Raw genomic sequence first — 56,089 nt, 5'->3', positions numbered from 1 at the left:
AAGTTGGTCGCCTCGATGTAGCCTTCGGCGCCACCGCAGTCGAAACGCTTGCCCTTGAACTTGTAGGCAATCACGTTGCCTTCGGCGGCCTGTTTCATCAGAGCGTCGGTGATCTGGATCTCGCCACCTTTGCCTGGCTCGGTCTGTTCGATTTTCTCGAAGATGTCCGGGGTCAGGATGTAGCGACCGATGATCGCCAGGTTGGACGGGGCGTCTTCCGGCTTTGGCTTCTCGACCATGGAGTCGACGCGGAAAATGCCGTCCTTGATTTCTTCACCGGCGATGACGCCGTACTTGTTGGTTTCCTGCGGATCGACTTCCTGGATGGCAACGATCGAGCAGCGGTACTTCTTGTACAGCGCGACCATCTGCGCGAGCACGCCTTCGCCTTCCAGGTTGACGCACAGGTCATCCGCCAGTACCACGGCGAACGGTTCGTCACCGATCAGCGGGCGGCCGGTCAGGATGGCGTGGCCCAGGCCTTTCATTTCGGTCTGGCGGGTGTAGGAGAACGAGCATTCGTCGAGCAGGCGACGGATACCGACCAGGTATTTTTCCTTGTCGGTGCCCTTGATCTGGTTTTCCAGCTCGTAGCTGATGTCGAAGTGGTCTTCCAGTGCGCGCTTGCCGCGGCCGGTGACGATGGAAATCTCGTTCAGGCCAGCATCCAATGCTTCTTCAACGCCATACTGGATCAGTGGCTTGTTGACCACCGGCAGCATTTCCTTGGGCATGGCTTTGGTAGCGGGCAGGAAGCGGGTGCCGTAGCCGGCTGCCGGGAACAAGCATTTCTTGATCATAAACATCCTTAAACATAGGCGAAGCCTGTGGAATTCGGCGCAGTCTAATCAGGCGGCATGCAGCTTACAATGCCCTGCCTGCGACGACCGTTGCCATGATAGAGATAACCCAGTGTAGATAGTTCCAAAAAGTTCGTGAAAATCCCGTCATCCGGCCCCTTCGGGGCAGCCGCGAAAGGGCCGGCACGACGCGTGCTCAGCTGCCTGTGCCCTGCCCGACCAGCACCCCGTCGACCTGCTGGCCGTACAGGTTGACGCCGTCGTTGGCATGGAACTTCAGCCGTGTCTTTTCGATGGAACCCTCCACCAGGCGAGGGTCCTGGGGGCGTTCGTGGCGGTTGATCCAGGCGGCCACATCCCAGGCCTGCTGATCGCTCAGGCTGCCCGGCTTGCCCAGTGGCATGTTGTACTTGATGAACGATGCCGCGGTATTGATCCGGTGCATGCCGGCGCCCCAATTGTAGGAGTCCTTGCCCCAGAGGGGTGGCATCACATAGTCACCGGCTACCTTCTGCCCCTCACCGTTGTCACCATGGCAAATGGCGCACTGCTCGCGGTAGACCTGGTGGCCACGCTTGAAGTCATAGCCACCTTTTGGCTGCGGCACCTCGGGGTAACCACGACCGGCGATTTCCACGCCGGTGGGCGCCTGGGTCGATAGCCAGTATGAATACACGGCAAGCGCCGTCATCTGCGGGCTGTCGGCGGCCGGCGGCTTGCCGTTCATGCTGAACTGGAAGCAACCCTGGATGCGCTCGGCAAAGGTGTTCACCTTGTCGTTCTTCTTGCGGTAGGCCGGGTACATCGGATAAGCGCCCCACAGCGGCGCGGAATGCGCCAGGCGGCCCTGATCGAGGTGGCAGTTGCTGCAGTTCATGCCATTGCCCACCGCCTCGGGCATCAACCGGCGGGTGTCGACGAACAGTGCGTGCCCCTCCCGGACCATCTTGCCAAAGGCATTGTCGGGCAGCGCGCCTTCGGCGGGCGGTGCGAACCGTGGCGCCGCCTGGGCATCGGGGACTTTCAGCTGCGACTGGTCTTCCATGGCGATGGGCGCCTGACTGGCAAAGGCACTGCCCGTGGCCAGCAGCAGTAATGTTGGCAACAGGGTCTTCATGGCTTGGCCTCCGGGCTGGCGGGGTGGGCGAAGTACTCGGCAATTGCCTTGACCTCGGCGTCGGTCATGGCCTTGGCCACGCCTGCCATCAGCTGATTGGGGTCGTTGCTGCGGCTGCCGTCGCGCCAGCCGTTGAGCTGCGCCATCAGGTACGCCGCAGGCTGCCCGGCCAGCGGCGGGAAGTGCTCGCCGACACCGCTGCCGCCTGGGCCATGGCATTGCACGCAGCCGGGTATCTGCCGGCTCCAGTCGCCGTAGAGGGCCAGGCGTTCGGTGGGGTTGGTCGCGATCTGCTGGCGACGCCAGTCCGGGGCAGGATCACTCGGCAGCGCGGCCAGGTACTGGCTGACGGCCTCGATCTCATCGATGCTCAGGGCTTTGGCCAACGGCGCCATGACCGGCTGATGGCGGCTGCCACTGCGCCAGTCGTGCAGCTGTTTGCTCAGGTAACCGGCCGGCAGGCCAGCCAGGCGGGGGAACCCTGCGGCGGCCATGCCCTTGCCGTCCGGGCCATGGCAGCCCAGGCAGGCCATGGCGGCGGGGTTGGCCCCGCCCTGGGTAAAGACTTTCTGGCCATCGGCGGCATGCGCCGCGGGCCAGGTCAGGATCAGCAGGCTGCCGATCACGACGCGACTCAACGGTGTCATCACGAATCTCCATTTCTTTTGTTATAAGCTTAGGCTTAAAAAACATAAGCAAATGGATACTAGCCCTGTAAGGGAATTCGCAACAACGCCCCAGCCGATCACCGGCTGGCAATTGGCCTGCTAAGCGCCGATCCGTTGAGCCAGATCAACTCCCCGAGATGCACTCGGTCGTTGCCTCGCGTACATCACCCGGGCGCAGCGGGAAGTTGTTCAGGCGCTCATGCAGCTTGATGCTGCTGCCGCTGCCCCGCTTGTGGATGTCGAGCAACGCTGCCGGCCCGGAACCTGCCGTAAGCTTTTGCGGCACGATCAGACGCAGGCCGTCGTCGCGCTGCTCCTCTACCAGAGGGTCACGGCTCTTGGCCAGGTGCGCCTTGATGCAATCGGCATATTCGCGCGGCGTCTTGCCGGACATCACATCCATGGTTTCATGGGATTGCTCAAGTTCCGACACACTGACACACCCTCCCAGCGCCAGAAAAAACGCCGCCACCATCCACTTCATTTGCCGCACCTCGAATGACAAGAGAGCGTAGGACAACAGCGAGGCGGTTTTGCTCCCCGCTTTGGCCGTTTTATCCGCCAGCTGCCATCAGGCGCGGCAGCGCAAGCCGACATCGTGGTATCTTTCGCCTTTGCTGAACCAATCCTTGCGGAGCACCACATGAAATTCGTACACCAGCGCGAGCACCTGAACGAGGACGACATCGTCGTCATCGAGTGCTCCCAGCGCTGCAACATCCGCCTGATGAACGACGCCAACTTCCGCAGCTTCAAGAACGGCGGCCGGCACACCTACCATGGTGGCCACTTCGATCGCTTCCCGGCCAAGATCACCGTGCCCAGCACCGGTTTCTGGAACATCACCATCGATACGGTGACCACCCGGCCGATCTCGGTCACGCGCAAGCCGACCCTGACCCACAAGATCAAGATCATCCGCCGCTCGTCGTCGAAACTCGGATAAGGCCCACCATGACCCAGAACATCAAATACGTCATCAAGTACAAGCTCGACGGCCAGCGCCGCTGGGACTTCGCGGTAATGACCGACGCCTCGCACGAACAGGCCATGCAAGCCCTGCGCAAGATCCACGGCGAAGACGCCGAAAAGATCAGCGACATCCAGGTGAGCAAAGCACTGTAAGGCAGCGGCAACAAGGAGAAGCGCATGAGCAACTGGCCCGACCGTCGTATCCTCGATCTGCTGGGCATCGGGTTGCCCATTCTTCAAGCGCCAATGGCCGGTGCCACGGGTTCGGCCATGGCCATCGCCGTGGCCCGGGCGGGTGGCCTCGGTGCCCTGCCCTGCGCCATGCTCACGGGCGAGCAGGTGCGTAGCGAGATCGAGGCCTTCCGCACGGCCTGCCCTGGGCAGCCGCTGAACCTGAACTTCTTCTGCCACCAGCCGCCAGCGCCGGACCCCGAGCGCGACGCGCGCTGGAAACAGACCCTGAAAGCGTACTACAGCGAAGTCGGTGCCGACTTTGATGCACCTACGCCTGTTTCCAATCGCGCCCCCTTCGATGAACAGAGCTGCCTGCTGGTCGAGCAACTGCGCCCGGAGGTGGTGAGTTTCCACTTCGGCTTGCCGCACTCGGAACTGCTGCAGCGGGTCAAGGCCACGGGTGCCAAGGTGCTGTCCAGCGCCACCACGGTGGAAGAAGCGCAGTGGCTCGAAGCCAATGGCTGCGATGCGATCATCGCCATGGGCTATGAAGCCGGCGGCCATCGCGGCATGTTCCTCAGCGACGATATCACCAGCCAGATCGGCACCTTCGCCCTGGTGCCGCAGATTGCCGATGCCGTGCGCCTGCCGGTGATCGCTGCCGGCGGCATTGGCGACCACCGCGGCCTGCTGGCAGCCCTGGCCTTGGGCGCCAGCGCGGTGCAGATCGGCACCGCCTACCTGTTCTGCCCGGAGGCCAAGGTCTCCCCTGCCCACCGCCGCGCACTGGACAGCGCAGCGGCCAGCGACACCGCGTTGACCAACCTGTTCACCGGGCGCCCGGCACGTGGCATCAACAACCGCATCATGCGAGAGCTGGGGCCGATGAGCGAACTGGCGCCGCGCTTCCCGCTGGCCGGTGGTGCATTGATGCCACTGCGGGCGATTACCGATGCGCAAGGCAACAGCGATTTCAGCAACCTGTGGTCAGGGCAGGCGCTACGCCTGGGCAGGCACATGCCGGCGGAGCAGTTGACTCGGGAGATTGCCGCAAAGGCGTTGGCGCAGATCAAGCAATAGGATCGTGAATCAGTGCCTGCTTCTTCGCGGGCATGCCCGCTCCCACAGGTACAGTGCAGGCCTTGAGGCCTGTGATGATCCTGTGCGGGCGTGCCCGCGAAGAGGCCGGCACTATCAACCAGAATTCTCCCAGGCTATAACCCTCCTTCCAGCCCCTTCCCGGCAAATGGCCTATCGCTATATAGTTCACACCATAACGATAACCACTCCAAGGAAATGTCTTCATGCGTATCCGCCTGTCCCACTTGGCCGCCACCAGCCTGGCCAGCCTGGTCACACTCAACAGCGCCTGGGCCGACGAGGTGCAGGTAGCTGTCGCGGCGAACTTCACCGCGCCGATCCAGGCCATCGCCAAGGAGTTCGAAAAAGACACCGGCCACACGCTGGTCGCCGCCTATGGCGCCACCGGCCAGTTCTATGCGCAGATCAAGAACGGCGCGCCATTCGAAGTATTCCTCGCGGCCGATGACAGCACCCCGAAGAAGCTGGAAGAAGAGCAGCAAATCGTCCCGGGCTCGCGCTTCACCTACGCCACCGGCACCCTGGCCCTGTGGTCGGCCAAGCCGGGCTACGTGGATGACAAGGGTGAGGTACTGAAGAACAACCAGTTCCAGCACCTGTCCATCGCCAACCCGAAAGCCGCCCCTTACGGCCTGGCTGCCACTCAGGTGCTGGACAGGCTGAAGTTGACCGAGGCCACCAAGGCCAAGATCGTCGAAGGCCAGAACATCACCCAGGCCTACCAGTTCGTCTCCACCGGCAACGCCGAACTGGGCTTCGTCGCCCTTTCGCAGATCTACAAGGACGGCAAGGTCGCAAGCGGTTCGGCCTGGATCGTCCCGGCCAACCTGCACGAGCCGATCCTGCAGGACGCGGTCATCCTCAACAAAGGCAAGGACAACCCGGCTGCCAAAGCCCTGGTCGACTACCTGAAAGGCCCGAAAGCCGCTGCGGTGATCAAGTCCTACGGTTATGAAATCTGATGCCGCTGGACGCCAGTGACTTCGGCGCGGTCTGGCTGACCCTCAAACTCGCCAGCCTGACCACGCTGATCCTTCTCATCGTTGGGACGCCCATCGCCTGGTGGCTGGCGCGCACGCGCTCGTGGCTGCGCGGGCCGGTGGGCGCGGTGGTGGCACTTCCCCTGGTGCTGCCGCCAACGGTCATCGGCTTCTACTTGCTGATCGCCCTCGGCCCGCATGGCTGGCTCGGCCAGGCTACCCAGGCATTGGGCCTGGGTACCGTGGTGTTCAGCTTCAGCGGCCTGGTGATCGGCTCGACGGTGTACTCCATGCCTTTCGTGGTGCAGCCGCTGCAAAATGCCTTCGGCTCCATCGGCCAGCGCCCACTGGAAGTGGCCGCGACCCTGCGCGCCAGCCCTTGGGACACCTTTGTCCATGTGGTGCTGCCGCTGGCCCGTCCCGGCTTCATCACCGCCAGCATCCTCGGCTTTGCCCATACCGTGGGCGAGTTCGGCGTGGTGCTGATGATCGGTGGCAACATCCCTGACAAGACCCGCGTGGTGTCGGTGCAGATATTCGATCACGTCGAGGCCATGGAATATTCGCAAGCCCACTGGCTGGCCGGTGCCATGCTGGTGTTCTCGTTCCTGGTACTGCTCCTGCTCTACACCGGGCGCCGTAGCAAGGCTGGCTGGAGCTGAAATGAGCGGATCGATTGTGGCGCGGCTGAAGCTGGCGCGTGACGACTTCACCCTGGACGTCGACCTGCACCTGCCCGGTCGCGGCATCAGTGCGCTGTTCGGCCACTCGGGCTCAGGCAAGACATCATGCCTGCGCTGCCTGGCCGGGCTCGAGCGGGCAGCCAGTGCCTACATCGAGGTAAACGGCGAGGTATGGGAAGACAGTAGCCGCAACTACTTTTTGGCTGCGCACCTGCGCCCGGTGGGCTATGTGTTCCAGGAGGCCAGCCTGTTCCCGCATCTGTCGGTGCGCGGTAACCTGGAATTCGGCTGGCGGCGCATCGCCCCTGCCGAACGCAGGGTCAGCCTGGAACAGGCCCGCGAGTTGCTGGGCATTGGCCACCTGCTCGAACGCAAACCGGCCACCTTGTCAGGTGGCGAGGCGCAACGGGTCGGCATTGCCCGCGCCCTGCTCAGCAGCCCGCGGCTGCTGTTGATGGACGAACCGCTGGCCGCACTCGACGGGCCACGCAAGCGTGAGATCCTGCCGTACCTGGAACGCCTGCACGACGAGCTGGACATCCCGCTGGTGTACGTCAGTCATGCCCAGGACGAAGTGGCGCGCCTGGCCGACCACCTGGTGCTGCTGGAACAAGGCCGGGCCATGGCCAGCGGGCCGATCGGCGAGACCTTGGCCCGCCTCGACTTGTCACTGGCCCAGGGCGAGGATGCCGGGGTGGTCTTCGAGGGCATCGTGGTCGGCCACGATCCGCACTACGGCCTGCTCGACCTGCGCCTGCCCGGCCATGAAGCGCCGCTGCTGCGTATCGCCCACCCGGCGCACAGCATGGGCAGCACGTTGCGGATCAAGGTCCAGGCCAGGGACGTGAGCTTGGCACTGCGCGCCGACAGCACCTCGAGCATTCTCAACCGGCTAGCGGTGCGGGTGCGCGAAACGCGCCCGGCAGACAACCCGGCGCATGTGCTGGTGAGCCTGGACGCCGGCGGCAACGCCTTGCTGGCGCGCATCACCCGGTTCTCGGCGGACCAGCTCGGCCTGCATACCGGCCAGGCGCTGTTCGCGCAGATCAAGTCGGTGGCACTGCTGGGTTGAGCATCATCGAAGCGGCCGTTGTCCATTGATCAGTGACCTGATCGAGGCCCGCCGCCGATGCTCGACTGCCCCCTGCCAGCCAACCTGCATTATGTCGACGACAGCCAGCCGGGCCTGACCCGGCGCCGCTGGCGCGACCGTTTCATTTACCTCGATGCACAGGGGCAGCGCATCCGCGACGAGCAAACCCTGGCGCGCATCGCCGCCCTGGTGATCCCACCGGCCTACACCGATGTATGGATCTGCGCCGACCCGCAAGGTCACCTGCAGGCCACCGGCCGCGATGCCCGCGGCCGCAAGCAGTACCGCTACCACGCCCAGTGGCGCGAAATGCGCGACCAGCACAAGTACGGGCGCATGCTGGCCTTTGCCCAGGCCCTGCCGAAACTGCGCGCACAACTGGAAACGCACCTGGCCCGGCCGGGCCTGCACCGGGAAAAGGTCATGGCGCTGGTGGTGAGCCTGCTCGATCACACGCTGATCCGCATCGGCAACGAGCGCTACCTGCGCGACAACCAGTCCTATGGCCTGACCACCCTGCGCAATCGCCACGTTCAGGTGCAGGGCAGCACCGTACGCTTCCAGTTCCGCGGCAAGCGTGGTGTCGAGCACAATGTCACGCTGCGCGACCGGCGCCTGGCCAACCTGCTCAAGCGCTGCATGGAACTGCCCGGGCAGGCGCTGTTCCAGTATCTGGACGAGAACGGCCAGCGGCACAGTATCGGCTCCAGCGAGGTCAACCAGTTTCTGCAGCAACTCACTGGCGCCGACTTCACCGCCAAGGACTACCGCACCTGGGCCGGCAGCAGCCTGGCGCTGAGCCTGCTGCGGCCATTGGCTTGGGAGCCGGAGAGTGAAGCCAAACGCCAGGTCGCGGCCATCGTCAAGCAGGTGGCCGCACGCCTGGGCAATACCCCAGCAGTGTGCAGGCGCTGCTATATCCACCCGGCCGTACTCGAACACTACGCCCTCGGGCGCCTCGCCGACCTGCCTGAGCGCCGCGTGCGCAAGGGGCTGGATGCAGAAGAAGTGGCCTTGCTGCTGTTTCTTCAGGCACTGGAGACAAAAGACGATGATTGAGCCGATCTATCCAGCCCATCATGCAGAGAAATTTCCCATAAAGCGCGAACCCCCCTATTCTTGCCGTCGAGCACCTCGTCGACCTGCCTTGCAGCATTTTCTTCGGCACCTGCAACTAAAGACACGCAACAGAATTTGTCTTCCGGGGAATTACTATCCGCCGAAAGCGTCTTTAATGAGAAGGAAGAGGGACCAGCTCCCACCGTTGCGGTCCAATGGCCCGACGGATTTCGACATTACCAAGGAGAACTACATGCTGATACTCACCCGTAAGGTTGGCGAAAGTATCGTCATCAACGATGACATCAAAGTCACCATTCTGGGCGTTAAAGGGATGCAGGTGAGGATTGGCATCGATGCACCAAAAGATGTCCAGGTGCACCGGGAAGAGATCTTCAAGCGCATCCAGGCCGGCAGCCCGGCTCCGGAAAAGCACGACGACCAACACTGACCCGAGCCTCGTTTCAAGCCGCACGGACGCGCTTGACCGACTGGCACAAGCCACAACCTGAACCTCAGGTGCCGAGCAGCTCGCGCACCTTGGCGATCATCTTGTCCATGTCGAACGGCTTGTCGAAGACCGCAGCGAACAGCCTTGGGTCGGCCTTGCTGGCCTGTGCGCCACTCATGAGAATCACCGGCAAGTCATTGAGCCCCAGTTCGTCGCGGATGGCCCGCGCCAGTTCCCCGCCGTCGAGCACTGGCATCATGTAATCGGTGATCACCAGCTCCACGCGCTTTTCCTGTAACGCCTCCAGCGCCTTGCGCCCATTGCTCGCCTTTTCCACCAAAAAACCTTCATCCTCCAGGGCAAAGCCGAGGATATCGGCGATCAGGTACTCGTCATCGACGATCAGGATGGTGTTCATCGGCAGGCTCCGTCAGCCAGCCCCTTGCGCGACCGGCGTACCCGAAAGCACGCCTGTGGCACCTTCGAACGCCTTGCGCAGATTGATACCTTGCGGGCCGATGCGCAGTTCGTGCAGCGCCGGATCGTGGTGGCTGTCGCGCACCTTCAAGATCGACAGCATGCGACGCAGCCGGGACTCCAGCTCGACGAAGCGCATCAGCATCAGGTTGTCGACGATGCTCGACAGGTCCGGCGCCGGGGCGGTGATTTCCGAACCGAAAATATCACGCATCTCCCAGGTCAGCATGACGCTGACATCCCGCGCCCGCAACTCACCCGCCAAAGCCCGGAAGAACGCGTTGAGCCGCGCCGGGTCGACCGCCAGGCGGCTGAACGCGCCCAGGCTGTCGATCAACACACGCTTGCTGCCGTGCTGCTCGACCTGCTTGAGCAGACGAGCCCCCACCTGGTCAAGCAGGCCTTCGGTGGTCGGTTGCCAGCTCAGGTGCAAGGCGCCGGAACGCTCGAGGACGGCAAAGTCGTAGCCCAGCGCCGCAGCCTTCAGGCGTAGGCGGGCAGGCGTTTCGTAGAAACCGAAGTGCAGTGCCGGCTGCTCCACGCTGCCTGCGGCCAGAAAAGCCAGGCCAATCGAGGTTTTGCCAATCCCCGAGGGGCCCATCAGCAGGCTGACCGAGCCCAGCGTCAGCCCCCCGCCCAGCATTTCGTCCAACGTCTCGACACCTGTGGACACCCGGCTCAAGGAGGCAGAGCCCAGCTGGCTGGGGTGGCTGTAAAGCGATTCCAGGCGCGGGTAGAAGTGCATCCCGGCTTCATCGATCAGGCACTCGTGGCGCCCGGACAACGCCCCGCTGCCCCGCGTCTTGCGCAACTGCACGTGGCGCACGGCGCGGCTACCGACCAATTGCTCGCCCAACTCGATCACGCCATCGACCATGGTGTGTTCCGGGCTGTTGTCATCCAGCCGGGCACTGGTCAGCAGCAACACGGTACAGCCGGCGAAGGCCGCGTGCCCTTGCAGCTCCGAGACGAACTTCTTGGTATCCAGCGCCGTTTCCGCACGCACCCGGGCATTGAGCACGCCATCAACGATCAGCAGGCTCGCCTGCTGCTTGCCGATTTCCTGGCGCAGCAACCGGACCACCGCATCGAGCCCCTCCTGTTCGAGGGCGTCGAAGGCACTGACGTACTGGATCTGGTCACCCACCATGCCCGGGTCGAAGAATTCGAGCGTCGCCAGGTACTGGAACAAGCGCTCATGGGACTCGCTGAGCAACGTCGCCACCAGCACCTTGCCGCCGCCCCGTACGTGGCCGCAGGCCAACTGGTTGGCCAGGATGGTCTTGCCCGCACCGGGCGGGCCTTGAACGATGTATGAAGCGCCCGCAACCAGGCCGCCCTTGAGCAAGGCATCGAGCCCTTCGATCCCCGTGACCAGCCGTTTGAGTGCTTGAACCATGGTGGCTACCTGTCGGATTGTGCCCGCGCATCGGGCTGATAGGCCGGCAGATACAGGCGCATGCACGTGCCCTTGCCGAGCGTGCTGTCGACACGGATGGCGCCATTGCTCTGCTTGGCAAAACCGTAGACCTGGCTGAGGCCAAGGCCGGTGCCCTTGCCGAAAGCCTTGGTGGTGAAGAACGGCTCGAAGATACGCGGCAACACCAGCGGGTCGATACCCTCACCCGTGTCATTCACTTCGAAGCACACGAAGGTGCCATGCAGCCCTTCGACTTCCCCCGCCAGTTCGACCGTGAGCACCGCCAGGTCGATCGTGCCCCGCTCGCCGATCGCATCGCGTGCATTGAACAGCAGATTGAGCAGCACCATCTGCAGCTGGCCGGCATCCACCTCGATCAGCGGCAGGCCGGGCTGCAGGTATTCCTGCAACACGATCTCACGCGGCAGCGCATGCTCCAGCAGGCCACGCGTGGAATCCAGCAGCTTGGCCGGGGCGATCAGTGACACATCGAGTTGCCGGTGGCGGGCGAAACTGAGCAGCTGCTGGGTCAGCTCGGTGCCGCGCTGCCCGGCATCGAGGATATGTTCGAGCATGCGTTGCACCCGCGCCGGATCCTGGCTGGCCTGGGCCAGGCGCGCCGAGCTGATGATGATGGTCAGCAGGTTGTTGAAGTCGTGCGCCAGGCCGCCAGTCAGCTGGCCCAGCGCTTCGAGCTTCTGCGCCTGGAACAACTGGGCCCGCACGGCGTCGAGCTGCAGCGCCGATTCGCGCCGGTCGGTGATATCACGGGTGACCTTGGCCAGGCCGATGATCTGCCCCTGCTCATCGCGGATCACATCGAGCGCAGCCAAGGCCCAGAATTGCGTGCCATCCTTGCGCACGCGCCAGCCCTCGTCCTGCGCCACGCCCTGCTCCAGGGCCATTTTCAGCAGGCGCTCCGGGCGCCCTTCGGTACAATCCTGAGGCGTGAAGAACAACGAGAAATGCCGGCCTATGACTTCTTCGGCGCGGTAACCCTTGATCCGCTGGGCGCCGGCATTCCAGGACACCACATGGCCGGTGGGGTCGAGCATGTAGATGGCGTAATCCACCACTGATTGCACCAGCTGCTCATAGCGGCTGGCGGGCATGACCGGGTGATCGATACAGTCGGCTGAAACCATGCATACTCCACAGGCACAGCAGGGGGCCTGATTAGCTTAGCCAAGCGTACCCTTCTGCAACAGCACGCGCTGTAACAGATTATCAGCGCTCGGGTTCGACCATGACCAGGCTGATGCGCCTCGGCATCGCCACTTTCAACAGCCACAGGCCCACCAGCAGGATCAGGCCGCCACCTGCCAGCGCCATCAAGCGCTGCGGTTGCTGCTGCTCGCCATCGAACCCCAGTAGCAGAAGGTAGCTACCGAGGGTGATCAGGCTGAGGTACAGAAAAGCGCCCACCAGCAACACCTGCGCGAACAGCAGGCGCCAGAACATCCGGGGACGAACAGCACGCCCGGAAAGAACCGAAGGAGTGGCGTGGAACATGGCGTCACACTCATTGGATCCAATGAACTGGGCAACAGCGACGTAATGACAGCAAGGTGTCAATTGCCCGTTCGATCGACCCCTCATTCCTTTGATCATAGGCGCTGCGTTTGACTCAACTATAACAATGGGTTATAAAGCGCACTTGATTGTCAGGCCCTTCTGCCTAGAAGCGCGCCGGTCGTCATGACCCTTTCAAGCGTGCGAGTGTGGTGGAATTGGTATACACAGCAGACTTAAAATCTGTCGGCGTGAGCCTTGCGGGTTCGAGTCCCGCCACTCGCACCAAATTCCTTTGAAAAGGCGCCCTTGCGGCGCCTTTTTGCTGCCCGGCAGCAATCCCCTGAGCAACTGCTAGAGTGGAGCTTGTCCCCCTTCGCCGGTATGCCACCATGCGCTACTCCCTGTTCGATGGTCAACGCGACATCATGCTGCTGATCGCTCGCGTGCTGCTCATGATCCTTTTCATGCTGTCCGGCTGGGCCAAGCTCACAGGCTTTGAAGGCACGGTCGGCTACATGACCTCGCTGGGCGCCCCTGCGCCGATGCTCGCGGCAGCGGTTGCAGTGTTCATGGAGTTCATTGTCGGCATCCTGCTGATCCTGGGCTTCTACACTCGTCCGTTGGCCTTCCTGTTTGCCCTGTTCGTGCTGGGCACCGGGCTGCTTGGTCATCCCTTCTGGAACATGATCGACCCGGAGCGCGCCGCGAACATGACTCAGTTCCTGAAAAACCTCAGCATCTGCGGCGGCCTGCTGGCACTCGCAGTCAGCGGCCCAGGGCGCTACTCGGTCGACGGGCGCTGATTCAGTCGTCCAGGTCGTCGTGCCAGGCTGGGTGATCGCACGCTTCGTCATCGAGGTCATCCAGCAGCGCGTCGTCTTCCTCGACTTCGTCCTCGGCGCCTTGAGCGTCCGCTTCAGGGTCGTAGTCTTCATAGAGGAATTCATGATCGAGCAGATGATCATGTTCGGGTTCGTGCAGGTCGTCTTCGTCGCGCATGGTGCCTCCTGGAATGCTGGCACGCCTTATAGGCGCATCGTTCGCTGCGGTCAATGGCGTGCCATTAATGCTGACTTAATCAGCGGGCCTCAGCCTGAAAGCTCTCCCTTCAGAACGTTCGTTGCCCGCCTCGATGGCGGGCTTTTTTATGCGCATCGGGTGTCGACACACCGCCAACGTGAACTTCACGAGTTTATGACAAGCATTTTGACAATCTGACCTTGCTCCGTACTTTCTTTGGACCCGCCACTGGTTGGCGGGTTTTTCTTTTTCCGGGTATGTGAAATGTGTACCGAAAGTAGTCGCATCACTTGGCTGACCGCAGCAGTCGAAACCACCAACGCCCGAAAAAAATGAGTGAAGCCCGGCATTGAGCCGGGCTTTTACCAAGCTGCCAGCTGCAGGTCTGTGCCATTTGCTTACCCGTCATTTCGCTGTACACGCTTGCGGGGGTTGAAATAAGGTCACTCGAATGTACTGTATATGCATACAGTCATCGTGACTTCCAAATCATCCGCCTGCGCATTCACGAGTGCCCAGCCGGATGCGGAGGAACGCATCACGGTTGGATGGCAATCGTGCCAGGCCAATGATTTTATCGTCAGGAGTATTTATGACCGTAAATATCAGTAATCTAACGATCACTACCCCCATAGCCGTCTCTTCAACGAACCCCGTCGCGCTTGAACTCAACGGCGCTGTCGCCATCGCCGAGTTCCCGAGTGTGGTTAAAGTGCTCAGCGACGGGTCCGTCCAGTTCACAGCACCGACCAAAGGCGCTTCGAGCAAGAGCACCCATAGAACCCGTTGCGAGTGGTCAGAGACCCAGAACTGGACGCTGGCCAGCGCCCCAGACCACTGGAATCGCCAGACAATGACGTTGACCAAGGTCAACTTGGCGCAAAAGGTCGTCATCAGCCAGATGCACGTCAGGGGGGACGACAGTCCGCCAGTGAAGGTGTTCTGGAACAAGGGCAATATCACCATCGGCTTCCGGACGTCTTACAACCAGACCAACCCGGTGAACAGCACCCTCCTGCAGGGCGTGCCGCTCGGCACCAAATTCGATGTGATCATCCATGTCACCTCTGCCGGCATGGTCAAGGTGACCGCCAGATGCAACGGCGTCTCCAAGTCATCGAGCGAACTGCAACTCGATGATACCTGGGACACCCACTTGTTCGAGTTCCATGGTGGGGTCTACAACCAGGTCGACTACACCGATGCCACGCCGGCCGATGATGGTTCAGTGTGCATCATCAGCGACCTTTCGCTCAGCCATGGCTGAATGCCGGGCAAAATGAAAAACCCCACAGATTTTCATCTGCGGGGTTTTCGAATAGTGGAGGCCGAGGTCGGAATCGAACCGGCGTAGACGGATTTGCAATCCGGAGCATAACCACTTTGCTACTCGGCCTCAAAGTTCGGATCTAGCAGCTTGCGCTTCGCTATCTCCTTGAAACACCGCACCTTTTCAAGGGTTGCTGCGTTTCGATGGGCGCCATTATGTCCGCATTCTTTTCACCTTGCAACCCCCTGAACGAAAAAAAATTTCAACGGGTTCAAGGTGTTAGCGCAAGCGCCCAAGTTTACTCCACAAACCTACCACGGTGTTCTCAACCGTGCCGCTGGCGGCCATGCCGATTCGCTCCTGCAGGCTCTTGCGTTCGGCATAGTGCAGGTGGAACAGGCTGGCCGTGCGGGCGCGCTCACTGAGGTACTCGTCGCTGGTCTGCAGTGCATCGACCAGCTTGCGGTTCAATGCGGCAATGCCGAGCCAGACTTCACCGGTGGCGACCTCATCGATGTGCAACTGCGGGCGGTAGCGGGCCACGAAGTCCTTGAACAGCTGGTGGGTGATGTCCAGGTCTTCCTGGAACTTCTCCCGGCCTTTCTCGGTGTTCTCGCCAAACACGGTCAGGGTACGCTTGTACTCGCCGGCGGTCAGCACTTCAAAATCGATGTCGTGCTTCTTCAACAGGCGGTTGACGTTGGGCAACTGCGCCACCACACCGATCGAGCCCAGCACGGCGAAGGGCGCGCTGATGATCTTGTCGCCGATGCACGCCATCATGTAACCGCCGCTGGCCGCGACCTTGTCGATGCACACGGTGAGCGGGATGCCGGCCTGGCGGATGCGCGCCAGTTGCGAGGCCGCCAGGCCATAGCTGTGCACCAGGCCGCCGCCGCTTTCCAGGCGCAGCACCACTTCATCGCGAGGGTTGGCGAGGGTCAGCAGAGCGGTGATCTCGTTGCGCAGGCTCTCGGTGGCTGAGGCCTTGATGTCCCCGTCGAAGTCGAGCACGAACACCCGGCCCTTTTCATCAGCCTTGCCCTTCTTCTGCTGTTTTTCCGCCTTGGCCTGTTGCTTGCGCAGGGCCTTGAGCTGGGCTTTGTCAAGCAAGCCGCTTTCCAGGCGCTCGCGCAACTCCTTGTAGAATTCGTTGAGGCGGGTGACCTGCAACTGCCCACCGGCCTTGCGCCGCCCCTTGCCGCGCAAACCGGCAATGGCGGACAACACCACCAGGATGGCAATCACCAGGGTGGCGGTTTTGGCGAGAAAGCTTGCGTATTCGGCAAGAAACTCCACGTTGACTCCTTATGAACCTGCGCCCGATCGGCGCGAAACTGCTGCAAGCATACCGTTGCGCCCGTGCCCTCGCCAGCCGAGGTAAATGCTGGCAACACAGTTCAAACAACCTTTTCAAACGCTTGTATGTTTTTTCGTTGACAGCCTGTCTGGCGCATCCTAACCTCGCAGCAACCTTCAACGCCGGATACCGCAGTGGGCAATCTCTACCTGATCCGACATGGCCAGGCTTCCTTCGGTGCAGACGACTACGACGTCCTCTCCCCTGTCGGTGTGCGCCAGAGCCAGGCCCTGGGCGCACACCTCGCCCAGCTCGGCCTGCACCTGGACCGCTGCGTGGCGGGTGACCTGCGCCGGCAGCAGGACACTGCCCGGCACGCACTGCAGGCGATGAACGCCAGCGGTTGCCCGGTACCGGCCATTGAGACCGACCCTGCGTTCAATGAGTTCGACGCCGATGGGGTGATTCGTGCCCTGCTGCCCGGCCTGTTGACTGAGGAGCCGCATGCCCGGGAGATCCTGCGCAATGGTGCCCGCAACCGCAGCGAGTTCCAGCGCCTGTTCGCGCTGATGGTGCAGCGCTGGCACGCGGGCGAGCATGCCGATGACGGCCTGGAGACCTGGCAGGCCTTCACCGCACGGGTCGAAGCCGGCCTGCAGCGTGTGCTGGGCACTGCTGGCAGTGGCGAAAACATCGCCGTGTTCACATCCGGGGGCACCATCGCCGCCCTGCTTCACCTGGTTACCCGAATCACGCCCAGCCAGGCCTTTGCGCTGAACTGGCAGATCATCAACACGTCGCTCAGCCAGCTGAAATTCCGCGGCCGTGACGTGGCACTGGCTTCCTTCAACAGCCAAGCCCATGTGCAGCTGTTGAGGGCCCCGGAGCTCATCACCTACCGTTGAGCCCGGCCCGTTGTGTCCTTACGGACGCGAATATCACTTAACAAGGAAAACACCATGAGCGATGTAGCTAAAGCCGTCGAAGCGATGAAAGCAAAATTCAACCCAGCGGCTGCTGAAGGCCTGGACCTGGTGTTCGGCTTCAATATCACCGACGAAAACAAGCAATACGCGCTGATCGTCAAAGATGGCACCTGCGACATCCAGGAAGGTGAAAACCCGGATGCCAACTGCACCCTGGTGCTGGACAGCGAAACCCTGAAAGGCATCGTCAGCGGTGAAACCGACGGCATGCAGGCCTTCATGGGCGGCAAGCTGCGCGTCGAAGGCGACATGATGCTGTCGATGAAACTAAGCGAGCTGTTCCCTTCCTGAGTGCTGGGCACAACGCAGAATCAAAGAACCGAAGCCTGGCCGGCTTCGGTTTTTTTTTGCCTGGCATTCGGTGCAGTGATCGACCAGCAACACCCTCGCCTATATGGCGCCTGGCACGCTTGTTCCACTGCCGCCAGGCCATTAGATTAGCCAATAGTCCTTGCACCAGATAATAAGGAAATCGCATGACGCTCACCGACCAGTCCACCCAGGTACGCCCCGGCGAAGAACTCGACGCGGCCGTCATCGATCCTTATCTGAAGGGCCACATCGCCGGCCTCGAAGGCCTGCCGCGCATCAGCCAGTTCCCCGGGGGCGCGTCCAACCTCACCTACCTGGTCAGTTACCCGGGCCGTGAATTCGTGTTGCGCCGCCCGCCCTTCGGTCACAAGGCCAAGTCGGCCCATGACATGGGCCGCGAGTTCCGCATCCTCAACCAGCTCAACAGCGGATTCCCGTATTGCCCCAAGGCCTACGTCCATTGCACCGACGAGTCGCTGATCGGGGGAGAGTTCTACGTGATGGAACGGGTCAAGGGCGTGATCCTGCGCTCCGACATCCCCGCCGAGCTGGGCCTGGACGCCAGCCGCACCGAGGCCCTGTGCAAAAGTTTCATCGACCGCCTGGTCGAGTTGCATCAAGTGGATTACCAGGCCTGTGGCCTGGCCGACCTGGGCAAGCCGGAAGGATACGTGCAGCGCCAGATCGAGGGCTGGACCAGCCGCTACGAAAAAGCCCTGACACCCGATGCGCCACGCTGGGAGAACGTGATCGCCTGGCTGCACGAGAAGATGCCCGCCGACCACCCGCGCCCAGGCATCGTGCACAACGACTACCGCTTCGACAACGTCATCCTCGACGCCGACAACCCCATGCGCATCATCGGGGTGCTGGACTGGGAGATGGCCACCCTGGGTGATCCCTTGATGGACCTGGGCAACAGCCTGGCCTACTGGATCGAGGCCAGCGACCCGGCGCCGGTGCAACTGATGCGCCGCCAGCCAAGCAATGCCCCAGGCATGCTCACGCGCCGCCAGTTCGTCGACTACTACGCCGAGCGCGCCGGCATCCACCTGGACAACTTCGATTACTACTATTGCTACGGCCTGTTCCGCCTGGCCGGCATCGTCCAGCAGATCTACTACCGCTACTACCACGGCCAGACCCAGGACAAACGCTTCGCCCAGTTCATTCACATGAACCGGCTGCTGGAGCAGATGAGCCTGCAAGTCATCGGCAAGTCCACGCTCTGATGCCAGACAACAAGGAAAACAGCATGTCCAAGACCCAACTGTTCGACCTCGACGGCAAGATCGCTTTCGTCTCCGGTGCCAGCCGTGGCATCGGCGAGGCCATTGCCCATCTGCTGGCCCAGCAAGGCGCCCACGTGATCGTCTCCAGCCGCAAGCTGGAGGGTTGCCAGCAGGTGGCGGAGGCGATCATTGCAGCGGGTGGCAAGGCTACGCCGGTGGCCTGCCATATTGGTGAGCTGGAGCAGATCCAGCAGGTGTTCGCCGGCATCCGTGAACAGTTCGGGCGCCTGGACATCCTGGTCAACAATGCAGCCACCAACCCACAATTCTGCAACGTGCTCGACACCGACCCGAGTGCCTTCCAGAAGACCGTCGACGTAAATATCCGCGGCTACTTCTTCATGTCGGTGGAAGCCGGCAAGCTGATGCGTGAAAACGGTGGTGGCAGCATCATCAACGTCGCCTCGATCAACGGCGTTTCGCCGGGCCTGTTCCAGGGCATCTATTCGGTGACCAAGGCGGCGGTGATCAACATGACCAAAGTGTTCGCCAAGGAATGCGCGCAGTTCGGCATTCGTTGCAACGCCCTGCTGCCGGGCCTGACCGACACCAAGTTCGCCTCGGCCCTGGTGAAGAACGACGCCATCCTCAATGCCGCGCTGCAGCAGATCCCGCTCAAGCGCGTGGCCGACCCCAAGGAAATGGCCGGTGCCGTGCTGTACCTGGCCAGCGATGCTTCCAGCTACACCACCGGTACCGCGCTGAATGTCGACGGTGGTTTCCTGTCCTGATCATCGCTTGCCGGCCTCTTCGCCGGCTTGCCCGCTCTCACAGGTACTGCACAGCGCCTTGTGGGAGCGGGCAAGCCCACGAAGAGGCCGGTACTGCATCGCCGTTACAGACAGGTGGCCGCCGCCGCCCGACGCTGCAGGGCCACTCCGTCATTCTTCTGCGCATAGTAATCCACCCGCGTCCCACCCGCCTGCGGGTACACATCCACGAACGACTCCGCCTCGCGGGTATAAACCGTCAACCCACCCTGCTTGCGCGGTTCCAGGTAGCCGCTGGCGTCGTCGCCGAACACTTCCTCTTTCTGCCAGCTGAACTGGATGCACTGGGCCACCAGCTCCGGCGCCTTGCGCGAGTCAAGCTGGGCTGTCGGCTTGCCAGCGCGTGCCGCATCCATGGTCGCGCTCGCGCAACCGACCAACACCAGCGCCGCAGCCATCGGCAGAATTGCTCGCATGTTCCATCCTCGGGGCAAAAAAGAAAGCGACTCTAGCACCGCAAGTGAATTGTCCCAAGCGGGCCGCTGTCGCATCTGTTACATACCCCTCAAGGAGATTGCCATGAAAACCAACCACCTTCTGCCTGCACTACTGCTGGCCAGCCTGCCGATGATGACCCTGGCTGCCCCTTCGGCCGAAGAAAGCGTCAAGGCACCGGAAACCCATAACCGCGAACTCAAGGTCGGCGACAAGGCGCCCGACCAATACAAACGCGACGATGCGGCCCTGAGCGACTGGAAAGCCAAGGGCCTGCCCGCACCGGAAAAGGAAAGCCACTGGGTGCGCATGGGGGATCACTATGTGCTGGTTCAGACGACTAATGGCGTAGTGCTTGCCATCCACCCTGCCTCCTGAGCGCCATTCATCGCTTGCGCAGCAAAATCTTGCGGGTCAAGGAAACCAAATGGATCGATTCCAGTCTCAGTTAGTGTCCCGTAAACCTATGCGGATCAAGGACCTAAATCGAGATGACCCGCTTTGCAAGCTTTTCACTGATCGCCGCTATCCTGCTTTTGTCGGGCTGCTATCACCACCACTACCGTGATGACGGCGGCTGGCGCGACGACGACCGCGGCCACCGTCACCACCACCGGCACGATCGCGACGATGACGACGACCGCCAATGGCGCAGTGACCGTTACGATCGTTGAAGCGTCTTCCCTACCCTGGCCCGCCGCCCATCCGTGCGGCACCTTAACCTGATGATTCCTCTGAGGTTCCAATCATGCGTCTGACTCTACCTTCCCTCGCCCTTGGCCTGCTGCTGTGCCAGGGCGCTTTCGCCGGTGACGGTACTGCCGCCATTGGCGGTGGCCTGGGTGGTGTCCTGGGCAACGTTGTCGGTCAGCAGATGGGCGGCCGCACTGGCGCAGCCATCGGCGCCGGTCTCGGCGGTGCCGCCGGTAGTGCAGTAGCGGCGAAGAAAGGCAACCGTACCGAAGCCGCCATTGGCGGTGGCCTGGGCTCGGCCGGCGGCTCGCTGCTGGGTGGCGCAGTAGGTGGCAGGACCGGTTCTACCATCGGTGCAGGTCTGGGCGGCGCGGCCGGTGGCGCCTTGGGCAACCACCTGGGCGACAACGGTGGCAGCAGCAAGCACCGCCATCACCGTCGCCACTGAGTGACGTCAAGCGAAAGGGCCGCATCGTGCGGCCCTTTTCATTTACCCTTGGCTGCAAACCCTGCAGCACATCAACACCACCTTCACCGCAAGCTGCCACACTGACTGCTACTGTCTTTCGTGCCCCCTTGAGTGAAGGAACACCCTCGCCCCATGAACCAGGAATTGCTCTGGGTACTCGGCCTGCTGGCTGTCGTCGTCATCCTCTTCGTCATCAACCGCCCGCGCATGGACGTGGTCGCCCTGCTGGTGATCCTCGCCTTGCCACTGTCGGGCATCCTCACCGTGGAACAGGCCCTGGCCGGTTTCAGCGACCCCAACGTGGTACTGATCGCCGCCCTGTTCGTGATCGGCGAAGGGCTGGTACGCACCGGCATCGCCTACCGCATCGGTGAATGGATGAGCGAAAAGGCCGGTAACAGTGAGGCACGGCTGCTGGTCTTGCTGATGGTCTCGGTGGCCGGGCTGGGCTCGGTGATGAGTTCGACCGGCGTGGTGGCGATCTTCATCCCGGTAGTGCTCAGCATTGCCGCGCGCCTGAAACTGTCGCCCAGCCGGTTGATGATGCCGCTGAGCTTCGCCGGCCTGATCAGCGGCATGCTCAGCCTGGTGGCCACGCCCCCCAACGTGGTGGTGCACAGCGAACTGGTACGCCATGGCGCGCCCGGCTTCAGCTTTTTCAGCTTCACCCCGTTCGGCCTGGTGGTGCTGGTGCTCGGCATCGGCTACATGCTGCTGACCCGCAACTGGCTCAATGGCGAAACGCGCAAGGACGGCCGCGTGGAAAGCCGCCGCACACTGCTTGACCTGGTGCTTGACTACAAGCTCAACGGCCGCGAACGGCGCCTGCGCATCCGCCCCAGGTCGCCACTGATCGGCCATACCCTGGGCGAGCTGGAACTGCGCACCAGGCATGGCGCCAACGTCATCGGCATCGAACGCCAGCACAAGTTCACCACCCGGGTGATCGCCGCCGACTCAGGCACCGTCCTGCAGCAAGGCGATGTGCTGCTGCTCGACCTGTTCGCCAAACGCGACGACCTGCGCACCCTGTGCCAGACCATGCAACTGGAACCGCTGCATTTCAAGGCCGCCTATTTCATCGACCAGTCGCAGGACCTGGGCATGGCGGAGGTGTCGCTGCCGCCGGGCTCGCAGCTGATCGGCAAGAGCATTCTGGAACTGGCCTTCCGCACCCGCTATGACCTCAATGTGGTTGGCCTGCGCCGCGAGCAGGCGGCCATTGAAGAACAACTGGTGGAAGAGAAGCTGCGCCTTGGCGACACGCTGCTGGTGGTCGGCCCATGGAAAGCCGTGCGCCAGCTGCAGAGCCAGCCAAAGGACTTTCTGGTGTTGAGCCTGCCGGCCGAGATCGATCAGGTGGCGCCAGCCCGCGCCCGTGCACCCCATGCCCTGCTCAGCCTGGCAGTGATGGTCGGGTTGATGGTCAGCGGCGCAGTACCCAATGTCATCGCCGCGCTGATCGGCTGCCTGCTGATGGGCGCCGGGCGCTGCATCGACATGAACAGCGCCTACCGGGCCATTCACTGGCAGAGCCTGGTGTTGATCGTCGGCATGCTGCCGTTCGCCCAGGCGCTGCAGAAAACCGGCGGCATCGACCTGGCCGTGGGTGGCCTGGTCAGCCTGCTGGGCGGTGCCGGGCCGCTGGCCATGCTGGCCTGCCTGTTCATGGTCACGGCCATCATCGGCCTGTTCATCTCCAACACCGCCACCGCCGTGCTGATGGCCCCGGTGGCGATCAGCACGGCCACTCAGCTGGGCCTGTCGCCCTACCCGTTCGCCATGACCGTCGCCCTGGCAGCATCGGCAGCATTCATGACGCCGGTGTCTTCACCCGTCAACACCCTGGTGCTCGGCCCGGGTCAGTACCGCTTTGCCGACTTCGTCAAAATCGGTGTGCCTTTCACCGTACTGGTTATGCTGGTCACGGTGCTGATGGTGCCTTGGTTCTTCGGTCTTTAGGCAACATGGCGAGGATTGGAGGCTATTTGACATCAACTTGCACGAACACGGCAGATTGACATCAAGCACCCGGTGCCAACACACTGACACGCCAATGCCCCAGGTGCTTATAGCCGTTGTCCTGGATTTCGTTTCCGCTTGTCGGTCGAGCCTATGGTTTTTCCAGCACAATCGCGTTTGTTGCCCTACCTTGCGCTGTTCGCCCTGACCTTCGCCCTGACCCTCGGCGGGATCCTGGCCCGGCCGATCGAATCATTATCACTGTTCTGGCCGGTCAATGCGGTGCTGGCCGGGGTGCTCTTGCGTTACCCGCGCCAGGCCAGCCTGGTGGGCTTTGGCCTGGTGTGGCTGGCCATGGTCGCCGCCGACCTGGCCTGTGGCAGTGCCTGGGCTCCCGCCCTGTGGTTCAACCTGTGCAACCTCGGCGTGGTGGTGACGGTGTGGTGGTTGCTTTCGCGCTTGCCCCGCCTGCATAGGCGGATGCGTACCCCGCATGGCGTGCTCAGTGTTTTCGGCGCCTGCGCAGCGGGTGCCGTGGTGGCGGCCAGCATGGCCTGCGTAATGGCTACACCGTGGTTCGAGAAGTCGCTGGAGGCCACCTGGCTGGCCTGGTTCAGCGAACAGTTCTCGACCAGTGTGCTGGTGCTGCCGGTGCTGCTCACCGCCCATTCGCCCCGTGTACTGATGCGCAGCGGCGCCCAGGCTATCCGCCTGGCGCCCTTGTTGGTGCTGCTGGCCTCACTGGCCTTGAGCATCGCCTTCGGCGGCCCTGGCGCCATTGCCTTTCCGATTGCCGCGCTACTGTGGTGTGCCTGGACGTACTCGCCTTTTCTGGTTTCGTTGCTGGCGCTTACCGCTGGCAGCACACTGATCGTGGCGGTGGCGCAGAACCTCATGCACTTCAGCGTGCCGCAGAGCGAGCCTGGGGTCACCACGCTGATGTCGGCGCGCCTGGGGATCGCCATGCTGGTCCTCGGCCCGCTGGTCGTCGCCTGCGTCAGCCAGGCCAACCGCAGCCTGCTGGCGCGCCTGGCGCACCAGGCCACCATCGACCACCTCACCGGCCTGCTCAGCCGCAGTGCCTTTACCCGGCGCGCCAATGCCCTGCTCGACAGCCGTCAGCAGCATGGGCTGCCGCTGACCTTGATGATGCTCGACATCGATCATTTCAAATCGATCAACGATTGCCATGGTCATGCGGTCGGTGACCAGGTCCTGCGCCAGTTCGCCAGTACCCTGCAGGAGCAGTTGCACGACGAAGCGCTGCTGGCTCGCCTGGGCGGTGAAGAGTTCGTGGTGGTGCTGCCGGGGCTACCACCGGAACAGGCCACGTTCACCGCCGAACGTCTGCGCCGCGCCGTGCAGGACCTGCATGCGGCTCAGGGCGATACGCGCTTGCAGATCACCGTCAGCATTGGCCTGGCTGGCTGCGCCGCGGACGAGAGCGCGCCGAGCCTGGACGACCTGCTGGCGCGCGCCGATCAGGCGCTGTACCGGGCCAAGGCGCATGGCCGCAATCGCGTCGAGCAGGCCGAGGCGCAGCGCCAGGTCATCTGAGTCAGTTCAGCAGGTCCCAGGACAGCTTGGCGATCAGTACGCACAGCAGGATCAGGAACAGCCCGCGCACAAAGCCCGCGCCCTTGCGCACCGCCAGCCAGATCCCGGTCAGCGCACCGAGGATATTGCACGCAGCCATCGGCAGGGCGATGGCGTAAAGCACATTGCCCGACGGCACGAAGAACACCAGCGCTGCCAGGTTGGTGGCGATGTTGACCACTTTCGCCGATGCCGAGGCATGCAGGAAGTCGAGGGCAAAGAAGCGGATGAACAGGAAGATCAGGAAACTGCCGGTGCCCGGGCCGAACAAGCCGTCATAGAAGCCGATCGCACCGCCGATCAGCACCGCCAGGCACTGCTCCCGGCGGCCGATCCTGGCCGGCTTGTGCAAGGTGCCAAAGTCCTTCTTGCAAAAGGTGTAGATCGCCATCAGCACGATCAGCACCAGCACCGCCGGGCGCATCACGCTCGGCGGAACTCGCGAAACCGTGGCCGCTCCGGCAAACGACATGACAAAGGCACTGAGCGCTGCCGGCACGATCAATCCCCAGTCCAGGGTCACCTTGCGAATGAATGAGCGAGCCGCAAAGGCCGTGCCGCACACCGAGGCCAGCTTGTTGCTGCCCAGCAGCGCCGCCGGCTGCGCCGTGGGCAGCACGTTGAACAGCGCCGGGATCTGAATCAGCCCGCCGCCACCGACGGCGGCATCGATCAGGCCGGCAGCGAAAGCGAACAGAGAAAGTACGGCGATATCCATCATGGTGCGGTCCTGGCAGTGAAAACAGACCGCAAGGCTAATCAATCCAGCGCGCTTGTGTTGAAATGCCGCATTGCGAAAACTGCAATCAGGAGCACTCCATGGCATTGAACATGCTGCGCGAAATCCAGGCATTCGTCAGTGTTGCGCACAAGCGCAGCTTCGTCGCCGCCGCCCGTGCCCTGGGCCGTTCGCCCAGCGCAGTAACCCGCGCGGTGCAAACCCTGGAGGACAACAGCGGGTGCAAGCTGCTCAACCGGAACGCCAACGCGGTTACGCTAACCGAAGCCGGTGAACGCCTGCTGCCCCATGCCGAGCGCTTGCTGGATGTGCAACGCGACGCGGCCGATGAACTGGCTGCGCTCACAGGTACTGCGCAAGGCTGGGTGCGCTTTGCCGCGCCGCAACTGCTCGGCGAGCACGTATTGCCGGGTGTGCTGGCCAGTTTCAGCCAGCGCCATCCGCAAGTGACCCTCGACGTGCAATACGGCGATGCCGCCTTCGACCCGTTGCACGGCAAGTTCGATTTCGTGGTCCGCGGCGCCTTTGCGCAGTCCAGCGAACTGATTGGGTACCCACTGTGGCGCTATCACCGCCACTTGTATGCCAGCCCGGCCTACGTCGCCCGCGCCGGCATGCCGGAACGGCCCGAGCAGCTGGACCAGCATGCCCTGATCCTGCACACCGCGCCGCGCATCCTCAAAGCCTGGCATTTCTGCCGTGACGGCCAGATCACCAGCCTGCGCCCTCATCCGCGCTTGCGCCTGGGCTCTGGCGACGCGGTGTACCACAGCACCTTGGCCGGGGCCGGCATCGCACGCCTGGCAGACTGGGTGGCAGAAGCACAGGTGAAGGCGGGACGCCTGGTGCGGGTATGCGCGGATTACCGGCTGACCTCAAGCACCGGCCAGGACCCGCAGATGCACGCGGTGTACCCCTCTGGCGAGCTGCCAGCGCGCGTGCGTGAGTTGCTGCTGGCCTTGCGCCAGGCCGGCTCAGCCGCCTCTGAACGCGCCAGGTAGAGGCTGCTCAATTTCTGCTCAATTTAACAGAGCCCGCAAATTACCTGGCCTGCAGAACTTTATCCACAGACCTACCCACGTTTTTTGTGGACAGATTTCCTCGGACAATTAAGGACTTATCGCACAGTGATCGCCGAGACAACGTCCAGCGGTGCAGCCGGGGGAGGACCATCAGGATCTGGCAGCAGTCTGGCCCGTCCAACGAGGCAGACGGGCCGAAAGGGGTGAGAAGAATCAGCTTGGCGGAATGGTGCCCAACAAGCCGATCAGAACGGTCAACAGCAGAAAGCCACCCAGAAACAGCGCGAGCTTGCCCATCGGAACCTCTTCATTGTGATAGCAGGGACGAACAGCATTGTGCGCGTCAGGCTGATACGGTTACAGATTCAGGTTCAAGGAAAAAAAGCAGATCAGATGACCCGCTCGCCTCCCACACTGTCGCCTGTGCTAGGGTCAGATGCTCGCAGACAAAGGAGCCTCGCATGACTGCTATCGCCGCCAATGCCGCATTGTTGCTGATCGACCTGCAGGTCGGTATCCATCACCCACGCCTGGGCCGACGCAACAACCCTGAGGCCGAATTGCGCATGGGCGAACTGCTCGCGGCATGGCGCCTGGGAGGGCGGCCCATCGTGCATGTGCGGCATGTGTCCCGCTCACCCGACTCGGTATTCTGGCCAGGCCAGGCGGGCTGTGAGTTCCAGCCGGCGTTTACACCACTGGCCAGCGAAACGGTGTTCGACAAGCATGTACCGGACGCTTTCGCCAACTCGGGCCTGGAGCGCTGGCTGCACGTTCGCGGCATCGGCGAACTGGTGATTGCCGGCGTCATCACCAACAACTCGGTGGAATCCACGGCGCGCTCGGCAGGCAATCTCGGTTTCGATGTCGTGGTCGTGGCAGACGCCTGCTTCACCTTCGACCAGCAAGACTGGCAAGGCCGGCTCTGGCCTGCCGAGGATGTGCATGCATTGTCGTTGAGCAACCTGGCACTGGATTACGCCCGGATCCTGGAGAGCCACGCGGTCTGTACCGGCCTGTTGGGGGCGGCGTAGCCAAAAAACGCTCACAATGGACAGAACGCGCAGCCATTTACGCTGCGCGGCTACTTGTAACATTCAGTTTCATGTTGCCCGCCGACAGTAGCCAGCCCAACGCACCTGATCGAGGCTACTTCCGTGTTGCAACGTCTGTTCTGCTCCGTGTCCCTGCTCACCCTGGCCGTTTCCGCTGCGCATGCCGCCGACTCACTCGACACGCCGCGCCTGGCCGGCATCGACAATTTCCGCGATATAGCCGGCACCACCAGCGCCTATACCACCGGCCATGATGGCGTCATGCGTAGCGGGGTGTTCTACCGCTCCAACGCCCTGACCCCTACGGCGGCCGACCTCGCAATCCTCAACGGCCTTGGCATCAGCAATGTCTACGACCTGCGCACCCCCAGCGAAATCGCCAGCACGCCCGACACCCTGCCAGCAGGCGCCAGCTACACCAACATCGACATAATCGGCAGCACCACCTCGGGCTCGAACATCACCAACATCTCGTTCATCAGCGCAGCCCAGGCGCGGGCGATGATGCAGGACACCAACCGCGCCTTCGTCAGCGATGCCGGCATGCGCGGGCAGTTCAGCGTGCTGTTCAACGAACTGGCCAACGCCGACGGTGCCGCGCTGTTCCACTGCACCGCAGGCAAGGACCGCACCGGCTGGACCGCGGCCGTGCTGCTGAGCATTGCCGGGGTCGACGAAGCGACCATCATGAACAACTACCTGGCCACCAACGACTACACCGCCACGCGCGTGGCGGCGACGCTGGCGGCCATGCCGGCGAGCATGGCCGCCATCTACGCGCCGCTGCTCGGTGTCGAAGCCAGCTATCTGCAGGCTGGGCTGGATGAGGTCACCGCCGAGTACGGGACCATGGACAATTACCTCAAGGCAGGCCTTGGGCTGTCGCAAGAAACCCTCTATGTGCTGCGCGGCAAGATGGTGCGCTACGGCACGCTGCCAGGCGAAGCCGGCCTGCTGGGCAACGCAGCTGCCGGTGCACAGCTGCTGGGGCAGTTGCAGGACACCCCGTTGTCGGGCACCTACAGCGCCTACAACTACTACCTGCAGTCAGCCATCGACGCTGGCACGCTGGGGCGCGTCGAGTCGACCGTGGGGGGCCAGGTGCATGCCGACGCCGCCAGCTTCCTGCTGCGCCAAGGGGCGATGATCGACCGTGCGGCCGCGCCGTTTGCCGATGGCCCCGACCTCAAGGTCGGCCAGTCGCGCCTGTGGAGCACTGCGCTGACCGGCTACCTGGGCACCGACGGTTCCTCCCGCGCGGCCAGCAGCAACGAGCACAGCCAGGGGCTGATGGTCGGGCTGACCCAGCGCTTCTCCGAGCAGCTCAGCGCCCATGCCGGTTTCGGCTACAGCAATGGCAATGTCGGCGGGGCCGGTGGCGAGGCGGACACCGACCTGACCTTCCTCAGCCTGGGGGCGCGCTTTGCGCCCAATGGCCTGGAACGTGGCCTGTTCATCGACGCCGATGCCAGCGCCGGCTGGCTCGACTATTCCAGCAAGCGTGAGCTCGGTGGCGGCCTGGGCACGGCGAAGGGCGACAGCCATGGCACGCTGGCTGGCGGCAGCCTGACACTGGGCTATCGCCTGCCCACCGCCGCCCTGCTGCTGGAGCCGAGCCTGGGGCTGCGGGTCAGTCGCGTTGAGGTGGAGGGTTTCACCGAGAAAGGCAGCGAGCTGGCCCTGCAGGTCGATGACCTGCAACAAACCCGACGCACCGCCGTGGCCAACCTCCAGGCCTCGTTCGCGCCAGTCGCCATGGGCAGCTGGCAGCTGGTGCCAGGCGTCGAGGTGGGTTACGAGCATGTGCTGGGCGACCGCCAGGTCGACAGCGAAGGCCATTTGCTGGGGCTTGATATCGCGCAGCGGGCGGCCTTCGACAATCGCGACCAGTTCACCGGCGGCGTCAACCTGATGGCCAACCTTGGGGCGCTGAGTGTCGGGGCCGAGGTGGCAGCCATGGGTGGGGGTGACAGCCATGGGGTCAGTGGCAGCCTCAAGGGCAGCTACGCGTTCTGAAGATCATGGGGCCGCTGGGCGGCCCCGACTATCGGCGCCGCAGATCGGCGGGGTTGATCCCGAAGGCAAGCTTGAAGTACTGGGCAAACCGCCCGGCATTGCTGAAACCATGGCGCAAGGCAACCTCCGCCACCGACCCGCCCTCCCCGCGCGCCAGCACCGCTCGCGCCTGCTCCAGCCGAACTTGCCGCTGATAGCCGACGATCGACGTGCCGGCAAAACGCCGGAAGCCCTCCTGCAACGCACGCAGGCTGACATTGGCCAACCCCGCCAGCTCGCTACCACTGACCTGCCTGGCCGGGTGTTCGCGCAGGTAGGCCATGGCCAGTTTCACATGCCGCGGCGCAATGGCTGGCACCGGGCTGCGCAACGCCTCGCTGTAGTTGTGTGGCCAGGTTTCCAGCAGCGCGTCGACCAGCATCTCCTGCAAGCGCACAGGCATCAGCAGGCCCGTGTTGATCAGTTGATCGAACTCGGTTCCGGTTGCCAGTTCGAGCAAGGCCCGGATGCCAGGCAGTGCGCAGTTGCCCAGGTCAACCTGTGGCGTAAAGCGAATCGGCGCAGGCAAGGGTTGTTCGAGCAGGGTCGACAGCCGTTCGGCGAACGCGCCACGGCGAATCGACATGCCGCATTGAGCATGCCCGTCGGTGATGCGCACCGAGCGGATGTCGAGCTTGTCCACCGCCAGGCCCACCTGAGCACCGCCGATCGACTCGCCGCGGTGGTCGAAAATGATCTTGCCCGCAGTGGGCAGCACAAAGGTGATTTCGTCCTGCGGTGTTGGCAGGACGAGGGTGAAGTCGCCCTGATAATGCATGCGTCGCACGCTCATGCCGTCGAAGCGGCCATAGACGCCACCGATGGCAATGCCATCGCCCAGCGGCGGCATGTCGGCATACAGGTTGCCGTAAAGCTGGGTGAACAAGGCGGCGAATTCGTCGCTGCGCATGTCGCTGGAGCGGAGCATGAACGGCTTGCGGGTCGTGCCGGGATACACCGTGTTGCACACCTTGTGCCACGAAAAGGGACCCGCACACTATCAACTTCGCATGACAGGCAGGTGACGCCGGCTAGCGGGTTCGCCTGAGTTTTTCTGCCTTCAAGCGCCGGTAGAGGGCCATCATCGGCCGCAGCAGCGCCAGCCGGTCAAATATCGACAGGGCATGCAGGTCGGTGCGCGAAGGCCTCTGGTAGCCCAGGTTCCAGGTGAAGTAGTAGGCCTGGATGTTCTTGTCGGTGTGGATCAGCGTATTGAGGGCCGCGTCATAGTGCATCGGCCCACCGTCCGGGTGCCCGGGCGGGCGCTGCAGAACCTGCGCAAGAAAGTCACGCAGTTTGCCCACGCTCTTGCCGTTCACCGCATAGAAGTGCGACAGGTGGATGGGACGATCAACCGGTGCCCAGCCGGGGTTATCGGAATTGCCCTCGCAGGAATGGCCGAGGTAGGCGATGTCCCAGTCCATGCCTTGCAGGGATTCGATGGCCTTTTTGCCAAACGGGCCGATGCGCCGGGAAAACTGGATGTCGTCTTCCATGATGAGGATGTTGTCGACATTCAGGCGCACGGCTTCTTCCAGTATCTGCATATGGCTCATGAAGCAGCCCCGGGCGCCGATGCTGGGGAAGCCCTGTTGGTCAGTGGGCGTCACAGCTGGGAAGAAGCCGATCTTTTCGTCATCGATGTGGAAGCCGTTGCGGGCGAATTCGGCCTCGGTTTCTTCGCGGCGATCCGTTCTGGACGGGATGTTGATGATTCGGGTCCGATCAAAAAAGTCGATCACATTCATCGTTCAGGTCCTTGGCGCAGCCGATCAGAAGGCGAACAGATGGCTGATGAACTGGCCACAAAGGGCGCCAAATACCATGACTGGCAGCACCACCAGCTCCCGCTTGATGCTCAGCATGCCCAGCTGGTGGCTGACCTTGAAGATCAGGAACAGCGTGAAGAAGGTGTGCAGGGCCACGCCCCACAACGCATAGGTCACCCCGCCGATGGCCAGCAGCAACGGCATCAGGGTGAACAGCGCTACCACCCGAATGATGTTGTCCATGGCCATGTACTTGGTCAGCCCGAGGGCCATCCATATCTGTTGCGTCAGGCCGTAGCGCAAGGTGAACAGCGACAACGACAGGATCGCCATCATCTGCCCGGCCTCCTGATACCGGGCGTCATAAAGCCAGTGGATGATCAGCGGGCTGGCAGTGAACAGGAAGCCGCAGGTGAACAGGGTCAGCACATCGAAGATCAGCCTGAAACGGAAATACAGGTGGCGCAGGCGGTCCATGTCACCGGTCCTGGCCGCCTCGCTGAAGGCCGGCAAGGCCACTGCCCCGGCCAGCCGCTGCAGGCTGAGCTGGAAGGCTGCCAGAATGCCCACCGCAATCGAATACACCCCCAGCTGCGCCACCGTCATGCTGCCGCCGAACCAGATCCGGTCCCCCTGCATGGCCAGTACGCCGACCGCAGACGACAGGAACACCCAGCGGCCGTAGTTGACGATCTCGCGCAGCGCGGCCGGGTCCCATTGCGGGCGGTCCCTGTGGCCTGGGAAGATCAGGTGGCTGAGCACCGTGGTGACCAGGGTCGAGACCAGACCCGCAGCCACCAGCGCCCAGATGGACCGCGTGAGGTAGCCGATCACCAGCATCACCACCAGGCCGGCGATTTGCGATACCAGCTCGACCAGCACCACCTTTTTCTGCTGGAAGGTGCGGATGGCCACATCGATCTTGGTCGACTGGAAGGCAAAGATGATCGCGAAAAAGCCAGTGACAGCCAGCACCGCAGGCAACTCCGGGGCGGCGTAGGTGGAATGTGCCGGCCACATTGCAAAGTGCTGGGACACCCAGGAGGCCAACGCCACCAGTTGCATCACCACGAACAGCCCAAGGCCGCGAATGATCTGCAGCGACCAGATCGTGTTGAGGAACAGCGGCTCGTCGCCGCGGGGGCTCTGGATGATGTTCTGCCGCAGGCCGACATCGGACAGCAACAGCAGCAACACCGAAACCGTGGTGGCAATGGCCATGAGGCCGAACATCTCTGGCAACAGCAAGCGGGTGATGATCAGGTTGCCGCCCAGGCGTATGACCTGGGAGGCCACGATGGAGCCGATATTCAGCGCCCCAGCCAACAACACGCGTTTGCGAAGACTATGCGAGGACGACAGATCGATCGTAGACATGGCACCCACTGACCCGGCTTTTAAGACGTTACTATAGTCTCAATCTGCCATGCTGCTAATGCGTGGCTGCCGATGGCGGCGATCCTGCCTTGGGCCAGGGTCAGGAACCTATCGGCTACACTGCCGGTCCTTGACGAGAGCGGACGGCCCCGCGCAATTTGGCTGCCGATAGCGCCCATGGCTTTCACGAGATTGCATCGTTGACCCCTTCAAAGCCCCTCGCCTCACATCACCGTGCCCTGGACTGGCTGAATTTCTTCCTGGCCGACGTACGCGACGGCCTGGGGCCGTACCTGGCCATCTACCTGCTTGCCGTGCACCAGTGGCAAGCAGCTAGCATCGGCCTGGTGATGAGCCTGGCGGGCATCGTCGCGCTGCTGGCGCAAACGCCGGCCGGAGCGTTGATCGACAGCACCAGGGCCAAGCGCGCGGTGGTGGTGATCGCCGCCCTGCTGGTGACCGGCAGTTGCCTGCTGCTACCGTGGATCTCGTCGTTCGCCGGGGTAGCCTTGACCCAGACGGTCGCGGCCCTGGCAGGCTCGGTGTTCGCGCCAGCGATTGCCGCCATATCGCTTGGCATCACCGGCCCGAAGGCATTCACCCGCCGGGTCGGGCGCAACGAAACGTTCAACCACGCCGGCAATGCCTGCTCGGCGCTGCTGGCCGGCGGCCTGGCGTACCTGTTCGGCCCGGTGGTGGTGTTCTACCTGATGGCGGTCATGACCGTGGCCAGCATCGTGGCCACGGTCCGGGTACCCGCTGCGGCCATCGACCACCAACTGGCTCGCGGCCTTGGCCATGGCCCGATGGCGGCTGACCACCCTGCCGGGCTGAAGCTGCTGCTGCACAACCGCACGCTGTTGATCTTCGCCGTGTGCTGCGCGCTGTTTCACCTTGCCAACGCAGCGATGCTGCCACTGGTGAGCCAGAAGCTGTCACAGATTGACCTGCGCCTGGCCACCCCGCTCACCTCTGCCTGCATTGTCGCGGCGCAATTGGTGATGGTGCCGATGGCGCTGCTGGTCGGCGCCAAGGCCGAGCAATGGGGGCGCAAGCCGTTCCTGCAGGCCGGCTTTCTCATCCTGCCGATACGGGGTGCGCTTTATCTGGTTTCCGACAACCCGTTCTGGCTGGTAGGCGTGCAATTGCTCGACGGTATTGGCGCGGGCATCTTCGGCGCACTGTTGCCCATCGTGGTCAAGGACCTGACCGAAGGCAGCGGGCGCTTCAATGTCAGCCTCGGCGCGCTGACGGCGACGTTCGGGCTGGGCGCGGCGCTGAGCCCTGGAATCGCCGGGCTGGTGCTGCAGGCCGCTGGCTACGATGCAGCGTTTCTTGCCCTGGCGGCCATTGCCGCAGTCGCCTTCGTGCTGGTGCTGGTGGCATTGCCTGAAACCCGACCAGGCAGCTCGCCGTCGCCCTCGGCCACACCTGTCGAGTCAACCTGAACTGCTCGGGATGCGTGATTACTGCAGGCAAGCACGCACACCTCCCCAAAAAGGACTAGGGCGCCAGACTCACGCCGTTACAACGCCCCTTCGTGGAGAAATCGCTGATCAGCCGTGCCTTGTCCACCCTCATCAGGATCGTGCAGCCACCCGGATGGGTCACGTCATCCCAGTAGTTGGTATGGACCATCACGTTGCCCTGCATTTCAGCGGTGCTGCCCACGACCTCCTTGCGCACATACGTGGTGTCGCGATACCAGCCCAGTTGCACCCCAGCACCATCAGGCAAAGGCTCCATGCGCCCGGGCGGGCCGAAGAAGTCAATCGCCTGTTTGGCGTCACGCCCCTGCCATTGATGGCTGGCACGCAGCTCCGGCAGGGTCGGAATACACCCGGTGAGGGTAAGCAGCATCAGCCCGAGCAGCCGAATCCGGAGGGTCTTCAAGGGCTTTTGCTCAGCATGTCGTCCAACTCTTGCACCGCCTGGCTGTTGGCTTGCACACCTACCAACTGGATGAACATGGCCTGGACAGTTGCGACCATCTGGGTGGGAGGCATCTTGCCAATCGACAGCATCTGATTGCGTGCTCGATTTTCAGGGGCGCAAACAAAGGCGAAGGTGCGCTTCAACCAGTAGTCTTTCGGTGCGACCCAGTTGCGGGCATTGGTTTTTACATCCTTCACTGCGCCGTCGAAGCGCCGTATCGCCCGGGCGCTGTCCAGGCGTATCTGGCGCTGTTTACACTTCACCTGTACTTCATAGGCGACGAGGGTTGGATAGGCGGGGTCTTCGAACAGCTGCATGACCTGCGCCGACTGTACGCCACCCGCCTTTTGCAGGATGCCGGCACTGTCGGCAACGTACACTTCGTTGTGCAGGCGCTCCCCTTTGCCGTAGATGATCCAGTAGTCACCCGGCGCTTGAGCGGCCATGGCCGGCGCGCTGCAAGCCATGGCCAGGATGGCCAACCAGCGGCTTGAGGATAGAAATCTGTCTTTCATGGAAGTCCTGTCCCGATGTCTGTAATCCGGCACGGACTATACGAAAGCTGCCTCGCCAAGGTCGATTAGCACGCTTGTACTAGTGGCCGAACGCCTGCAGCGCAGGCAATCCTGCATCCGGCGCGCATTCAATGGCCGAGGGTGATGTAATCTCGGGACTGAAAAAGGCCGGATGCCCCTGGATCGACGCGGATTTGAGTGAAATGACAACCATCGGCGTGGCGGGGCAGGCCTCGCCGGGTATGCAATAGGGATCCAACACCCGAAATCAGAGTATTCCGCGCGGAATCCAGGTTTTCTGCTCCGCACACTGAACGCCGATTTGCAGGTTTTCTTCTTGCTCGTAGGGTTGGCCCTGACTGTCAATCAAGTAGAAAACTTCGTGGAGATACTGTTTGCCATCTTCCGCATCCTTGTAGCAACGAAATGCAGTATTGGCCGGGAAGACCTTACGAATGTCAGAGAAATCTGTTTCGTGGCCGACCATCCTGTCAAACGCCTCCTGTTTGCCTTGATTGCGTTGGTAGTCTGGATCGCCCTCCCCCTTTATGGCTACCACCTTCCTGAGCTCTACGAAATCTTGGAAATAGCTCTGCATCATCTTGCCAGCACAAGTGCCATGCTTCTTCCACTCATGCGCAAACATACCTTCTGGTTCACGGGTCACGAGCGCCCGCAGGGGCCCATTGGAGAGCACTGCTTTCATGTCCTCATCTCCCATCGAGCATGCCTCCTTATTGCAGGCAGGAGAGGTTGTGCAGAACTGTGGATGGCGATTCGTGCGGTCACCAATACCCTCGCTGTACGGCCAGATCCCGTGAGTCATAAAGCGCTGAGGCGGTTGGGCACAACCTGCGGTTGTGGGTCTCATTCTGCAGAACGTGGGTTGCCAGGTAACGGCGTACACAAGGTAACGCGTTGGCGGTGCGTCTACGTACGCATCCTCATTGGCATCCAATGCAACGGCGCTGTTTGCCCAGGCGGTTGTCAGCAAAAGTAAGATAGCGATCAGCAGGCGCATTGATTCAGTCCCTTGAATGATGGCACCGCTCCAGCGGCGAGGCTTCCAGTCAAGCAGTTGCCAAGGTACTGCGTCTACTGACAAAAATGACAGGCAGCATTTCGCCAGCAATGATCGGAGGGTGCGCAAACATCCCATGGGAAAGGTCTGCCACCGTCTACTCAGATCGCGCCGTTTGCCCTCAGCAATCAGGCCAAGGGCGGCTGCGGTTTCTTAAATGAGGAAAAAGTGCGTTTGACAGAAACGAAAAAGGGCATCTTCCCAGGGGGGCTTGCAACAGCTTCCGAGTGGTCTGCTCCTTGCACTTGCCATGTTACTCAGATGACTCTCCAGGGTGACTCTCGATTGCAAGCTTCAGCGCCTGCAACATGTCCAACCGGGCGAACTGGCCCACCGCAGAAACACCAGACTCCGACCGCCTCCCGGCCTTGATGGGGCGAGTCGGCTCAATACGGGTTGCAGTTCCAGCCGACATCGGCAGTGCACTTTGGCGCAACAGGCGTTTGATCTGCTTCGGTGTGAGTTCCGGGTTGATGGAAACCATCGCCGCCGCCACGCCAGTCACCAGCGCCGCAGCATAAGAGGTGCCACAACCACCACCACGGCCGGCCCTCGGCAGGGTGGATCGAGGGGGATTCGGACAAGCGGCCGCGCTGATGTCGATACGGGCGCCCACGTTCGAACTGCGCCGTGGCGTTGCAAAGCGTGGGTCAGCCACGTTCACATGGATTCGGCTGCGTTGATGTCCACCAACCACTAAAAGTTGATCAAACGCCAACGATGCCGGCAGGTGGTCATCCGTCGTTGAGGCACTGTTTCCGGCAGAGTTGATGACAAGAACATTCGGGTGCTGGCGTTCCAGCCAATGAAAAAAGCGCTCCAGCAGGAGTTGGTAACCGGCCATAGCCAAATTCGAACGCACATTCACATCGATAGGTTCGCCTTTGAAATTCAGCGTTCCCATGCGATGTACACCCCAACTCCAATTGAGCACTCGTACCCCATCTTCCACCAAGTTCGCTGAAGCGGCGATACGAGCCGTAACCCCAGCAGCGGCACCCCGGTCAACAATGATGTCGAAGCGACCGCCTACCGCGCCCAAACGACTGAGCAGCGCTAGATTTCCAGCTTGATAAACGCGTGCGGCGAGGATGCCCGACACAACTGAGCCATGCGCATTGGCGGCGAGGCTGTGGCGGGCGTACAGGCAGGCCCCGACATGGGTACAAGGGCGTGTAAACATCAAAAAGTCGGTCGAATCAAAATTCACTCCCTTCTCGATTACCCCGACCCTTACACGGCGTGGCACATGGCTGCGGACGTGCCCACGCAGGTAATCCTCATAAACGTCTATCGCTTGCTGAACATTGTTGGCGACCCACCCTTGATGGTCAGGTGGTTCGATCTCTCGTTCGGGATCTTCCAGCGCCTCCAGGTTATCGTCCTCCACCACGACACCCATGACGGCGCTGTCAGCCTGCAATCTGCTCACGATTTCATTGCGCTCAGCCAATGTCCTTGCTGGCAGGCGGAACTGGAAGACATTCAAAGCAGGGATCGCACCGACGATTTCAAGGTCGTCGCGACGAGCGATACGCCTCGCCTGCTCAAGCCCATCGAGGTCTTCAGACAGGATCAAGCTGACCAGATCAACAGCTGTCACGACGCGATCCGCAATTTTCACCAGATGTCCTTTGGCTGACGCACGTACTGAACTCCGCTGTGCGGTAAACCAGACCGCGTTGCTGGTACGGCCTGCCTGTCGCAGCCAGATCGGACCACTGGGGCTGCCCTTGCCCAAGCTGAAGCACAGGCTGCGTGCGTGTCGCTCGACGCGATGCGCGGGGAGGTCGCTCCCGTTGACGACTACGGTTGGCGGGAACTCACCCATGCCCTGTACCTGCATGCATTGCTGATGCACATCGTGGACATACCCGTGCGCCTTCGGCGCCAAGCCATCAATCCTCAGCGCCCCTTCTGCCTTGGCGCAGCTCAACACTGCAGCCGCCAAGATCAGCATATGCAAAAACCACATAGGCTCATGTCCGCCACGTCCATGTCGGTATCAGGAAGTGCCTGAGCCGCGTTCTTCAAACCGCTCAGGTCTGCACCTCTCTCACCATGACCCTAAAGCGGTTGGCGCTACATGCCTACTGGCAGAAATGTCAGGCGCTGCAGCAATGCCTACGCTGGCATCCGCCTGTTTGAAATCATGATTCACGAGGCCATTCACCAAGGGCTTCGCGATCATCTCTGGCTGCATTACCTGCCCATCTTCACGGACAAGATCCTCAGGCAGATGCGCGCTCCGTTGCCGCAGGACCTAGAGCACGAATTTCCCAGCTTTTTCCTCTAGCTCGTGTACAGCATGGTCGAAACAACACCGCTAAACATCCTGTTTATTTCCGGAATCTCGGCCCGACTCTATACTTGATCGATTAGTTCAACTTTTCCGACAAGGAACACGGGTTAGGGGCATTCCTGCAGGGAGGTTCGGTGTTCAACAGGACAGAAGAGGACTGGAAGCGCTTGCGAGAGCTTCCAGCACTGCTCAAGGAACTGCCTTTGCTTGCGGAGTCTTTGGGGTTCCATTTCTATAGTTTCAGGTACACGGGTCCTAATCACGAGGTCAGGTCGGGAAACCTACTGCTGGACGGGGACGTGATCGTTCAAGCTGCGTTGGATTTTCGAGACGCTTACCTTCAACGCTCAGACATTCCGTTGATCTGGGAACCGAAGGTGTTTGCCAAGGCCCCAGTCTTCTGGTCCGAGGCGCAGGAACTGGGGCTTCGCCACGGCTGGGTGCAGCCTCTGCATGGTGGGGCCACCCGAAGCTATCTGGCACTGTTTCGGCCACACGTCAGCCTGTCCATCAAGGAGTGCTATCAAAAGGCTGCAGGGCTCATGTGGCTGACAGAGCGCCTGCACCTTGCCGCCTTGGGCGATAGCACTGTCAGTGCCGATCACGCGCCTTGCGTACCTTCTCGCTGCTCAAGGTCCAGCGGCGGATAGCAGATCCAGTGCAGCGCGTACGCCGGGAACCAGGCGTGCTTGAGCAAGGCGCCACTGGCGACCATCAGGACGAGCGTGACTGGCAAGGCGTAATCGTGCAGCGCGTTCATGGCGGATACCATGACGGAGTCACCCAGCGCCGTGGTCAGCGAGAGCACACCGGTGACGATGGCCAGAACCAGACAGCCAACCACCGGATTCCCAAGCGTGTGCAGGAACGCTTCGCTCTCCTCACGGCGTGACACGTGATGCCGGTACCAGCCGAGCAGAAAATCGTTGTTCTCACGCAGCGCCAAATCCAGCAGGTCGTGACCGGCGACACAGCCCAGCGGCCCAGCGCTCTGCCACTGAAAAATGTACTTAAATTGCGTGGCTGCTGGTAGATTCAGGCAGACTTGGCTGGAACGAAAAAAGACGCCGAAGCGTCTATTTTCAAGGACTTACAGACTCCCATGGAACTCTGTAGACCGATATTTGGAGCGGGAAACGAGACTCGAACTCGCGACCCCGACCTTGGCAAGGTCGTGCTCTACCAACTGAGCTATTCCCGCGTCGTGATGGGTGCCATTCTAGCGATATCTAAAACGGCGTCAACCCCTTGATTCAAAAAAGTTTTATTTTTGCTCGGAGCCTTCGCGCAGGTGCGGCCAGGCAGCAAGCAGGTAGTGCACCATCGACCACAGGGTCAGCGCCGCCGCCACCAACAGCAGGCCGTAGCCCAACACGACCCAGAAGCTTACCACCGGCGGGTTGGCCAGCAGGATCACCAGCGCCAGCATCTGCGCCGCGGTCTTCCACTTGCCAAGGCTGGATACCGCCACATGCGCCCGCGCGCCCAGTTCGGCCATCCACTCGCGCAATGCCGAAACGACGATTTCACGGCCGATGATTACCGCTGCCGGCAGGGTCAGCCAGAAGTTGGCGTGCACCTGCACCAGCAACACCAGGGCCACGGCCACCATCAGCTTGTCGGCCACGGGGTCGAGGAAGGCGCCGAAGGGCGTGCTCTGCTGCAGGCGACGCGCCAGGTAGCCATCCAGCCAGTCGGTGGCGGCGGCGATGGCGAACACCGTGCTGGCGGCCATGTAGCTCCAGTGATAGGGCACATAGAACAGCAGGATGAAGATCGGGATGAGCAGGACGCGTAGAACGGTGAGCAGGTTTGGAATATTCATCGGTACGACTGGCTGCGGGTTGAACCCGGCATTCTACTCGCTATGCAGGCTGGCATAAATCGACTCGGCGAGCTTTTTACTGATGCCGGGCGCTTTGGCGATCTCATCGATGCTGGCGCGGTTGAGCTCCTGCAGGCCGCCGAAGTGTTTCAGCAAGTCGCGGCGGCGCTTGGGCCCTACCCCGGCGACGTCCTCCAGGCTCGATGTGCGGCGGGCCTTGCCGCGCCGGGCGCGGTGGCCGGTGATGGCGAAGCGGTGGGCTTCGTCGCGGATCTGCTGGATCAGGTGCAACGCCGGGTTGTCGCCCTTGAGGGTGAATTCATGGGACACGTCGTTGAGGTACAGGGTCTCGAAGCCGGCCTTGCGGGTCACGCCCTTGGCCACGCCGAGCAGGGTCAGGTCGGTGAAGGCCAGCTCCTGCATCACTTCGCGCGCCATGTTCAGCTGGCCCTTGCCGCCGTCCACCAGCAGCACATCAGGCAATTTACCCTCGCCGTCCTTGATCCGACCGTAACGGCGGGTCAGGGCCTGGTGCATGGCGGCGTAGTCATCGCCAGCGGTAACGCCTTCGATGTTGAAGCGACGGTAATCTGACTTTATCGGGCCCTCCGGGCCGAACACCACGCAGCTGGCGACCGTGGCTTCGCCGCTGGAGTGGCTGATGTCATAGCATTCCAGGCGTTGCGGTACCTCATCCAGGCCAAGCACTTCGGCCAGGGCCTCGAAGCGCGCGGCCATGTGCTGGCGGTTGGCCAGGCGAGCATTGAGTGCTTGTTCAGCGTTGGTCACCGCCAGTTGCTGCCAGCGTGCGCGGGTGCCGCGCACCCGGTGGCTGATGCTCAGCTCACGGCCGCGCAGGCTCTGCACGGCTTCGGTGATGGCCTCGAAGTCTTCGTGCACCACATTGACGATCAGCTCGCCGGGCAGCTCGCGCTCGGCGTTGCCCAGGTAGTACTGCGACAGGAACGCAGCCATGACTTCGGCTACCTCCTCCTCGATGCCCACCTGGGGGAAGAAGTTCTTGCTGCCTAGCACCCGGCCACCGCGCACGCTGATCAGGTGCACACAGGCACCGCCGGGGTTGACGAAGGCGGCCACCACATCGACATCGCCGGAGCCGCCTTCGATGTACTGCTGGTCCTGGACCCGGCGCAACAAGGCAATCTGGTCACGCAGCTCGGCGGCCTTCTCGAAATTGAGGGCCATTGCCGCCTTTTCCATGGCTTCGTTGAGTTCGTTGCCCAGCTGCTGGCTGCGGCCTTCGAGGAACATCACCGAGTGGCGCACATCCTCGGCATACTCCTCTGGCGTGACCAGCTGGGTGCACGGGCCCTTGCAGCGCTTGATCTGGTACTGCAGGCATGGACGGGTGCGGTTGGCGAAATAGCTGTCTTCGCACTGGCGCACGGAAAAGGCCTTCTGCAGCAGGCTGAGGCTCTCGCGAATGGCGCCCGCACTGGGGTACGGCCCGAAATACCGCCCCTTGGCTTTCTTCGCCCCGCGGTGGATGCCCAGCCTCGGGAATTCACCTTCCGACAGGAACACGTAGGGATAGGACTTATCGTCGCGCAACAGAATGTTGTACGGCGGGCGCCACTGCTTGATCAGGTTCTGCTCGAGCAGCAGCGCCTCGGTCTCGTTGGCGGTGATGGTGGTTTCGACCTGGGCGATGCGCGCCACCAGCGCAGCGGTTTTCGGCGCCAGGCCGGTCTTGCGGAAGTAGCTGGCCAGGCGTTTCTTGAGGTTCTTGGCCTTGCCCACATAGAGCAGCCGCGCCTCGGCGTCGAACATCCGGTATACGCCTGGGCGACCACTGCAGGTCGCCAGGAACGCGCTGGCATCAAAGACTTGTGACATGAAGGATTAGAGGCTTGCGTCAACCATACCGTGGCGAACGGCCAGCAAGGTCAATTCGACATCGCTGGTGACCGAGAGTTTTTCGAAGATCCGATAGCGGTAAGTATTGACGGTCTTGGGCGACAGGCACAACTTGTCGGAGATGATCTGCACTTTCTGGCAGCCGACAATCATCAGGGCGATCTGGATTTCCCGTTCCGACAACGCGTCGAACGGCGACGCTTGCGGCTGGAACGACTTCAGCGCCAGCTGCTGGGCAATCTGCGGGCTGATATAACGCTGGCCGGCAAAAGCCAGGCGGATGGCCTGGACCATTTCGTCGAGGCCGGCGCCCTTGGTCAGGTAACCGGCGGCGCCGGCCTGCATCAGGCGGGTGGGGAACGGGTCCTCTTCACACACGGTAACCGCCACCACCTTGATGTCGGGGTGACTGCGCAGCAGCTTGCGGGTGGCCTCCAGGCCGCCGATCCCGGGCATCTTCACGTCCATCAGGACGACGTCAGGTTTCAGTTCGCGGGCGAGTTTCAGCGCCGACTCGCCCGAATCCGCCTCACCCACCACCTGCAGGCCGTCAATATCAGCCAGCATGCGAGTAATACCGGTTCGAACCAGATCGTGATCGTCGACCACTAGAACCCTAATCAAGCAGACACCTCGTCAACAGGGCGATTGGATCCCGCCACCTTAACAAAATTTTTCACGGCGGACCTAGCGTAAAACTTCCTACAGAAACGTCTGACGCTCATGACGCGGCTGTCGTGCCACTTCCCCCGCACTGCCCTCACCCACCAGGCGCCCCAGCAGATGCCACAACGCCGCCTTGTCAGCCGCCGGCAACCGCCGGAACGCGCCCAGCAGACCGGTTTCATCTGCCGACAGGCTTTCCAGCGGCGCCGGAGTGCGCTCCCCGCTGAGCACATACAGCGCATCCACGCCCTTGGTCGCCAGCGCTGCCAGGTAATCCGCCCGTGGCGTGCGCTCGCCACTTTCGTATTTGCCCTGAGCGTTGGGTTCGACGCCGCCGATATCACCAAATACCCGCTGGGTCATGCCCAGCCGTTCACGTTCTTCTCGCAGCCGTGGGCCGATTCCTTTCATATGACGTTCTCCTTGTTCCTGTGCCGTCATGGGCTACCTGCTCACAATCCCGAGAGCAGTTGCAGACTGTGCGGTCACTATGCCCATCGCCGACCTTCGTCGCAAGCCAGTATTGCGCCACCACCGCGACCTGGAAGGCCTTGATTTACAGGGATCTTAGCCGTCCCAGCGGTGCAGTTCAGGCTGACCAAGCCAAGGGAGAAACCAGCAGAACGCCACGTCCTTGGCGTCACTTTATCGCCACTCAGGACGTTATCAATTTTTTGACGCCCAACTAACAACAACTTTAAGGTATTGATTTTTAAGAGTTTTTAAACTTTAACAAGCAAGAATTAAATAAATTTCAAATAACCCAATATCAGCGCTTGCAATAAAAATAAAAACGCCCTTAGGCTGTAAAAAGACCACTAAGAAACAGCCTGCAACGCCATTTCGAGCGCGGCTTACTTCTGCGCGTCTGCCATTCGACAACTTCATGAACGATGTATCTCGGCCGGCTTTGCCGTGCCCCAGGGAGAGGGACGTATGAACATCAGTATCTTTGGACTTGGCTATGTAGGCGCAGTCTGCGCGGGGTGCCTGTCGGCCCGCGGCCATCACGTGCTGGGGGTGGACATTTCTCCGGCAAAAATCGAACTGATCAACCAGGGCAAATCGCCGATTGTCGAGCCAGGCCTGGAACAGCTGCTGCAGGACGGTGTCAGCACAGGCCGCCTGCGCGGCACCACCGACGTGCAGGCAGCGATCCTCGCCAGCGACCTGTCGCTGCTGTGCGTCGGCACCCCGAGCAAGAAGAACGGCGACCTGGACCTGGTGTACATGGAGGCGGTCTGCCGGGAAATCGGCACCGCCCTGCGCGACAAGGCCAACCGCCACACCGTGGTGGTCCGCAGCACCGTGCTGCCAGGCACGGTAAAGAACGTGGTGGTCCCGATCCTGGAGCAATACTCGGGTAAAAAAGCCGGCGTCGACTTCGGCGTGGCGGTCAACCCGGAATTCCTCCGCGAAAGCACGGCCATCCAGGACTATGACTTCCCGGCCATGACGGTGATCGGCGAACTGGACAGCCAGTCGGGTGACCTGCTCGAGTCGCTGTACAACGGCCTTGAGGCACCGGTGATCCGCAAGTCGATCGAAGTCGCCGAGATGATCAAGTACACCTGCAACGTGTGGCACGCGACCAAGGTCACCTTCGCCAACGAGATCGGCAACATTGCCAAGGCTGCCGGCGTCGATGGCCGCGAGGTGATGGATGTGGTGTGCCAGGACCACAAGCTCAACCTGTCCCGCTACTACCTGCGCCCGGGCTTCGCTTTCGGCGGCTCGTGCCTGCCCAAGGACGTGCGCGCCCTCACCTACCGCGCTGCCAGCCTGGATGTGAAGGCGCCGCTGCTCGACTCGCTGATGGCCAGCAATGCCTCGCAGGTGCAAAACGCCTTCGACCTCATCGAGCGCCAGGACAAACGCAAGATCGCCCTGCTGGGCCTGGCCTTCAAGGCCGGCACCGATGACCTGCGCGAAAGCCCGCTGGTGGAACTGGCCGAGCGCCTGATCGGCAAGGGCTACCAGTTGCACATCTTCGACGAGAACGTCGAATACGCCCGCGTGCACGGGGCCAACAAGGACTACATCGAAGCGAAGATCCCCCATGTTTCGTCGCTGCTGCACAGCGACCTGCAGCAGGTGATCGATGACGCCGAGGTGATCGTCCTGGGCAACAACGACCCACGCTTTGCCAGCGCCCTGCAAAGCGGCCACGGCAAGCAGGTGATCGACCTGGTCGGCTTCATGCCCGGCCTGAGCGACAGCCACAGCCAAGGCATCTGCTGGTAACCGACCCGGCACCCACCGCGCACCACCTGCCATTGGCCCAGGCCTCGGCGGGGTGGCGCGCGGGCACCGCAAAAACAGGAGTCAAGCCGACATGGATCGACAGCAACCGCCCTTCGTGGCCCCCGGCTACCTGCGCGCAGGCGCCAGCTTCTTCGGCTGGGCGTGCCTCGCCGGGTTGATTGCGCTGGCGTCGGAAATGGTCGCGCCGCAGTACCTGGACCCGGACCACCACCTGTTCATCTTCATCATCGGCACGCTGGGCATGTGGCGCTACGGCAATGCCGTGGTCCACTACCTGCGCGGCATGTACTTCCTGCACTGGAAGTTTCCGCGCCTGCGTCGTCAGGTCGAGCGCCTGGGCGATGCTGCGCTGCCCTCGCACATGTTCATGGTGGTGACCAGCTTCCGCATCCCAACCACCACCACCTTCAAGGTCTACCAGTCGGTGTTCCAGGAAGTGCAACGGCTGAACGTGCCCTGCACGGTCATCGCGTCGATCGTCGAGAAAGGCGACGAGACCTTCATCAAGCAGATCATGCGCAACGAGGTCAAGGACCGTGACGACATCAAGCTGGTGATCGTCCGCGCCCGGGGCACCGGCAAGCGTGACGGCCTGGCCCATGCCTTCCGCGCGTTGTCGCGGCAGATGCCGCTGAGTGACGCCGTGGTCGGCGTGGTCGACGGCGACACCATGATGCTGCCTGGCTGTGTCGAGCGAGCGGTCAAGCTGTTCGCCGTGCTGCCAGACGTGGGTGGCCTGACCACCAACGAATTCTGCGAAGTCGAGGGCAGCCGCTGGATGCGCCAGTGGCACTCGATGCGCTTCGTCCAGCGCCACATCAACATGTGCTCGATGGCGCTGTCGCACCGGGTGCTGACCCTGACCGGGCGGCTGTCGTTCTTCCGCGCCGAAGTGATGACCGACCCCGAGTTCATCCGCGACGTCGAGGCCGACTTCCTCGAACACTGGCGCCTGGGCCGCTTCCAGTTCCTTACCGGGGACGACAAGTCGAGCTGGCTGAGCCTGATGCGCGCTGGCTGGAATACCTTCTACGTGCCCGACAGCCATACCCTGACCGTCGAGCATCCGCCCAGCGACAGCTTCTGGATCGCCACCCGCCAGCTGATGTTCCGCTGGTACGGCAATTCGCTGCGGCAGAACTTCCGCGCCACTGCCCTGCTCGGCCGGGCCCGCCTGGGGCTGTTCACCCTGTACGTGCTGCTCGACCAACGCGTGTCGATGTGGACCTGCCTGATGGGCCTGACCGCCTCGGTGGTTGCCGGCCTGGTGTTCGGTATCCAGTACCTGCTGGTGTACCTGTTCTGGGTGCTGATCTCGCGCAGCCTGGTGACTGTGCTGTTCGTCTTCGCCGGCCACCCGGTCAGCCCGATGTACCCCTTCGTTCTTTATTACAACCAGATCGTCGGTTCGCTGATGAAGGTCTACGCGATGTTCCACATGGACCAGCAAAGCTGGACGCGACAGAAGACCACCCTGGCCACTGGCAGCGTCGACTTCGACGCCAGCCTCAACCGCTGGTCCTCGAAGGCGATGCTGTGCTCGTCGATCGCGATCTTCTTCGGGGTCATCACCGTTCTCCTAGAACTCTCGCAACGTTAAGGAAAGGCGCCTGCACATGAGTACCACGAACATTCCCGCGGCCCCGGGCAAGACAGCGGCCAACATCGTCCACGAGGCGGTCGACGAGCGCCAGTACGTGCGCACCCGGATGAACGCACGGGTGCGCCTGGCCAGTGCCGGCCAGGCCCCGTTCGAAGTCGCCCTGCAGGATATTTCCCTGGGCGGGCTGGGCCTGATCCACGACGCGCCGCTGAACGTCGGCACCCTGTACGACGCCTCGATCCGCTTGCGCCTGAACCAGGTCGACCTGAACATCGACAGCAAGATCCGCATCGTCTCCCAGCGTGGCAGCGAAGTGGGCGCGCAGTTCGTCGAACTCGATGCACAGAAGCGCGACATCCTGCGCTACCTGATCAGCGCCTATATGTCCGGCGAGATCGCCGACATCAACGGCCTGTTCAATGTCATGCAGCGCGAGAACTACATCAAGGAACGCAAGCACAAGTACGCCAGCGCACGCACCCCGGGCGCCCGCCTCAAGGCCCTGACCGGCACCTTGCTGTACACCGCCGCTGGCATCGCCGCGCTGGCCTTCGTCGGCTACAAGGGCTACCTGCTGTTCTTCCGCATCCCGGCGCTGCAGGCCCAGGTGGCGACCAACGCCCAGGTCATCAGCATGCCCGACAACGGCTATGTGAAGTACCTGCTGCCCGCCGGCGCCACCGAAGTGCAGGCCGGCCAGCCGCTGGCCAGCATCTCCACGCAGCTGGCCACCAGTTTCACCAGCCCGGCCGACATGAAGGCGGTCGCCGACCTGTCGCCGGGTGACCTGCAGACCCTGCTCGGCCGCGCCACCATCGAGACCGTGATCAACAGCCCGTGCGATTGCACGGTCTACTACCCGAACCAGCGCCTGGACGGCTACGGCTATAAAGAAGCCGCGCTGATGCACCTGCTGCCCAAGGACCAGGGCCTGTTCGTACGCGCCAATGTGCCGTTCGACAAACTCGACGATGTCGACCGGGTGAAGTCGGTGGACATGCAGGTGTTCGGCCTCGACCAGCACTACAGTGGCAAGGTGGTCGACGCACGGGTCGATGAGGTCAACCGCAACCTGGCGCTGACCATCCAGCCTGACAGCCCGTTGCCGGCGGCGGCCTACCAGAAAGCGGTAGCGGTCGACCTGTTCATGGGCCTGCCGTTCGGCGCAGCGCGCTAAACGGCCGAGGACGATGACGCCATGACCGCCAATATGCCCCCACGCCTGCTGCTGGCTGGCCTGGCCCTGGCCTGCGCCAGCTCGGCCAGCGCCGGGCAGAGCCTGGAGCAGATCCGTTACGCGCTGTACAAGGACCCGTCGGCCGAGGTCACCACCGACCTGCGCGAACTGGCTGCCCGTGGCGACCTGGCCAGTACCCTGCTGCTGGGTGATGTGCTGGCCGGGCGCGAAGATGCCAGCCGCGCGGAAGTGGTGGCGCTGTATCAGAAGGCCTTTGCCGACGGCCATGGCATGGTACCGGCACTGGCTTCGCTGGCCCGCCTGATCGACCGCACCCCGAGCCTGCGCGAGACGCTGCGGCCGTGGATGGCCCAGGCACTGACGCGCTACCCGGCCAACCTCGACCCACGCAACACCAGCACCACGCTGGAAGTGTTCCTGACCTACCCGGAGCTGGTCGACACCGCCCAGGCGGCGCAGTTGCTGGCCCTGTACGAACAGGCCTGCCTGCTCAACTGCCGCCCCGAGCTGTACCACGCCGTGCTTGCCGAACGCCAGGGCGACCGTGCCGGCGCCGAGCGCTGGTATCGCCAGGCGGTGCGCGTGGACGTGCGCGCCCTGGACCGCTACTACGCGTTCCTCGGCGAACAGCAGGACCGCCTGTTCCCGCCCTTCGCCGACCAGCTCGAGCCTGAACGCGAGCAGTTGCCGGTGGAGATCATCCACCGCGTCGCCGCGCTGCTCGACAGCATCACCAGCGTGCAGCGCGCCGAACGGGAAGCCGACCGCTACGACAACCAGGCCAGCGCACCTGGCGCCGAAAAGCTGCCACCGACGCCCGAGCAACAGGCGCGAGAAAAGGCGCAGGACGACGCACTGAACCTGGCTACCGCCCGCGTCCAGCGCTGGCGCGATGTGGCCGTGGCCCGTGGCTTCGTGCCGGCCATGGTGTCCAAGGCCAACTACATGATCTCCAACCCGACCGAACACAACGCCGAGGAAACCCAGGCGCTGATCGACCAGGTGCGCGAGCGCGAACCCACCCGGGCCAAGGCCTTGCAGGCGCAGTTCTACATGGTCAACAACTGGCTGACCCTGGACCCGGACAAAGCCCGCGCCCTGATCGAGGAACTGCGCGCCAGCGGCTACCCCGGTGCCGGCCTGCTGCTGGGTGAGTACTACAGCAAGGGCGTCGAAGACCAGCCTGACCAGGAAAAGGCCTTGGCGCTGTTCCAGGCCGAAGCCGACAAGGGCAACACCGCCGCCTGGTACCGCATGGCCACCCTGCATGCCTACGGCCGTGCCCTGTGCCACGACCCGGTCAAGGCCTACACCTATGCCCGCGTCGCCCTCGACCTGGGTGAACGCAGCGCGCGCAGCCTGATCAGGCGCCTGGAAAAGACCCTGCCAAAGGATGATATCGAGCGTGCCCTGGCCGCTCGCAACGGGCTGTTCAAGGAGGCCACCCTGTGAAAGCGCATCACCCCCTGTTCGGCGCACTGCTGGCCCTGGCGCCGCTGCCGGCGGCGTTCGCCGCAGAAGAAATCACCGGCCCCGAGGCCGACAGCAATGAACCGGTGCGCGTCACGGCACTGGATGGCAGCGAGCCGGTGATCACCTCGGAAGTGTTCAACAAGCTCACCGTACAGACCGGCTACGGCCCTGAAGACTCCCAGGTCGGCAGCGACCGCGAGATGTTCTACAGCCTGCGTTACGAGCCGTCGTTCGCTTGGTATTCGCCGGAAAAGCGCTGGGCCAAATGGATGGTCTATGGCCGCCTGTGGTTGAACTATGACTCCAGCCAGTCGAGCAACCTGACCAACGAAGCGTCCAACGCCAACGAACGCGAGCAGCCCGAAGGCTGGTACGCCGAACTGCGCGAGTTGTACGTCAAGCGCAACCTGATCGGCGACGACCCACGCTTCTCTGCATCGTTCGGCCGCCAGCGCTTCTATGACGACTATGGCATCTGGTGGGATGACAGCCTCGAGTCGCTGCGTTTCAACTATCAGGACACCTTCAGCGAGGCGTTCTTCGCCGTCGGGCAGAAGCTCCATAACTACAACACCGACGTCAACCGCCTGGCCGACAGCGAGGAGCGCACCACCTACCTGATGGGCCAGTACGCCTACCGCTGGAGCCAGAACAACCAGGTCGGTGTGCGCCTGATGCACGAGAACGACCACAGCGGCCACGACGCCGACGACCGCTACGACTTCAAGGGCATGCGCTACGGGCTGTTCTTCAAGGGCGACAACCTCGCCTACCCGGTGCTCAGCGACTACCACCTGGAACTGGCGGCGCTGGACGGCAAGATGGACAACACCGACGGCAACGGCGTCACCAGCACCGGCCACAGCAGCAAGGGCTGGGCGGTCCTCGGCGAACTCGGCAAGCGCTTTGACGATCTGGCCTGGACTCCGCGCGTGGCACTGCGAGGGGGCCTGACCGACAAGCCCAGCGACGAGAACGACGGCTTCCGCCTGAACGCCATCCAGTCCGACCGCATCACCCGCACCGGCTCCTACAGCACGCGCCTGACCAGCTCGTTCGTCGCCCTCGACCTGCGCAACCTGAGCTACTACGGCTTTGCCGTGGAGACCCGCCCCACCCCGCGCAGCGCGCTGGACCTGCGGGTGACCCAGCTGGACCTGCGCGATGCCGACGGTACCTTGCCGATCCGTATGAACGGCGACCAGCGTTCGCAGCGCAATCGCGCCATCAACCAGGGCAGCAATGGCAACGGGCGCAATGTCGGGCAGATGGTCGACCTCAACTACTACTGGAAGATGTTTCCGGTGGCTATCGACGGCAAGCACCTGGACGTCAACGCGCTGGTCAGTGCCAGTTACCTCAATGCCGGCAGTGCATTGCAAACCGGTGATGACTACCAGCTGAGCGTCGGCGTGGTGATCAGTTACTAAGGAAGGGCCGTGCCATGATCTTCGCCTCCAATGTGTTCCTGTTCCTGTATCTGCCGCTGTTCCTGGCCGTGTATTTCCTGGCCAAGGCGCAGTGGCGTTCGACGGTGATCGTGGCCGCCAGCTACATTTTCTACGCCTGGTGGCGGCCGGACTTCCTCCTGCTGTTCGTCGGCATCACCTATTGGAACTACTGGTTCGGCCTGCGCATCAAGGCACGCCTGGATGCCGGCGACAAGCGCCTGGCCCTGCGTCTGCTGTGGGTCGGAGTGGCCGGCAACCTGTCGACCCTGGGCTACTTCAAGTACGCCAACTTCGGCGCCGAGGTGCTGGCCTTGCTGCTGGCGCCGCTGGGCATCAACACCTGGACGCTGGAAAACATCTTCCTGCCGCTGGGCATCTCGTTCTACGTGTTCCATGCCCTGAGCTACATCGTCGACATCTACCGCAAGGACGCCACGCCAACCCGCAACTTCATCGACTTCGCCGCTTTCGTCGCGCTGTTCCCGCACCTGGTGGCCGGGCCGATCCTGCGCTACAGCCAGCTGGCGCCGCAGCTGCGCGAGCGTAGCCATTCGCTGGAGCTGTTTTCGCTGGGCGTGTGCCGCTTCATGCTCGGCTTCATCATGAAGGTGCTGATCGCCGACCGCCTGGCCCCGATCAACGTGCTGTTCGTCAGCGAAGGCACGCTGCAGTTCAGCGATGCCTGGTTCGGCCTGGTGATATCCACCCTGCAGTTGTACTTCGACTTCGCCGGCTACAGCCACATGGCCCTGGGCCTGGCGCTGATGATGGGCTTCCGCTTCCCGGAGAACTTCAACCAGCCCTACGTGGCGCAGAGCATTACCGAGTTCTGGGCACGCTGGCACATGACCCTGGCGCATTTCCTGCGCGACTACGTGTACATGCCGCTGGTGCGCAAGCGCGTGGCCGGCGCCTTGCCGGCGCTGATCTGGACCATGCTGCTGTCGGGCCTGTGGCACGGCGCGAGTTTCGCCTTCATCTGCTGGGGGCTGTTCTTCGGCGTGGGCATGGTCATCGAACGCAAGTTCAACCTGGCGACCAAGGTCACCACGCCCTACCACCCAGGCCGCAACCTGCGCACCGGGGTGCTGATCCTGCTGAGCATGCCGCTGTTCTTCACCATGGACCTGCGCCACAGCATCGACATCTACAAGGCACTGTTCGGCTTCAACGGCTTCGGCTCGCTGGAACTGTACGTGCTCGGTGCCTCGAAAATGGCCATGGCCTTTGCCCTGGTGGCGCTGGCCTGGCTGGTGCTGGCCGGGATCAACAACGTGCGTTTCTACGCCGGCAACAAGGAAGGTTATTTCATGCGCCACGTGGGCGCGCTGCACAGTGTGCTGCTGTGGGGCGGCTTTCTGCTGGCGCTCAGCAGCCTGGCGGCCAACTCGTTCTCACCCTTCCTGTATTTCCAGTTCTAGGAGCCTGCCATGTACCCGGTGATGAATTCGGCCAGCAAGGCCAATGGCATTCTGTTCGCGGTGGTGCTGGCGGCGATGTTCATCTATTCGCTGCCGCCGGTGTTCAGCTTTGCCCGCACCTCGACCGACACCTGGAACCTGTTCGTCGATGGCAAGCTGCTGCGTAAGTTCGAGCAGGCCTACGACAGGCGCTTCTTCCTGCGTGAGCCGTCGGTGGAACTGTGGGCCGATGCCCAGTTTTACTTGTTTGGCGAAGGCACCAAGGGTGTGGTGCTGGGCAAGGATGGCTGGCTCTACACCAACCAGGAATACCGCGTGCCCAACGACCTTGACGCCAACGTCGCCAGCCAACTGGAACAAATCGCCAAGGTCCGCACGCAACTGGCCGAACACGGCAAGCAGCTGGTGATCCTGCCGCTGCCGATGAAGCTGGATGTGTACGCGGCGCATGCCGAGCATGCCTTCGACCCACGGGTGACCAGCCTCTACGACCACTTCGTCGGTGAGCTGCAAAACCGCCATCTGGACGTGGTGCCGCTACGCGCCGCGTTCCTCGCCAACCTCGAAGGCCCGCCGCTGTTCCTCAAGTCCGACACCCACTGGAGCCCGGAAGGCGCGCGGCTGTCGGCCTACGAACTGGCACGCCAGCGCCCGCAACTGCTGGGCGACCAGGTGTACGTGTCGCGCAAGGCCGGTGAGAAGAGCATCAAGGGCGACCTGATGAACTACATCCAGTTCGACCATGCGCGCCTGGCGCCGCAGTTCGGCCCCAACCCGATCGCCTTGTACGAAACCCTCAAGGCCAAACAAGGCGCCGACGACCTGTTCGCCGAGGCAAACCAGAGCCTGCTGCTGGTCGGCACCAGCTACAGCAAGATCGACGACTGGAACTTTGTCGGCTTCCTCAAGGAGGCACTCAACCGCGACCTGTTGAGCATTGCCGTGGAAGCCCGCGGCCCGTTCGAGGCGATGAGCCAGTTCCTTGCCAGTGACGAGCTGGCCAACACGCAGATCGACACCGTGGTCTGGGAATTCCCCCTGCGCACCTTGCTCGCCCACCGCCCCGGCTCGCTCAGCCGCAGCGCGGCGCCCCAGCATTTCTGACGATTCAAGGAGAGCCTGATGAAACTTGCCCCACTGTTCACCGCCATCGCCCTGGCCGCCGCCAGCCAGGCTGCCCTGGCCGCCGAAGGCAACGCCGACCTGTACGATGCCGTGGCCCCGGCCGACTCGGCGTTCGTCCGGGTGCTGAACCTGTCCGACCGCAACATCGACGTCACCCTCAGCGGCAAGGTCAACCCGCAACGGGTTGCCGCCGGCCAGCTCAGCGGCTACCGCTTCACCCCTGCCGGCCCGCACAAGATCGCCGTCGGCAGCCAGTCGATCGAACCGCAGCTAAAGGCCAACGCGGCCAGTACGGTGGTCTACGACGGCAAGCAGCTGAAACTGATCAGCGACAAGTATGTCAACGAGCCGAAGAAGGCGCAGATCGCCTTCTACAACCTGACCGCCAACCAGGCGACGCTGAAAACCTCCGATGGCAAGCATGACGTGGTCGAGGCCATTGGCAATGGCGAGACCGGCACGCGCATGGTCAATGAGATCAAGATCGACTTCGCCGCCTACCAGCAGGACACCAAGGTCGCCAGCTTCGACGAGCAGTTCCTCAAGAAGGGCCGCTCGTACAGCTATGTGCTGCTGCCCGGCAACCGCAGCATGACCATCGCCAACAGCATCGACCCGACCGAGTGATGAATGCCCTGCAAGGATGAATGGCACATGAAGACCCTTGTTCCTTTTGGCCTGAGCGCTGCCCTGGCCTTGTTCAGCCTGCCCGGCCAGGCCGCGCAGCCGGCCCAGGCTGCCCAGGTGGCCGGGCCTGGCTGCGAGAACCTGCAGTGCATGGTTTGCCCGGCCTTGAGCGACCCGCAACGCTATGCCGAGGGGCGCATGAAACTGATGCGCGAGATCGTGCCTGGCAAGGACCGCTGGCTGTTCCGCTCGGCCGTCGACCTGACCAATGACTTCGGCATCCCCGCGCCGATGCGCCCGGAGTTTGCCCGCCTGATGCAGGCGTTCGAGCGCCAGGGCATCCATGTGGCCATGGCGATCCAGCCCACCCGCGGGCTGATGCACCGCGACAAGCTGTTCGCCGACCAGTTGCACGGTTTCGACTATGCCCGCGCCAGCAACAACCTTGCCGCCTATCTCGGCCAGTTGCGCCAGGGCGGCGCGGTGGTGGCGCCGATGATGCAGCTGGTGCAGCAACCGCCGAAGGGCGAGTACTTCTTCCGCCGCGACCACCACTGGACACCCACCGGCGCCGAAGCCACGGCGAAACTGATGGCCGAGGAGATCCGCCGCCAGCCGTTCTATGCCGGGCTGACCAAGAAGGCGTACCGCACCGAGCCGGGCGTGATGGTGCCCAAGGACGGCACCATGAACCTGGCGCTGAGCAGCATCTGCGGCAACAACTATGGTTTCCAGTACGTGCGTGGCTACCAGACCATCCCGGTGGCCGCAGGCGCCGACGCGCTGTTCGACGAGGCACCGGACCCGGAAGTGATCCTGGTCGGCGACAGTAACGCCGCTGCCCGTGAGGACGAGAGCAAGCAGTTCAACTTCGACGGCTACCTGAAGCAGTACCTGAATGTCGACATCCTCAACTACGCCCTGCCTGGGGTGGGTGAAGATGGCTCGCTGCTGGAGTACCTGTTGTCCAGCGACTACAAGCCCAAGGCGCCGCCCAAGCTGATCGTCTGGGAGCTGCCGGCCAACTACCGGCTCGATTCGCCGCTGATGTATCGCCAGCTGGTGCCCGCAGTCCAGGGTGGGTGCTCGGCAAACAGGGAAGTACTTGGCTCGAAACTGCAGCGCCCGGCGTTGCAGGTGGGCGAGCGCATCGAGCTGCTGAGCAATGCCGGCAGCGGGCGCCAGGCGCTGTCGAAAGGCTTTCTCGACATTCGCCTGAGCGACAAGAACGTCAAGGACTTCTACATCATCGTCTATTACGACAATGGGGCGCGGGACAAGGTGTGGTTCCGCCGCGAGGCGGCGGTGACCGGTGGCCAGTACTACCTGGAGCTGAGCAAGGCACCGGAGTTTGCCGGGGCCAACCTGTTGTCGGTGTTCATGGAGCCGACCAAGGCCGGGACTGTGGCGACCGATGTGGAGACCCGGCTATGTCTGTAATACCGCTGATTGGGTCCGCGTTGCGGCCCTTCGCGGGCACGCCCGCCCCCACACCGACCAACTCAGCCTCACAAATCCCTGTGGGAGCGGGCATGCTCGCGAAGGGCTGCAAAGCAGCCCCGGTCCTGCTCATGATGTTTCTGATGAGCCCACTGACACAGGCGGCGCAATCCATCTGGCCCGCCCACAGCACTCCGCAGTCGGCCATGATCGCCGACTACCGCACCCTCTCCTGCACCAGGGAACCGCCCGCGCCCTACACCGGCAGCTTGCGCCTGGAAAGCAAGTACGACCAGCGCGACGCCAGCAAGTCGACCCTGCGCAGCAGCCCCGACGCCAACAGCGAGCAGATCGCCAAGCAGGTCAAGCAGTTCGTCGGTGGCCTGATCTACGCCAGCAAACGCTTCCAGGGCGCCAAGAAACCTCAGGACGCCAACATGGCCCTGGCCTGCCAGGACCAGTGGCTGCAACACTGGGCCGAAGCCGGCGCCCTGCTCAACCCGGATGCCAGCGGCACCGGCATGGCCGCGCGCAAATGGGCGCTGGCAGCCATGGCCGGTGCCGTGCTGCTGACCCAGTCGGCCGCCGACGGCAAGCTGCAACTGAACGAAACGCAGCGCAGCTGGTTCACCCGCCTCGGCGAGCAGGTGAT

58 protein-coding genes and 3 tRNA genes (2 of these 61 cut by a window edge) are annotated in these 56,089 nt (G+C 62.6%); 35 read left to right on the top strand and 26 right to left on the bottom strand.

Annotated elements, in window-relative coordinates; all coding sequences use genetic code 11:
• The 4 genes from galU to APH33_RS09885 form a co-directional block, all read right to left on the bottom strand.
• Positions 1-800: the 5' portion of a UTP--glucose-1-phosphate uridylyltransferase GalU gene (gene galU, locus APH33_RS09900; protein ID WP_054884950.1), read on the bottom strand. 40 nt of this gene lie to the left of the window's left edge; the window shows 800 of its 840 coding nt (coding positions 1-800); its start codon is at positions 798-800; its stop codon lies off the left edge, out of view.
• Positions 801-996: 196 nt separating this feature from the next.
• Complete coding sequence (locus APH33_RS09895) at positions 997-1,917, bottom strand: c-type cytochrome (protein ID WP_054884949.1); 921 nt, start codon at positions 1,915-1,917, stop codon at positions 997-999.
• Positions 1,914-2,564: a c-type cytochrome gene (locus APH33_RS09890; RefSeq protein ID WP_054884948.1), complete on the bottom strand. Its 651-nt coding sequence runs from the start codon at positions 2,562-2,564 to the stop codon at positions 1,914-1,916. Before APH33_RS09890 ends, APH33_RS09895 begins: the two co-directional genes overlap by 4 nt.
• Positions 2,565-2,709: 145 nt before the next feature.
• The gene (locus tag APH33_RS09885; RefSeq protein ID WP_054884947.1) at positions 2,710-3,069 is read right to left on the bottom strand and encodes a hypothetical protein; all 360 of its coding nucleotides are present in this window, start codon (positions 3,067-3,069) and stop codon (positions 2,710-2,712) included.
• 159 nt (positions 3,070-3,228) lie between these two features.
• Between APH33_RS09885 and APH33_RS09880 the strand changes: the two genes are divergently transcribed.
• The 8 genes from APH33_RS09880 (at position 3,229) to csrA (ending at position 9,098) form a co-directional block, all read left to right on the top strand.
• A complete protein-coding gene (locus tag APH33_RS09880; RefSeq protein ID WP_054884946.1) occupies positions 3,229-3,531 on the top strand; it encodes a DUF1883 domain-containing protein in 303 nt (100 codons plus the stop codon).
• An 8-nt stretch (positions 3,532-3,539) separates the two neighbouring features.
• Entirely contained in the window at positions 3,540-3,710 is a 171-nt protein-coding gene (locus APH33_RS27395) for a hypothetical protein (RefSeq protein ID WP_099815847.1), read from the top strand.
• A 24-nt stretch (positions 3,711-3,734) separates the two neighbouring features.
• Entirely contained in the window at positions 3,735-4,811 is a 1,077-nt protein-coding gene (locus APH33_RS09875; RefSeq protein ID WP_054884945.1) for a nitronate monooxygenase family protein, read from the top strand.
• Between the two features lie 224 nt (positions 4,812-5,035).
• Positions 5,036-5,794 (top strand): molybdate ABC transporter substrate-binding protein, encoded by a 759-nt coding sequence (gene modA / locus APH33_RS09870; protein ID WP_054884944.1) that lies wholly within the window; start codon positions 5,036-5,038, stop codon positions 5,792-5,794.
• Positions 5,794-6,474 (top strand): molybdate ABC transporter permease subunit, encoded by a 681-nt coding sequence (gene modB / locus APH33_RS09865; RefSeq protein WP_054884943.1) that lies wholly within the window; start codon positions 5,794-5,796, stop codon positions 6,472-6,474. Before modA ends, modB begins: the two co-directional genes overlap by 1 nt.
• A 1-nt stretch (position 6,475) precedes the next feature.
• A complete protein-coding gene (modC, locus tag APH33_RS09860) occupies positions 6,476-7,567 on the top strand; it encodes a molybdenum ABC transporter ATP-binding protein (protein WP_054884942.1) in 1,092 nt (363 codons plus the stop codon).
• A gap of 57 nt (positions 7,568-7,624) precedes the next feature.
• Positions 7,625-8,647 carry a DNA topoisomerase IB gene (locus APH33_RS09855; RefSeq protein WP_054884941.1) on the top strand — a complete coding sequence of 341 codons (1,023 nt, stop codon included), beginning with the start codon at positions 7,625-7,627 and terminating at the stop codon, positions 8,645-8,647.
• Positions 8,648-8,900: 253 nt separating this feature from the next.
• Positions 8,901-9,098 (top strand): carbon storage regulator CsrA, encoded by a 198-nt coding sequence (csrA, locus tag APH33_RS09850; RefSeq protein WP_012315047.1) that lies wholly within the window; start codon positions 8,901-8,903, stop codon positions 9,096-9,098.
• Positions 9,099-9,162: 64 nt separating this feature from the next.
• Here csrA and APH33_RS09845 read toward each other — a convergent pair whose 3' ends face one another.
• The 4 genes from APH33_RS09845 to APH33_RS09830 all read right to left on the bottom strand — a co-directional run bounded on the left by APH33_RS09845 (position 9,163) and on the right by APH33_RS09830 (position 12,507).
• Entirely contained in the window at positions 9,163-9,516 is a 354-nt protein-coding gene (locus APH33_RS09845; protein ID WP_054884940.1) for a response regulator, read from the bottom strand.
• A 12-nt stretch (positions 9,517-9,528) separates the two neighbouring features.
• On the bottom strand, positions 9,529-10,974 hold the full coding sequence (locus APH33_RS09840; protein ID WP_054884939.1) for an ATPase domain-containing protein: 1,446 nt from the start codon (positions 10,972-10,974) through the stop codon (positions 9,529-9,531).
• Between the two features lie 5 nt (positions 10,975-10,979).
• A complete protein-coding gene (locus APH33_RS09835) occupies positions 10,980-12,140 on the bottom strand; it encodes a nitrogen regulation protein NR(II) (RefSeq protein WP_054884938.1) in 1,161 nt (386 codons plus the stop codon).
• 82 nt (positions 12,141-12,222) lie between these two features.
• Positions 12,223-12,507 carry a hypothetical protein gene (locus APH33_RS09830; protein ID WP_256218608.1) on the bottom strand — a complete coding sequence of 95 codons (285 nt, stop codon included), beginning with the start codon at positions 12,505-12,507 and terminating at the stop codon, positions 12,223-12,225.
• Positions 12,508-12,710: 203 nt separating this feature from the next.
• Here APH33_RS09830 and APH33_RS09825 point away from each other — a divergent pair.
• Both APH33_RS09825 and APH33_RS09820 read left to right on the top strand, forming a co-directional pair.
• Positions 12,711-12,795, top strand: a tRNA-Leu gene (locus tag APH33_RS09825).
• 104 nt (positions 12,796-12,899) lie between these two features.
• The gene (locus APH33_RS09820; protein WP_054884936.1) at positions 12,900-13,313 is read left to right on the top strand and encodes a DoxX family protein; all 414 of its coding nucleotides are present in this window, start codon (positions 12,900-12,902) and stop codon (positions 13,311-13,313) included.
• Between the two features lies 1 nt (position 13,314).
• Here the strand turns inward: APH33_RS09820 and APH33_RS09815 are convergent, their stop codons facing one another.
• A complete protein-coding gene (locus APH33_RS09815; protein WP_054884935.1) occupies positions 13,315-13,509 on the bottom strand; it encodes a hypothetical protein in 195 nt (64 codons plus the stop codon).
• A 613-nt stretch (positions 13,510-14,122) separates the two neighbouring features.
• Between APH33_RS09815 and APH33_RS09810 the strand changes: the two genes are divergently transcribed.
• Positions 14,123-14,797 carry a polysaccharide lyase family 7 protein gene (locus tag APH33_RS09810; protein ID WP_054884934.1) on the top strand — a complete coding sequence of 225 codons (675 nt, stop codon included), beginning with the start codon at positions 14,123-14,125 and terminating at the stop codon, positions 14,795-14,797.
• Positions 14,798-14,852: 55 nt separating this feature from the next.
• On the opposite strand, the gene APH33_RS09805 is transcribed toward APH33_RS09810, so the two are convergent.
• Positions 14,853-14,926, bottom strand: a tRNA-Cys gene (locus APH33_RS09805).
• 153 nt (positions 14,927-15,079) lie between these two features.
• The gene (gene sohB / locus APH33_RS09800; RefSeq protein WP_054884933.1) at positions 15,080-16,099 is read right to left on the bottom strand and encodes a protease SohB; all 1,020 of its coding nucleotides are present in this window, start codon (positions 16,097-16,099) and stop codon (positions 15,080-15,082) included.
• A gap of 195 nt (positions 16,100-16,294) precedes the next feature.
• On the opposite strand from sohB, the gene APH33_RS09795 reads away from it, so the two are divergent.
• The 4 genes from APH33_RS09795 to APH33_RS09780 all read left to right on the top strand — a co-directional run bounded on the left by APH33_RS09795 (position 16,295) and on the right by APH33_RS09780 (position 19,421).
• Complete coding sequence (locus APH33_RS09795; RefSeq protein WP_054884932.1) at positions 16,295-17,005, top strand: histidine phosphatase family protein; 711 nt, start codon at positions 16,295-16,297, stop codon at positions 17,003-17,005.
• Between the two features lie 54 nt (positions 17,006-17,059).
• Positions 17,060-17,377 carry an SCP2 sterol-binding domain-containing protein gene (locus APH33_RS09790; protein ID WP_054884931.1) on the top strand — a complete coding sequence of 106 codons (318 nt, stop codon included), beginning with the start codon at positions 17,060-17,062 and terminating at the stop codon, positions 17,375-17,377.
• A gap of 185 nt (positions 17,378-17,562) precedes the next feature.
• The gene (locus tag APH33_RS09785; protein ID WP_054884930.1) at positions 17,563-18,630 is read left to right on the top strand and encodes a phosphotransferase family protein; all 1,068 of its coding nucleotides are present in this window, start codon (positions 17,563-17,565) and stop codon (positions 18,628-18,630) included.
• A 23-nt stretch (positions 18,631-18,653) separates the two neighbouring features.
• Positions 18,654-19,421, top strand: a complete 768-nt coding sequence (locus APH33_RS09780; protein WP_054884981.1) for an SDR family oxidoreductase — start codon at positions 18,654-18,656, stop codon at positions 19,419-19,421.
• Between the two features lie 104 nt (positions 19,422-19,525).
• Here APH33_RS09780 and APH33_RS09775 read toward each other — a convergent pair whose 3' ends face one another.
• Positions 19,526-19,876 carry a hypothetical protein gene (locus APH33_RS09775; RefSeq protein WP_054884929.1) on the bottom strand — a complete coding sequence of 117 codons (351 nt, stop codon included), beginning with the start codon at positions 19,874-19,876 and terminating at the stop codon, positions 19,526-19,528.
• Between the two features lie 103 nt (positions 19,877-19,979).
• Here APH33_RS09775 and APH33_RS09770 point away from each other — a divergent pair, with 103 nt between their 5' ends.
• The 5 genes from APH33_RS09770 to APH33_RS09750 all read left to right on the top strand — a co-directional run bounded on the left by APH33_RS09770 (position 19,980) and on the right by APH33_RS09750 (position 24,576).
• The gene (locus APH33_RS09770; RefSeq protein ID WP_054884928.1) at positions 19,980-20,273 is read left to right on the top strand and encodes an RcnB family protein; all 294 of its coding nucleotides are present in this window, start codon (positions 19,980-19,982) and stop codon (positions 20,271-20,273) included.
• A gap of 113 nt (positions 20,274-20,386) precedes the next feature.
• The gene (locus APH33_RS09765) at positions 20,387-20,569 is read left to right on the top strand and encodes a hypothetical protein (protein WP_054884927.1); all 183 of its coding nucleotides are present in this window, start codon (positions 20,387-20,389) and stop codon (positions 20,567-20,569) included.
• A 74-nt stretch (positions 20,570-20,643) separates the two neighbouring features.
• On the top strand, positions 20,644-21,036 hold the full coding sequence (locus tag APH33_RS26535) for a glycine zipper domain-containing protein (protein WP_082433539.1): 393 nt from the start codon (positions 20,644-20,646) through the stop codon (positions 21,034-21,036).
• A gap of 153 nt (positions 21,037-21,189) precedes the next feature.
• Positions 21,190-23,019 (top strand): SLC13 family permease, encoded by a 1,830-nt coding sequence (locus tag APH33_RS09755; RefSeq protein ID WP_054884925.1) that lies wholly within the window; start codon positions 21,190-21,192, stop codon positions 23,017-23,019.
• 138 nt (positions 23,020-23,157) lie between these two features.
• Positions 23,158-24,576: a GGDEF domain-containing protein gene (locus APH33_RS09750; protein ID WP_054884924.1), complete on the top strand. Its 1,419-nt coding sequence runs from the start codon at positions 23,158-23,160 to the stop codon at positions 24,574-24,576.
• Between the two features lies 1 nt (position 24,577).
• Here the strand turns inward: APH33_RS09750 and APH33_RS09745 are convergent, their stop codons facing one another.
• Positions 24,578-25,336: a TSUP family transporter gene (locus APH33_RS09745; protein WP_054884923.1), complete on the bottom strand. Its 759-nt coding sequence runs from the start codon at positions 25,334-25,336 to the stop codon at positions 24,578-24,580.
• A gap of 98 nt (positions 25,337-25,434) precedes the next feature.
• Between APH33_RS09745 and APH33_RS09740 the strand changes: the two genes are divergently transcribed.
• From APH33_RS09740 to APH33_RS09730, 3 genes are all read left to right on the top strand, one after another.
• Positions 25,435-26,355 (top strand): LysR family transcriptional regulator, encoded by a 921-nt coding sequence (locus APH33_RS09740; protein ID WP_054884922.1) that lies wholly within the window; start codon positions 25,435-25,437, stop codon positions 26,353-26,355.
• Between the two features lie 482 nt (positions 26,356-26,837).
• Positions 26,838-27,410, top strand: coding sequence for a cysteine hydrolase family protein (locus tag APH33_RS09735; RefSeq protein WP_054884921.1), 573 nt, complete (start codon positions 26,838-26,840; stop codon positions 27,408-27,410).
• A gap of 123 nt (positions 27,411-27,533) precedes the next feature.
• Positions 27,534-29,447 (top strand): tyrosine-protein phosphatase, encoded by a 1,914-nt coding sequence (locus APH33_RS09730; RefSeq protein ID WP_054884920.1) that lies wholly within the window; start codon positions 27,534-27,536, stop codon positions 29,445-29,447.
• Between the two features lie 28 nt (positions 29,448-29,475).
• Here APH33_RS09730 and APH33_RS09725 read toward each other — a convergent pair whose 3' ends face one another.
• From APH33_RS09725 to APH33_RS09715, 3 genes are all read right to left on the bottom strand, one after another.
• Positions 29,476-30,414 (bottom strand): helix-turn-helix transcriptional regulator, encoded by a 939-nt coding sequence (locus tag APH33_RS09725; RefSeq protein ID WP_371263245.1) that lies wholly within the window; start codon positions 30,412-30,414, stop codon positions 29,476-29,478.
• 103 nt (positions 30,415-30,517) lie between these two features.
• Complete coding sequence (locus APH33_RS09720) at positions 30,518-31,234, bottom strand: glycosyltransferase family 25 protein (RefSeq protein WP_054884918.1); 717 nt, start codon at positions 31,232-31,234, stop codon at positions 30,518-30,520.
• 24 nt (positions 31,235-31,258) lie between these two features.
• Entirely contained in the window at positions 31,259-32,632 is a 1,374-nt protein-coding gene (locus APH33_RS09715) for an oligosaccharide flippase family protein (protein ID WP_054884980.1), read from the bottom strand.
• Between the two features lie 200 nt (positions 32,633-32,832).
• On the opposite strand from APH33_RS09715, the gene APH33_RS09710 reads away from it, so the two are divergent.
• Positions 32,833-34,080, top strand: coding sequence for an MFS transporter (locus APH33_RS09710; RefSeq protein WP_054884917.1), 1,248 nt, complete (start codon positions 32,833-32,835; stop codon positions 34,078-34,080).
• A gap of 55 nt (positions 34,081-34,135) precedes the next feature.
• Here APH33_RS09710 and APH33_RS09705 read toward each other — a convergent pair whose 3' ends face one another.
• The 4 genes from APH33_RS09705 to APH33_RS09690 all read right to left on the bottom strand — a co-directional run bounded on the left by APH33_RS09705 (position 34,136) and on the right by APH33_RS09690 (position 38,138).
• Positions 34,136-34,525: a hypothetical protein gene (locus APH33_RS09705; RefSeq protein ID WP_082433537.1), complete on the bottom strand. Its 390-nt coding sequence runs from the start codon at positions 34,523-34,525 to the stop codon at positions 34,136-34,138.
• Positions 34,522-35,082: a hypothetical protein gene (locus APH33_RS09700; RefSeq protein ID WP_054884916.1), complete on the bottom strand. Its 561-nt coding sequence runs from the start codon at positions 35,080-35,082 to the stop codon at positions 34,522-34,524. The genes APH33_RS09705 and APH33_RS09700 overlap by 4 nt, the downstream gene beginning before the upstream one ends.
• A 268-nt stretch (positions 35,083-35,350) precedes the next feature.
• A complete protein-coding gene (locus APH33_RS26530) occupies positions 35,351-36,103 on the bottom strand; it encodes a hypothetical protein (RefSeq protein WP_177332381.1) in 753 nt (250 codons plus the stop codon).
• A 313-nt stretch (positions 36,104-36,416) separates the two neighbouring features.
• The gene (locus tag APH33_RS09690; RefSeq protein WP_256218607.1) at positions 36,417-38,138 is read right to left on the bottom strand and encodes a S8/S53 family peptidase; all 1,722 of its coding nucleotides are present in this window, start codon (positions 38,136-38,138) and stop codon (positions 36,417-36,419) included.
• 461 nt (positions 38,139-38,599) lie between these two features.
• Here APH33_RS09690 and APH33_RS27945 point away from each other — a divergent pair, with 461 nt between their 5' ends.
• Positions 38,600-39,115 carry an autoinducer binding domain-containing protein gene (locus tag APH33_RS27945; protein WP_082433533.1) on the top strand — a complete coding sequence of 172 codons (516 nt, stop codon included), beginning with the start codon at positions 38,600-38,602 and terminating at the stop codon, positions 39,113-39,115.
• Here APH33_RS27945 and APH33_RS09675 read toward each other — a convergent pair.
• From APH33_RS09675 to APH33_RS09650, 6 genes are all read right to left on the bottom strand, one after another.
• Positions 39,067-39,411: a hypothetical protein gene (locus tag APH33_RS09675; RefSeq protein WP_054884912.1), complete on the bottom strand. Its 345-nt coding sequence runs from the start codon at positions 39,409-39,411 to the stop codon at positions 39,067-39,069. The two genes, APH33_RS27945 and APH33_RS09675, sit on opposite strands and share 49 nt — an antisense overlap.
• A 179-nt stretch (positions 39,412-39,590) precedes the next feature.
• Positions 39,591-39,666 (bottom strand) — tRNA-Gly (locus APH33_RS09670).
• A 63-nt stretch (positions 39,667-39,729) separates the two neighbouring features.
• On the bottom strand, positions 39,730-40,290 hold the full coding sequence (gene pgsA, locus APH33_RS09665; RefSeq protein ID WP_027920568.1) for a CDP-diacylglycerol--glycerol-3-phosphate 3-phosphatidyltransferase: 561 nt from the start codon (positions 40,288-40,290) through the stop codon (positions 39,730-39,732).
• Between the two features lie 33 nt (positions 40,291-40,323).
• On the bottom strand, positions 40,324-42,147 hold the full coding sequence (gene uvrC / locus APH33_RS09660; protein ID WP_054884911.1) for an excinuclease ABC subunit UvrC: 1,824 nt from the start codon (positions 42,145-42,147) through the stop codon (positions 40,324-40,326).
• Positions 42,148-42,153: 6 nt separating this feature from the next.
• On the bottom strand, positions 42,154-42,792 hold the full coding sequence (gene uvrY, locus APH33_RS09655; protein ID WP_054884910.1) for a UvrY/SirA/GacA family response regulator transcription factor: 639 nt from the start codon (positions 42,790-42,792) through the stop codon (positions 42,154-42,156).
• A 78-nt stretch (positions 42,793-42,870) separates the two neighbouring features.
• Entirely contained in the window at positions 42,871-43,245 is a 375-nt protein-coding gene (locus APH33_RS09650; RefSeq protein WP_054884909.1) for a helix-turn-helix domain-containing protein, read from the bottom strand.
• A gap of 525 nt (positions 43,246-43,770) precedes the next feature.
• On the opposite strand from APH33_RS09650, the gene APH33_RS09645 reads away from it, so the two are divergent.
• The 10 genes from APH33_RS09645 to APH33_RS09600 all read left to right on the top strand — a co-directional run.
• Positions 43,771-45,078 (top strand): nucleotide sugar dehydrogenase, encoded by a 1,308-nt coding sequence (locus tag APH33_RS09645; protein WP_054884908.1) that lies wholly within the window; start codon positions 43,771-43,773, stop codon positions 45,076-45,078.
• 91 nt (positions 45,079-45,169) lie between these two features.
• Positions 45,170-46,699, top strand: a complete 1,530-nt coding sequence (locus APH33_RS09640) for a glycosyltransferase (protein ID WP_177332377.1) — start codon at positions 45,170-45,172, stop codon at positions 46,697-46,699.
• A 16-nt stretch (positions 46,700-46,715) separates the two neighbouring features.
• A complete protein-coding gene (locus APH33_RS09635; protein ID WP_054884907.1) occupies positions 46,716-47,879 on the top strand; it encodes a PilZ domain-containing protein in 1,164 nt (387 codons plus the stop codon).
• Positions 47,880-47,900: 21 nt separating this feature from the next.
• On the top strand, positions 47,901-49,352 hold the full coding sequence (locus APH33_RS09630) for a tetratricopeptide repeat protein (RefSeq protein ID WP_054884906.1): 1,452 nt from the start codon (positions 47,901-47,903) through the stop codon (positions 49,350-49,352).
• On the top strand, positions 49,349-50,803 hold the full coding sequence (locus APH33_RS09625; protein WP_054884905.1) for an alginate export family protein: 1,455 nt from the start codon (positions 49,349-49,351) through the stop codon (positions 50,801-50,803). Before APH33_RS09630 ends, APH33_RS09625 begins: the two co-directional genes overlap by 4 nt.
• 14 nt (positions 50,804-50,817) lie before the next feature.
• Entirely contained in the window at positions 50,818-52,245 is a 1,428-nt protein-coding gene (locus APH33_RS09620) for an MBOAT family protein (RefSeq protein WP_054884904.1), read from the top strand.
• Between the two features lie 9 nt (positions 52,246-52,254).
• Complete coding sequence (locus APH33_RS09615) at positions 52,255-53,349, top strand: alginate O-acetyltransferase (RefSeq protein ID WP_054884903.1); 1,095 nt, start codon at positions 52,255-52,257, stop codon at positions 53,347-53,349.
• A gap of 18 nt (positions 53,350-53,367) precedes the next feature.
• Entirely contained in the window at positions 53,368-53,997 is a 630-nt protein-coding gene (locus APH33_RS09610; protein ID WP_054884902.1) for an alginate O-acetyltransferase AlgF, read from the top strand.
• 27 nt (positions 53,998-54,024) lie between these two features.
• On the top strand, positions 54,025-55,437 hold the full coding sequence (locus tag APH33_RS09605; protein ID WP_054884901.1) for an alginate biosynthesis protein AlgX: 1,413 nt from the start codon (positions 54,025-54,027) through the stop codon (positions 55,435-55,437).
• A 92-nt stretch (positions 55,438-55,529) separates the two neighbouring features.
• A protein-coding gene (locus APH33_RS09600) for a polysaccharide lyase (protein WP_054884900.1) crosses the window boundary here: on the top strand, positions 55,530-56,089 show its start. The gene runs 568 nt beyond the window's last position; only the first 560 of its 1,128 coding nucleotides appear in the window; its start codon is at positions 55,530-55,532; its stop codon lies beyond the right edge, outside the window.

Source organism: Pseudomonas sp. NBRC 111130 (assembly GCF_001320485.1).
Taxonomy (GTDB): domain Bacteria; phylum Pseudomonadota; class Gammaproteobacteria; order Pseudomonadales; family Pseudomonadaceae; genus Aquipseudomonas; species Aquipseudomonas vlassakiae.
This window is presented reverse-complemented; position numbering and strand designations above follow the sequence as displayed.

Excerpts from the sequence above, each read along its gene's own strand:
- APH33_RS09895 (WP_054884949.1), bottom strand. The coding sequence starts at position 1,917 with ATGAAGACCCTGTTGCCAACATTACTGCTGCTGGCCACGGGCAGTGCC.
- APH33_RS09890 (WP_054884948.1), bottom strand. The coding sequence starts at position 2,564 with ATGACACCGTTGAGTCGCGTCGTGATCGGCAGCCTGCTGATCCTGACC.
- APH33_RS09885 (WP_054884947.1), bottom strand. The coding sequence starts at position 3,069 with ATGAAGTGGATGGTGGCGGCGTTTTTTCTGGCGCTGGGAGGGTGTGTC.
- APH33_RS09880 (WP_054884946.1), top strand. The coding sequence starts at position 3,229 with ATGAAATTCGTACACCAGCGCGAGCACCTGAACGAGGACGACATCGTC.
- APH33_RS27395 (WP_099815847.1), top strand. The coding sequence starts at position 3,540 with ATGACCCAGAACATCAAATACGTCATCAAGTACAAGCTCGACGGCCAG.
- APH33_RS09875 (WP_054884945.1), top strand. The coding sequence starts at position 3,735 with ATGAGCAACTGGCCCGACCGTCGTATCCTCGATCTGCTGGGCATCGGG.
- modA (WP_054884944.1), top strand. The coding sequence starts at position 5,036 with ATGCGTATCCGCCTGTCCCACTTGGCCGCCACCAGCCTGGCCAGCCTG.
- modB (WP_054884943.1), top strand. The coding sequence starts at position 5,794 with ATGCCGCTGGACGCCAGTGACTTCGGCGCGGTCTGGCTGACCCTCAAA.
- modC (WP_054884942.1), top strand. The coding sequence starts at position 6,476 with ATGAGCGGATCGATTGTGGCGCGGCTGAAGCTGGCGCGTGACGACTTC.
- APH33_RS09855 (WP_054884941.1), top strand. The coding sequence starts at position 7,625 with ATGCTCGACTGCCCCCTGCCAGCCAACCTGCATTATGTCGACGACAGC.
- csrA (WP_012315047.1), top strand. The coding sequence starts at position 8,901 with ATGCTGATACTCACCCGTAAGGTTGGCGAAAGTATCGTCATCAACGAT.
- APH33_RS09845 (WP_054884940.1), bottom strand. The coding sequence starts at position 9,516 with ATGAACACCATCCTGATCGTCGATGACGAGTACCTGATCGCCGATATC.
- APH33_RS09840 (WP_054884939.1), bottom strand. The coding sequence starts at position 10,974 with ATGGTTCAAGCACTCAAACGGCTGGTCACGGGGATCGAAGGGCTCGAT.
- APH33_RS09835 (WP_054884938.1), bottom strand. The coding sequence starts at position 12,140 with ATGGTTTCAGCCGACTGTATCGATCACCCGGTCATGCCCGCCAGCCGC.
- APH33_RS09830 (WP_256218608.1), bottom strand. The coding sequence starts at position 12,507 with ATGTTCCACGCCACTCCTTCGGTTCTTTCCGGGCGTGCTGTTCGTCCC.
- APH33_RS09820 (WP_054884936.1), top strand. The coding sequence starts at position 12,900 with ATGCGCTACTCCCTGTTCGATGGTCAACGCGACATCATGCTGCTGATC.
- APH33_RS09815 (WP_054884935.1), bottom strand. The coding sequence starts at position 13,509 with ATGCGCGACGAAGACGACCTGCACGAACCCGAACATGATCATCTGCTC.
- APH33_RS09810 (WP_054884934.1), top strand. The coding sequence starts at position 14,123 with ATGACCGTAAATATCAGTAATCTAACGATCACTACCCCCATAGCCGTC.
- APH33_RS09790 (WP_054884931.1), top strand. The coding sequence starts at position 17,060 with ATGAGCGATGTAGCTAAAGCCGTCGAAGCGATGAAAGCAAAATTCAAC.
- APH33_RS09785 (WP_054884930.1), top strand. The coding sequence starts at position 17,563 with ATGACGCTCACCGACCAGTCCACCCAGGTACGCCCCGGCGAAGAACTC.
- APH33_RS09780 (WP_054884981.1), top strand. The coding sequence starts at position 18,654 with ATGTCCAAGACCCAACTGTTCGACCTCGACGGCAAGATCGCTTTCGTC.
- APH33_RS09775 (WP_054884929.1), bottom strand. The coding sequence starts at position 19,876 with ATGCGAGCAATTCTGCCGATGGCTGCGGCGCTGGTGTTGGTCGGTTGC.
- APH33_RS09770 (WP_054884928.1), top strand. The coding sequence starts at position 19,980 with ATGAAAACCAACCACCTTCTGCCTGCACTACTGCTGGCCAGCCTGCCG.
- APH33_RS09765 (WP_054884927.1), top strand. The coding sequence starts at position 20,387 with ATGACCCGCTTTGCAAGCTTTTCACTGATCGCCGCTATCCTGCTTTTG.
- APH33_RS26535 (WP_082433539.1), top strand. The coding sequence starts at position 20,644 with ATGCGTCTGACTCTACCTTCCCTCGCCCTTGGCCTGCTGCTGTGCCAG.
- APH33_RS09755 (WP_054884925.1), top strand. The coding sequence starts at position 21,190 with ATGAACCAGGAATTGCTCTGGGTACTCGGCCTGCTGGCTGTCGTCGTC.
- APH33_RS09745 (WP_054884923.1), bottom strand. The coding sequence starts at position 25,336 with ATGATGGATATCGCCGTACTTTCTCTGTTCGCTTTCGCTGCCGGCCTG.
- APH33_RS09740 (WP_054884922.1), top strand. The coding sequence starts at position 25,435 with ATGGCATTGAACATGCTGCGCGAAATCCAGGCATTCGTCAGTGTTGCG.
- APH33_RS09735 (WP_054884921.1), top strand. The coding sequence starts at position 26,838 with ATGACTGCTATCGCCGCCAATGCCGCATTGTTGCTGATCGACCTGCAG.
- APH33_RS09725 (WP_371263245.1), bottom strand. The coding sequence starts at position 30,414 with ATGCTCCGCTCCAGCGACATGCGCAGCGACGAATTCGCCGCCTTGTTC.
- APH33_RS09720 (WP_054884918.1), bottom strand. The coding sequence starts at position 31,234 with ATGAATGTGATCGACTTTTTTGATCGGACCCGAATCATCAACATCCCG.
- APH33_RS09715 (WP_054884980.1), bottom strand. The coding sequence starts at position 32,632 with ATGTCTACGATCGATCTGTCGTCCTCGCATAGTCTTCGCAAACGCGTG.
- APH33_RS09700 (WP_054884916.1), bottom strand. The coding sequence starts at position 35,082 with ATGAAAGACAGATTTCTATCCTCAAGCCGCTGGTTGGCCATCCTGGCC.
- APH33_RS26530 (WP_177332381.1), bottom strand. The coding sequence starts at position 36,103 with ATGCGCCTGCTGATCGCTATCTTACTTTTGCTGACAACCGCCTGGGCA.
- APH33_RS09690 (WP_256218607.1), bottom strand. The coding sequence starts at position 38,138 with ATGTGGTTTTTGCATATGCTGATCTTGGCGGCTGCAGTGTTGAGCTGC.
- pgsA (WP_027920568.1), bottom strand. The coding sequence starts at position 40,290 with ATGAATATTCCAAACCTGCTCACCGTTCTACGCGTCCTGCTCATCCCG.
- uvrC (WP_054884911.1), bottom strand. The coding sequence starts at position 42,147 with ATGTCACAAGTCTTTGATGCCAGCGCGTTCCTGGCGACCTGCAGTGGT.
- APH33_RS09650 (WP_054884909.1), bottom strand. The coding sequence starts at position 43,245 with ATGAAAGGAATCGGCCCACGGCTGCGAGAAGAACGTGAACGGCTGGGC.
- APH33_RS09645 (WP_054884908.1), top strand. The coding sequence starts at position 43,771 with ATGAACATCAGTATCTTTGGACTTGGCTATGTAGGCGCAGTCTGCGCG.
- APH33_RS09640 (WP_177332377.1), top strand. The coding sequence starts at position 45,170 with ATGGATCGACAGCAACCGCCCTTCGTGGCCCCCGGCTACCTGCGCGCA.
- APH33_RS09635 (WP_054884907.1), top strand. The coding sequence starts at position 46,716 with ATGAGTACCACGAACATTCCCGCGGCCCCGGGCAAGACAGCGGCCAAC.
- APH33_RS09630 (WP_054884906.1), top strand. The coding sequence starts at position 47,901 with ATGACCGCCAATATGCCCCCACGCCTGCTGCTGGCTGGCCTGGCCCTG.
- APH33_RS09620 (WP_054884904.1), top strand. The coding sequence starts at position 50,818 with ATGATCTTCGCCTCCAATGTGTTCCTGTTCCTGTATCTGCCGCTGTTC.
- APH33_RS09615 (WP_054884903.1), top strand. The coding sequence starts at position 52,255 with ATGTACCCGGTGATGAATTCGGCCAGCAAGGCCAATGGCATTCTGTTC.
- APH33_RS09610 (WP_054884902.1), top strand. The coding sequence starts at position 53,368 with ATGAAACTTGCCCCACTGTTCACCGCCATCGCCCTGGCCGCCGCCAGC.
- APH33_RS09605 (WP_054884901.1), top strand. The coding sequence starts at position 54,025 with ATGAAGACCCTTGTTCCTTTTGGCCTGAGCGCTGCCCTGGCCTTGTTC.